This window comes from Psychrobacillus sp. BL-248-WT-3 (genome assembly GCF_012843435.1).
GTDB lineage: Bacteria > Bacillota > Bacilli > Bacillales_A > Planococcaceae > Psychrobacillus.
The window spans coordinates 1-57,671 of the sequence record NZ_JABAFC010000015.1; the positions used below are offsets into that span (position 1 = coordinate 1).

The 57,671-nt window shown below is 36.7% G+C and carries 50 protein-coding genes, 2 pseudogenes and 1 other annotated feature (1 of these 53 running past the window's edge); of the genes and pseudogenes, 44 read left to right on the forward strand and 8 right to left on the reverse strand.

Features of this window, described 5'->3' with window-relative positions:
• Position 1: 1 nt before the first annotated feature.
• Positions 2-587 (forward strand): annotated as a pseudogene (locus HF876_RS09560) (transposase); the annotation flags it as partial.
• A gap of 31 nt (positions 588-618) precedes the next feature.
• Positions 619-783 (forward strand): annotated as a pseudogene (locus HF876_RS19365) (transposase); the annotation flags it as partial.
• A gap of 139 nt (positions 784-922) precedes the next feature.
• Here the strand turns inward: HF876_RS19365 and HF876_RS09565 are convergent.
• On the reverse strand, positions 923-1,318 hold the full coding sequence (locus HF876_RS09565; protein WP_169359843.1) for a pyrimidine dimer DNA glycosylase/endonuclease V: 396 nt from the start codon (positions 1,316-1,318) through the stop codon (positions 923-925).
• 314 nt (positions 1,319-1,632) lie between these two features.
• Between HF876_RS09565 and HF876_RS09570 the strand changes: the two genes are divergently transcribed.
• Positions 1,633-1,923, forward strand: coding sequence for a hypothetical protein (locus tag HF876_RS09570; RefSeq protein WP_169359844.1), 291 nt, complete (start codon positions 1,633-1,635; stop codon positions 1,921-1,923).
• A 122-nt stretch (positions 1,924-2,045) separates the two neighbouring features.
• On the opposite strand, the gene ku is transcribed toward HF876_RS09570, so the two are convergent.
• Positions 2,046-2,876 (reverse strand): non-homologous end joining protein Ku, encoded by an 831-nt coding sequence (gene ku, locus HF876_RS09575; RefSeq protein ID WP_169359845.1) that lies wholly within the window; start codon positions 2,874-2,876, stop codon positions 2,046-2,048.
• 86 nt (positions 2,877-2,962) lie between these two features.
• Here ku and HF876_RS09580 point away from each other — a divergent pair, with 86 nt between their 5' ends.
• The 31 genes from HF876_RS09580 (at position 2,963) to HF876_RS09730 (ending at position 39,550) form a co-directional block, all read left to right on the forward strand.
• Positions 2,963-4,819: a DNA ligase D gene (locus HF876_RS09580; RefSeq protein WP_205964074.1), complete on the forward strand. Its 1,857-nt coding sequence runs from the start codon at positions 2,963-2,965 to the stop codon at positions 4,817-4,819.
• 119 nt (positions 4,820-4,938) lie between these two features.
• Entirely contained in the window at positions 4,939-5,169 is a 231-nt protein-coding gene (locus HF876_RS09585) for a KGG domain-containing protein (RefSeq protein ID WP_169359846.1), read from the forward strand.
• Positions 5,170-5,279: 110 nt separating this feature from the next.
• Positions 5,280-5,495, forward strand: coding sequence for a KGG domain-containing protein (locus HF876_RS09590; protein ID WP_169359847.1), 216 nt, complete (start codon positions 5,280-5,282; stop codon positions 5,493-5,495).
• 142 nt (positions 5,496-5,637) lie between these two features.
• The gene (locus tag HF876_RS09595) at positions 5,638-5,853 is read left to right on the forward strand and encodes a KGG domain-containing protein (protein WP_169359848.1); all 216 of its coding nucleotides are present in this window, start codon (positions 5,638-5,640) and stop codon (positions 5,851-5,853) included.
• 908 nt (positions 5,854-6,761) lie between these two features.
• Positions 6,762-7,319 carry an integrase gene (locus tag HF876_RS09600; RefSeq protein ID WP_169359849.1) on the forward strand — a complete coding sequence of 186 codons (558 nt, stop codon included), beginning with the start codon at positions 6,762-6,764 and terminating at the stop codon, positions 7,317-7,319.
• A gap of 114 nt (positions 7,320-7,433) precedes the next feature.
• Positions 7,434-7,655, forward strand: coding sequence for a hypothetical protein (locus HF876_RS09605; protein WP_169359850.1), 222 nt, complete (start codon positions 7,434-7,436; stop codon positions 7,653-7,655).
• A 293-nt stretch (positions 7,656-7,948) separates the two neighbouring features.
• Positions 7,949-8,944: a DUF3196 family protein gene (locus HF876_RS09610; RefSeq protein WP_169359851.1), complete on the forward strand. Its 996-nt coding sequence runs from the start codon at positions 7,949-7,951 to the stop codon at positions 8,942-8,944.
• A gap of 422 nt (positions 8,945-9,366) precedes the next feature.
• Positions 9,367-10,896, forward strand: coding sequence for a glycoside hydrolase family 10-like protein (locus HF876_RS09615; RefSeq protein ID WP_169359852.1), 1,530 nt, complete (start codon positions 9,367-9,369; stop codon positions 10,894-10,896).
• Between the two features lie 225 nt (positions 10,897-11,121).
• Complete coding sequence (locus HF876_RS09620) at positions 11,122-12,717, forward strand: glycoside hydrolase family 3 protein (RefSeq protein WP_277347102.1); 1,596 nt, start codon at positions 11,122-11,124, stop codon at positions 12,715-12,717.
• A gap of 102 nt (positions 12,718-12,819) precedes the next feature.
• Complete coding sequence (locus HF876_RS09625; RefSeq protein ID WP_169359853.1) at positions 12,820-14,421, forward strand: extracellular solute-binding protein; 1,602 nt, start codon at positions 12,820-12,822, stop codon at positions 14,419-14,421.
• A gap of 79 nt (positions 14,422-14,500) precedes the next feature.
• Positions 14,501-15,457 carry an ABC transporter permease gene (locus HF876_RS09630; protein ID WP_169359854.1) on the forward strand — a complete coding sequence of 319 codons (957 nt, stop codon included), beginning with the start codon at positions 14,501-14,503 and terminating at the stop codon, positions 15,455-15,457.
• Positions 15,458-15,469: 12 nt separating this feature from the next.
• The gene (locus HF876_RS09635) at positions 15,470-16,360 is read left to right on the forward strand and encodes a carbohydrate ABC transporter permease (RefSeq protein WP_169359855.1); all 891 of its coding nucleotides are present in this window, start codon (positions 15,470-15,472) and stop codon (positions 16,358-16,360) included.
• A 158-nt stretch (positions 16,361-16,518) separates the two neighbouring features.
• The gene (locus HF876_RS09640) at positions 16,519-17,136 is read left to right on the forward strand and encodes a YesL family protein (protein WP_169359856.1); all 618 of its coding nucleotides are present in this window, start codon (positions 16,519-16,521) and stop codon (positions 17,134-17,136) included.
• A 16-nt stretch (positions 17,137-17,152) separates the two neighbouring features.
• On the forward strand, positions 17,153-18,301 hold the full coding sequence (locus tag HF876_RS09645) for an exo-beta-N-acetylmuramidase NamZ family protein (RefSeq protein WP_169359857.1): 1,149 nt from the start codon (positions 17,153-17,155) through the stop codon (positions 18,299-18,301).
• Between the two features lie 10 nt (positions 18,302-18,311).
• The gene (gene murQ, locus HF876_RS09650; protein ID WP_169359858.1) at positions 18,312-19,232 is read left to right on the forward strand and encodes an N-acetylmuramic acid 6-phosphate etherase; all 921 of its coding nucleotides are present in this window, start codon (positions 18,312-18,314) and stop codon (positions 19,230-19,232) included.
• Positions 19,233-19,246: 14 nt separating this feature from the next.
• A complete protein-coding gene (locus HF876_RS09655; RefSeq protein ID WP_169359859.1) occupies positions 19,247-21,094 on the forward strand; it encodes a metallophosphoesterase family protein in 1,848 nt (615 codons plus the stop codon).
• A gap of 55 nt (positions 21,095-21,149) precedes the next feature.
• Positions 21,150-22,016 carry a MurR/RpiR family transcriptional regulator gene (locus HF876_RS09660; RefSeq protein WP_240949722.1) on the forward strand — a complete coding sequence of 289 codons (867 nt, stop codon included), beginning with the start codon at positions 21,150-21,152 and terminating at the stop codon, positions 22,014-22,016.
• A gap of 61 nt (positions 22,017-22,077) precedes the next feature.
• Positions 22,078-23,055 (forward strand): N-acetylglucosamine kinase, encoded by a 978-nt coding sequence (locus HF876_RS09665; protein ID WP_169359860.1) that lies wholly within the window; start codon positions 22,078-22,080, stop codon positions 23,053-23,055.
• A 9-nt stretch (positions 23,056-23,064) separates the two neighbouring features.
• Positions 23,065-24,012: a GNAT family N-acetyltransferase gene (locus HF876_RS09670; protein WP_169359861.1), complete on the forward strand. Its 948-nt coding sequence runs from the start codon at positions 23,065-23,067 to the stop codon at positions 24,010-24,012.
• 40 nt (positions 24,013-24,052) lie between these two features.
• A complete protein-coding gene (locus HF876_RS09675; protein ID WP_240949723.1) occupies positions 24,053-25,237 on the forward strand; it encodes an anhydro-N-acetylmuramic acid kinase in 1,185 nt (394 codons plus the stop codon).
• 489 nt (positions 25,238-25,726) lie between these two features.
• A complete protein-coding gene (tig, locus tag HF876_RS09680; RefSeq protein WP_169359863.1) occupies positions 25,727-27,007 on the forward strand; it encodes a trigger factor in 1,281 nt (426 codons plus the stop codon).
• Positions 27,008-27,247: 240 nt separating this feature from the next.
• Positions 27,248-28,519 carry an ATP-dependent protease ATP-binding subunit ClpX gene (gene clpX / locus HF876_RS09685; protein ID WP_169359864.1) on the forward strand — a complete coding sequence of 424 codons (1,272 nt, stop codon included), beginning with the start codon at positions 27,248-27,250 and terminating at the stop codon, positions 28,517-28,519.
• 160 nt (positions 28,520-28,679) lie between these two features.
• Positions 28,680-30,995, forward strand: coding sequence for an endopeptidase La (gene lon, locus HF876_RS09690; protein ID WP_169359865.1), 2,316 nt, complete (start codon positions 28,680-28,682; stop codon positions 30,993-30,995).
• Positions 30,996-31,577, forward strand: a complete 582-nt coding sequence (yihA, locus tag HF876_RS09695; protein WP_169359866.1) for a ribosome biogenesis GTP-binding protein YihA/YsxC — start codon at positions 30,996-30,998, stop codon at positions 31,575-31,577.
• Between the two features lie 804 nt (positions 31,578-32,381).
• Positions 32,382-33,746, forward strand: a complete 1,365-nt coding sequence (gene hemA, locus HF876_RS09700) for a glutamyl-tRNA reductase (protein ID WP_169359867.1) — start codon at positions 32,382-32,384, stop codon at positions 33,744-33,746.
• Between the two features lie 83 nt (positions 33,747-33,829).
• Positions 33,830-34,660 (forward strand): cytochrome c biogenesis protein CcsA, encoded by an 831-nt coding sequence (gene ccsA, locus HF876_RS09705; RefSeq protein WP_169359868.1) that lies wholly within the window; start codon positions 33,830-33,832, stop codon positions 34,658-34,660.
• Between the two features lie 16 nt (positions 34,661-34,676).
• On the forward strand, positions 34,677-35,606 hold the full coding sequence (gene hemC, locus HF876_RS09710; protein ID WP_169359869.1) for a hydroxymethylbilane synthase: 930 nt from the start codon (positions 34,677-34,679) through the stop codon (positions 35,604-35,606).
• Positions 35,599-36,354, forward strand: a complete 756-nt coding sequence (locus tag HF876_RS09715; protein ID WP_169359870.1) for a uroporphyrinogen-III synthase — start codon at positions 35,599-35,601, stop codon at positions 36,352-36,354. The genes hemC and HF876_RS09715 overlap by 8 nt, the downstream gene beginning before the upstream one ends.
• Before the next feature lie 5 nt (positions 36,355-36,359).
• The gene (gene hemB, locus HF876_RS09720; protein WP_169359871.1) at positions 36,360-37,343 is read left to right on the forward strand and encodes a porphobilinogen synthase; all 984 of its coding nucleotides are present in this window, start codon (positions 36,360-36,362) and stop codon (positions 37,341-37,343) included.
• Positions 37,343-38,635, forward strand: a complete 1,293-nt coding sequence (gene hemL / locus HF876_RS09725; RefSeq protein ID WP_169359872.1) for a glutamate-1-semialdehyde 2,1-aminomutase — start codon at positions 37,343-37,345, stop codon at positions 38,633-38,635. The genes hemB and hemL overlap by 1 nt, the downstream gene beginning before the upstream one ends.
• 228 nt (positions 38,636-38,863) lie before the next feature.
• Positions 38,864-39,550, forward strand: coding sequence for a hypothetical protein (locus HF876_RS09730; RefSeq protein WP_169359873.1), 687 nt, complete (start codon positions 38,864-38,866; stop codon positions 39,548-39,550).
• Here HF876_RS09730 and HF876_RS09735 read toward each other — a convergent pair.
• Positions 39,530-39,721: a hypothetical protein gene (locus tag HF876_RS09735; RefSeq protein ID WP_169359874.1), complete on the reverse strand. Its 192-nt coding sequence runs from the start codon at positions 39,719-39,721 to the stop codon at positions 39,530-39,532. The two genes, HF876_RS09730 and HF876_RS09735, sit on opposite strands and share 21 nt — an antisense overlap.
• Before the next feature lie 73 nt (positions 39,722-39,794).
• Positions 39,795-40,021 (forward strand) — a binding site (T-box leader).
• A 45-nt stretch (positions 40,022-40,066) separates the two neighbouring features.
• Here HF876_RS09735 and HF876_RS09740 point away from each other — a divergent pair.
• Entirely contained in the window at positions 40,067-42,709 is a 2,643-nt protein-coding gene (locus tag HF876_RS09740; RefSeq protein ID WP_169359875.1) for a valine--tRNA ligase, read from the forward strand.
• A 432-nt stretch (positions 42,710-43,141) separates the two neighbouring features.
• Here the strand turns inward: HF876_RS09740 and HF876_RS09745 are convergent, their stop codons facing one another.
• Together HF876_RS09745 and HF876_RS09750 are read right to left on the reverse strand one after the other, a co-directional pair.
• Positions 43,142-43,957: an ATP-grasp domain-containing protein gene (locus HF876_RS09745; protein ID WP_169359876.1), complete on the reverse strand. Its 816-nt coding sequence runs from the start codon at positions 43,955-43,957 to the stop codon at positions 43,142-43,144.
• Positions 43,954-44,832, reverse strand: coding sequence for an ATP-grasp domain-containing protein (locus tag HF876_RS09750; protein ID WP_169359877.1), 879 nt, complete (start codon positions 44,830-44,832; stop codon positions 43,954-43,956). Before HF876_RS09750 ends, HF876_RS09745 begins: the two co-directional genes overlap by 4 nt.
• Positions 44,833-44,976: 144 nt before the next feature.
• Between HF876_RS09750 and HF876_RS09755 the strand changes: the two genes are divergently transcribed.
• Both HF876_RS09755 and HF876_RS09760 read left to right on the forward strand, forming a co-directional pair.
• A complete protein-coding gene (locus HF876_RS09755) occupies positions 44,977-46,140 on the forward strand; it encodes a bifunctional folylpolyglutamate synthase/dihydrofolate synthase (protein ID WP_277347103.1) in 1,164 nt (387 codons plus the stop codon).
• Positions 46,141-46,237: 97 nt separating this feature from the next.
• The gene (locus HF876_RS09760; protein ID WP_169359879.1) at positions 46,238-47,944 is read left to right on the forward strand and encodes a sensor domain-containing diguanylate cyclase; all 1,707 of its coding nucleotides are present in this window, start codon (positions 46,238-46,240) and stop codon (positions 47,942-47,944) included.
• 80 nt (positions 47,945-48,024) lie between these two features.
• Here HF876_RS09760 and HF876_RS09765 read toward each other — a convergent pair whose 3' ends face one another.
• From HF876_RS09765 to HF876_RS09775, 3 genes are read right to left on the reverse strand one after another with little or no spacing between them, the layout of a single operon-like run.
• Positions 48,025-49,548 carry a pilus assembly PilX N-terminal domain-containing protein gene (locus tag HF876_RS09765; RefSeq protein WP_169359880.1) on the reverse strand — a complete coding sequence of 508 codons (1,524 nt, stop codon included), beginning with the start codon at positions 49,546-49,548 and terminating at the stop codon, positions 48,025-48,027.
• Positions 49,548-50,045: a PulJ/GspJ family protein gene (locus tag HF876_RS09770; protein WP_169359881.1), complete on the reverse strand. Its 498-nt coding sequence runs from the start codon at positions 50,043-50,045 to the stop codon at positions 49,548-49,550. The genes HF876_RS09765 and HF876_RS09770 overlap by 1 nt, the downstream gene beginning before the upstream one ends.
• On the reverse strand, positions 50,038-50,439 hold the full coding sequence (locus HF876_RS09775) for a type IV pilus modification PilV family protein (RefSeq protein WP_169359882.1): 402 nt from the start codon (positions 50,437-50,439) through the stop codon (positions 50,038-50,040). Before HF876_RS09775 ends, HF876_RS09770 begins: the two co-directional genes overlap by 8 nt.
• A 252-nt stretch (positions 50,440-50,691) precedes the next feature.
• Between HF876_RS09775 and HF876_RS09780 the strand changes: the two genes are divergently transcribed.
• From HF876_RS09780 to HF876_RS09810, 7 genes are all read left to right on the forward strand, one after another.
• Entirely contained in the window at positions 50,692-51,999 is a 1,308-nt protein-coding gene (locus tag HF876_RS09780) for a VanW family protein (protein ID WP_169359883.1), read from the forward strand.
• A gap of 21 nt (positions 52,000-52,020) precedes the next feature.
• Positions 52,021-53,685: a GspE/PulE family protein gene (locus HF876_RS09785; RefSeq protein WP_169359884.1), complete on the forward strand. Its 1,665-nt coding sequence runs from the start codon at positions 52,021-52,023 to the stop codon at positions 53,683-53,685.
• A gap of 10 nt (positions 53,686-53,695) precedes the next feature.
• Complete coding sequence (locus HF876_RS09790) at positions 53,696-54,736, forward strand: type IV pilus twitching motility protein PilT (protein ID WP_169359885.1); 1,041 nt, start codon at positions 53,696-53,698, stop codon at positions 54,734-54,736.
• Positions 54,736-55,941: a type II secretion system F family protein gene (locus tag HF876_RS09795; protein ID WP_169359886.1), complete on the forward strand. Its 1,206-nt coding sequence runs from the start codon at positions 54,736-54,738 to the stop codon at positions 55,939-55,941. Before HF876_RS09790 ends, HF876_RS09795 begins: the two co-directional genes overlap by 1 nt.
• Positions 55,942-55,973: 32 nt before the next feature.
• Positions 55,974-56,519 carry a type II secretion system protein gene (locus HF876_RS09800; RefSeq protein ID WP_346764063.1) on the forward strand — a complete coding sequence of 182 codons (546 nt, stop codon included), beginning with the start codon at positions 55,974-55,976 and terminating at the stop codon, positions 56,517-56,519.
• A gap of 131 nt (positions 56,520-56,650) precedes the next feature.
• Complete coding sequence (gene pilM, locus HF876_RS09805) at positions 56,651-57,628, forward strand: type IV pilus biogenesis protein PilM (RefSeq protein WP_169359887.1); 978 nt, start codon at positions 56,651-56,653, stop codon at positions 57,626-57,628.
• Positions 57,629-57,630: 2 nt separating this feature from the next.
• On the forward strand, positions 57,631-57,671 hold the start of the coding sequence (locus HF876_RS09810) for a hypothetical protein (RefSeq protein ID WP_169359888.1). Its footprint extends 547 nt past the window's final position; only the first 41 of its 588 coding nucleotides appear in the window; the start codon lies at positions 57,631-57,633; the stop codon falls past the right edge of the window.

Here is a 57,671-nt window from a genome sequence, read left to right on the forward strand (position 1 = left end):
TATGATGACGAAAAATCAAACCAATGAACGCGAACAATTAGAAATCTTGACTATTGAACAGTTGGTACCACAAGACCATCCTGTTCGTATGTTAGATGCGGCAATTGATTTTTCCTTTATCTATCCATTGGTTGAAAACCTTTATTCGACAATAGGGAGACCTAGTATTAACCCAGTGGTACTTATCAAGATGACTTTTATCCAATATACCTTTGGTATACGGTCCATGCGCCAAACCATTAAAGAGATTGAAACCAACATGGCATACCGATGGTTTCTAGGCTTTGGTTTCCATACCGAGGTTCTCCAGTTCTCAACTTTCGGGAAAAACTATGTCCGTCGTTTTGCAGACACAGATCTATTCGAGCGGATTTTCTACAGAGTATTAAAGGAGGTCGCAGATCGTGGGCTCCTAAGTCCGGATCATGTCTTTATTGATTCGACCCATGTGAAAGCTAGTGCTCAATAAGAGAAAGTTTGAGAAGAAGGTTGTTCGTAAAGAGACGCGGGCTTATGAAAAGAGGCTCCAGGAGGAGCTCAACCTCGACCGGGAAAAGCGTGGGAAGAAACCATTCCCGCATGAAAAAGGACTTACGTCATAACTATGAAATGAAAGAAATTTACGGGAAACGTAAAGAGACGATCGAGCGTGTCTTTGCCGATGCCAAAGAAAAGCATAGTATGCGATGGACAACCTTAAAGGGTCTTAAAAAATTGTCCATGCAGGCGATGCTAACTTTTACTGCCTTAAATCTTAAGAAGTTGGCCAGCTGGACCTGGAAAACGCTGGCGTAAAACAAACAAAATCGAGAGCTGAATTAGCTCTTTTTCCAGAATGTAAACTGTGATAATAGCAAAAGGGTTGGAAATCGTTTCGATTTCCAACCCTTTTGTCTACACTCTGACGTGAATGTATTTACATTCACGTTTCCTTTTTGTACACGGACATTAAGGATTCATACTGTTCAGTATTAAAATCCTTCTGCCCTCGCATAAATTTTTCTTTTAGATTAAAATAACATATCTCTAAATATTCTTTCGTATGATGATGCTCAAATGGATTTGTTAGCGTTTTATAAGAGCGGCCTTCAAAATATTTTTCCATTTTGTCTACTGTACGTATATTTATGTTGCGTTTACGCATTTCCAGTAAGACCAATTGGGTATAAGCAAACAGATCATCTTTTGGGTAGTCATAAATATAGTTTATTAAAATATGGCGATCTTCTTTCGCAAAAATACTGTTTAACTCACGCCATTGTGCCAACAGTTGGGATTTCGGTAAAGAGCTTAGTAAATGTTGGTGCCATAAGCGCAAAAGATAACATCTCCTTTATAAAGTTGACCCTGTGCTAGAAACATTCATGTTATTTCAAACAATGATAATAATTGAATTTTTGCATTTGTTCGCTACAAAGAGAATTGAGATGTGGTGTAAAATGTAAAATAACTGTGCTATTATTAGGTGAATGGAGGTGCCAGAATGCCAACAATAGCATTGCCTGGTTTTTTATTTACTATCATAGTTCTTGCTTTTATTGCAATTATAGCACTTATTATTATCTTTATGGCTACAAGTAAAACAAAAAAAGGATGACCTTCTAGGTGATCTTAAAGGGGAGATTTACTTAAATGGTTTTAAGGATGCTTTTAGAAATTCTTCGTATCATTTTCATTTTTGCGATCCTAGGTGTAATTTTGAGTGGTTTACTAAATGCAATCTATACTAAGTTCGAGGCGGGAACTTATTCCTGGTTAGGTAGCGTGGCGATTTTATTATTACTATTTGTACTATATAGAAATAAACTTCAATTTTCAGGTTGGTATAAAGGAGAAGGAAGAAAAAAATTACCCAATTCAGTTACTTATGCTATTGCTACAGTGTCAGTTTTTATGATTGTCTCTCCTTTTATTGTAGGTTAAAGGAGTTCCTAAAATCAAACAAAGCCCTCGTAATATATAGAGGGCTTGGGACTAGCTTAAGCTGTTAACAATAAATTATGTGTATATTGAATCCAGGAAGTATGCTTTGATATAAAATAAGCTTAAGATGTCTTTGCTTTTGGAGTTCTTTTCCGAGCGGGCGTCTTTTTCTTTTTTGTTTTATCTAGGGAAGCCTGTAACGCTGCCATTAAATCCGTAACATTTGATGCGGCTGCAGGCTGTTGTTTACTGTCCGTTTCAATAGGCGGACTGCTAACTTTTTTCTCTTCGATTAATTCCATAAGTGCAGTGCGGTAATCATCTGTGTATTTTTCAGGGTTAAATTCAGTAGTTAGCTGATCGACTAATAGCAAGGCAGTTTCTAATTCCTTTTGTACGACTGTTTGGTCAAGTGGGATATTTGGAACGTCTGAAGCCTTTCTCACTTCATCAGGGAAATGAATGGTTTCCATAACAAGCAATTCCTTGTATACACGCACAACTGCTAGCTGTTCTTTAGCTCTTATAATAATTTTAGCTACGCCAATTTTGCCAGATTCCTCTAAAGCTTTTCTTAAAAGAGAGTATGCCTTAGAGCCACCACTGTCAGGAGCTAAAAAATAGCTTTTTTCAAAATAGATAGGATCAATTTCTTCTAGTTTCACAAAATCGATTATTTGTACGGCTTTATCCTCATTTTCCTTTCGTAGCTTTTCAAGTTCCTCTTCATCCAAGACGACAAACTTGTTTTTAGAATACTCGTAAGCCCTCACGATATCTTCAGGCTTCACTTCTTCACTACAGCCCTCACAAACCTTTTTATAGGAAATGGGCTTCATGCATTCCTTATGAAGTTGGCGTAATTTAATATCTTTATTGTCAGTAGCAGTATGAAGCTTTACAGGAATATTGACAAGTCCAAAACTGATGCTTCCTTTCCAAACTGTATGCATATGTGTTACACCTGCTTTTCTTTTCCCTTACTATGATATCTTTCGACTGGTTTTATGTATGAGGAAGATAAATTTATCAAAAGCTAATGAAAAAGAAAGGAGGAAAGAATATTAAACCGATGCTTTTAACTCCTAGTGACGATATTCCTTCAGATAAGGATTGGATATATGAAACTAAATATGATGGTTTTCGATGTATATTAGAATGGCATGAGGAACCTATAATAAAAAGTAGAAATGAGAACGTTCTTAATAAAATGTTTCCGGAAATTATCCAATTCTGCCTTTCTATTCAGGACAAAATGAAACCATACTTACCAATAGTGATGGACGGGGAGATTGTACATTTAGTAAATAATTATAAGAGTAATTTTACAGTCGTTCAAACAAGAGGTAGGATGAGAACTAAAGATGCAATTGAACAGCATGCTGCTAAATTTCCTTGCCACCTAGTTATTTTTGATCTCATGACCATTAATGGAGAAGGCATTCATAGTCTTCCACTTGTTACACGAAGAGAGAGGCTTAGTCTAATATTTAAAAAGCTTAGTCTACCTACTGCTGATTATGAAAATGATAAACGGCTACAAATAATTGAACAAAGTAAATGGAGTAAACAACTATGGGGAAAGATTGTAGCGCATAATGGAGAAGGAATAGTTGCAAAGAAGAAGAATAGTTTCTGGACTATTGGAAAGCGTTCAACTGATTGGCTCAAAATCAAAAATTGGAAGATTACAACCATCATTCTAACATCATTTGATAAGAACAATAATTATTTTTTTGGAGCTATCTATGAACAGGATAAATTAATAGAAGTGGTCAACTTTAGCCACGGACTCAAGGAAGAAGAGCTTCTAACGCTTCAAAACTTTTTTTATTCTAATGGTCAAATGGTTGGGAAAAATAAGTGGATCATAGAACCTTCTATATGCGTGGATATTGCTTCAATCGACTTTGACGGAAAAAGTTTGAGAGAACCAAGGTTCCATCAATTTAATTTTGATTGTGAACCAGCTGATTGTACAAGAAGACAATTTAATTTACAATTATACTCTTTACCCGAAAAAGTGAAAGTAACTCATCCAGACAAGCCTATATGGCTTTCAAATGATATTAGAAAAGAGGACTATCTCTATTATCTTCAACGAGTCTCTTCTTATATGATACCTTTTTCAAAAAATAGACTCTTGACTGTCATTAGATATCCACATGGAACGATAAGGGGAGAACGTTTTTATCAAAAGAATTGGGAGGATAACATCCCTAAATATGTAGAAACCAAACTTTTTGAAGATAATAGGTATGTTATTTGTAATAATATCGAAACTCTTCTTTGGCTGGGAAATCAGCTAGCCCTAGAATTCCATATTCCTTTTCAAACAATTGATACAGAAATGCCAACAGAAATTGTATTTGACTTAGATCCACCTTCCGTGGATTATTTTTGGATGGCAGTTGAAGCTGCAGTTAGAATGAAAGCTATTTTCGATGAATTTTCTCTTGTTTCATTTATTAAGACATCAGGGGGAAAGGGATTGCAAATTTATATTCCACTACCTAAAGGTACTTTCTCCTACGAGAACACCAGGATTTTCACTAAGTTTGTTTGCGATTTTCTATGTGAGCAGGAGCCAAACCTTTTTACGACTGAACGCATGAAAAAAAATAGAGATAACAAGCTTTACCTGGATTACGTGCAGCACCATGAAGGGAAAACAATTATTGCTCCCTATTCTACACGCGGTAACGAGGGTGGCTATGTTGCTACTCCATTAAATTGGGTAGAGGTAAATAAAGAGCTGAGTCCCACTTTGTTTACTATTCCAATGGTTTTAGAAAGAGTTAGTAAGCATGGAGATATATTTCATACGTTTAGACACGTAGACAATCAACGTGCATTCAAAAAAGTAATAGAACAGTTAAAAAACATATTATTTTAAGTAAATGCTTGAGAGAAAGGCCCTATTTTAAGGAGAATATGTTTTAGTCTTTAAAAGGTGGGAATATGATTAGTGAGCCTGAAAGAAAGCTCAAAAACAAAGTAAGAGGAGGAATTAATATGGCTAACAACAACCAAAGCAATCGCGGAAGAAATAACAACGGAAACATGTCATTTGAAGAAGCAGGACGTAAAGGCGGGGAAGCTACCTCCAATAATCATGGACAAGAATTCTATGAGGAAATCGGACGCAAAGGCGGAGAGGCCACTTCCGACAACCATGACAAAGACTTTTATAAGGAAATTGGTAAAAAGGGTGGAGAGTCGCGAGGCAACTCCAACAACAATTAAACTCAAGGCTGTATAAATAAATTCAACCTAACTAGAACCAAAAAATCCGAGAATAAATTTTAAGAGAATCTAAATAGTGAGTTTCAACTATTACTAGGAGGATGATTTTAATGGCAAACAATCGAGGAAATAATAATGGTAAAATGTCTGTAGAAGAAGCAGGACGTAAAGGTGGAGAAGCAACCTCCAGTAATCACGGACAGGAATTCTACGAGGAGATCGGACGCAAAGGCGGAGAAGCCACATCCGATAATCATGACAAGGATTTTTATGAGGAAATAGGTAAAAAAGGTGGAGAGTCGCGAGGCAACTCCAACAACAATTAAAGTCAAAGCTATATGAATAAATAAAAAATGTTAATCACTAACTAAAATCCATGTTTAACAAAACCGAATTCAAAATAATCCACACGAAATTTTAAGAGAATCTAAATAGTGAGTTTTAACTATTACTAGGAGGATGATTTTAATGGCTACAAACAATCGAGGAAACAATAATGGTAAAATGTCTGTAGAAGAAGCAGGACGTAAAGGCGGAGAAGCAACCTCCAATAATCACGGACAAGAATTCTACGAGGAAATCGGACGCAAAGGCGGAGAAGCCACATCCGATAACCATAACAAAGACTTTTATAAGGAAATTGGACGTAAGGGCGGGGAATCTCGTCAACAAGGTAATAACTAATTACTTCAGTCTGATATACAAAAAGAAGACTATCTCTGCAATACCCGAGTCGATTATGACTCGGGTATTTTTTGTTATTAGCATGTTGTAAGGAACAATATATCAGATATACACTCAGGTTATAGGCTTTTTAAAATAATACTTATAAAGAATTCCTTTTTGTATTCAAAGAAAGAATACTGTTTATTTCCTCGGAAATGATATAAGTATAATTACATCTTAATTAGTCGTCATAACCACATGTTACATAATGTTAGGTAAATCCAAACTGTTTATTGTAAAAATTAAAAGCTTTGTTAAAGTTATTGGTTGATTTTGACTAACAATTCTTTTTTATAGTGACTGCAAACATTAAAAAAGGAACATTCAAATGGCTATAAAACATAAATAGATGAGGAAATTGAGGTTGGTGACAGTTTTTCACCTTTATTTATGCGAGTAAATTGATTAGCGCTTTACCGATGCTAAAGCTGTTCCCATTTATTGATTGGAGCGCCAGACGGCGACTCCTACGGGATGAGTGAGACAGATAAGACCTCACAACCACGCGCCTAAGCGATGGGTGAGGGCTTATCGCTCACCCCGTGGAAAGCGTCCGGCTGGGGCGGAAATCAATTTTACTCTCTGATTTAAGATTTCTTTGCATCATAAATCAACCCTACTCTTTAACATAGCCAAATTAAAAAGAGATCTCAACTAGCGTGCCCCGAATAATGATACCAGATAAGTGAAAAACACTTCTAATTGCTTATTAAAAAGCATATAAAGTTCATTATATACTTACTTACTTGAATTGTGCTTTAAGATTTAATACAAAAATATTGTAAAATTTTAGTTATTGTTATATAGTATTACTCATTGAAAACTTGTCCTAACAATAAATACACAAGGGGTAAAAAAGAAACATAATGACATATGTTAAAACGCAAAATAATATAGAAGAAATAATCCATTCAACAGTGCACTCGGTTAACATGACCATGGAGGTTTATAAAGACAATTCAGGGATTAATATGAGCTATAACTTTATAGGTAATTATATCGGGGTAGATTTGAACAGATTATTTATAGCCATAGAAGAAATGCCTTACCCTTTAACAATGGAGTTATATGTTAAAATACTTACAATTCATGAGCTAGGTCATGCCATGGATCGTGTTGCATTAATGAATACTCTGGAGCGAACAAAAGAAATTTTTCATATGAAACGAAATCATTCTATAAAAGAAATTTACAATAATTTAGAAATGTTATCTATGATTTTGGAAGAACATGAAATGAATCTTGTCTTTGAGGAAACAGCCTGGACTAATGCGGAGACACTAAACGAAGCATATAAAATAGTAAATCCTGTTTATTTAGAGATTGTTAAAAAACATAGCATGTCTACCTATATAAATTCTTACGAGGCTGATCTTTCTATTTATAATAGTCTTATGGAAGAAACCAATGAACAAATCGCGTAAACCCTAGTCATCTGTAATCTATATACAGATGGCTTAATTTTTTCTCTAAGGTTTCACTAATCTTTAAAAGGGAATATATATGGTAAATCCATATAGAGAAAGAAGGAAATCTTAATGCAGCACAATAACGAGCAAAAAGATATGAGACAACCAAATAGCTTTCAAGAGCAAGGTAATTCTGTTCATCCCAAAGAAGAAAAAGATACTAGACAGCCTAATAGTTTCCAGGAGCAGCCTCCACTTACGGAAAAGAACCCAACACAAAAAGCCAAAGAAAAACAAGGCTTTTCGATGAATGATACAATTAGTAGACAAGAAGATAGCTTCAATAAATAAGTGAGTGTTTGAAAGGGTATTCCTTGAAAGAATTATTTAGGGATATCCTTTTATTTTTATATAAAGCTTTGTTAAAGTTATGGGTAACATAGCCTTATATAATAATATGACCCTATCTTAATAACGTAATTTCTCACATAGTTATTTTTATATTAAGTAAAATATGACCAGGCTGGTTTATTTCTTGTGATTATAAATGAATTACCTTTTTCACAGTTTGTAGTTAGTACATAAGTAAGAGTTAGTATAAAATAATACATATACATAGTGAAAATAAAAGGCGGCGGAATATATTGAAGAAGAAAAAACATAAACTTCAAACAAATGAAAATGTAATTGTGTTTCCAGGAATGGTGGACACATTAATAAGTGATGGGCTTGCCTATGCGGAGGCTAATAATTATGTCAAAGCAGCAGCTTGCTTTGACGAAGCGAAGAAATATGTGGTACTCGATGATGTGATTCTAAGTGTTTATGTGCTTACCTTATTAGAAACTAGGAGGGCCAAAGAGGCAAAGCAAATATGTGAGGGCCTACTAGAAGAGAAATCTCCGGTTTTTGAACAGATAGTAGAGCTTTACTTGACTATATTATTAGATTTAAAGGAGTATTACGAGTTAAATCAAGTGATTAACCGAATTTTAACTGAATATAATTTTTCAGATGAAAGAAAGACCAATTTTAATCAGCTAAAAGATTTAAGTAATCGCCTTGCTAACGAGCAACCACTTATAGATGATAATGAGGAAACTGCTCTTATACCTATTGAGAAGGAGCAACTTGAGTTAAAAACGTTTAAACAACTAAGCTTTGTTGAACAGGAGCAAATTCTACAGCAAGCTTTTTATAGAGACATCCATTCAGCTATTCCTGAAATTAAGGCTATTGTAGAATATCCTGACGTTTCTCCGACCGTTCAAACACTAGCACTTTTACTATTGGGTAGTGCTGGAATTACAGATACGATCACAATCAGTAAGTTTGGTTTGACTCAGCAGGTAAATCCTTCTTCTCCTCCTCCTCAAACAGGTGTAGATCGAATGGAAGAAATAAATCAGCATGTACAAGAATATCTTCAAAAGGACCCATCTAAGCAAATGCTCACGACGGAGCTTTTACACCGCCATGCCTATGCTCTTTTTCCTTTTGACTGGCAAGGGTACAAAAATGAAGAGGTTGCAATGGCGTACATTGACTTTATTAAAATTATGTTTGGGGAAGAAAACGTGCATTTAAATTCCTTGTTGGAATTTATTGAGACAATAGAAAATTCGATAGAAAAGCCTTAAGTTAATTTCTCGCGTCTTTTAAAGGAATACAAATTTTTATTTCATAAATATAAGAAACTCATTCGTTACCGCTTAAGCTTAAGTAGTAATTAATGAGTTTTTTTAATGGGAAAAAATGAAACTATATTTTATTTAAAAAGAATTATATTGACTTTTTTTATCAATTCAAATAATATACAAATAATTGCTAATATTTTGTAAAATTTAGTTATTTTGAGAAATAGTGTTGTAAAGTAATCATCTTGTTGTGGCAACGGGCGACTAAAGTGGAGAAAGTGAGCCAATAAGAAACCACACTTACATGTATTATAGATTTTCCTTCTCTAGCATCACACTAATAACTTAGTATTATATAAATTTTATGGAAAAGGAGGGCATTTATTAGTTGTATAAAAATAAGAATTGGAAAGAGGAGGAAAAGAATGAATAGAAGGTATTTTAAAGCCTTTATTGCTGTGTTACTTACGTTTACCCTATTCTTTACAAGTATCGAAACAGGAAGTGCGGTGAGTACAATCTCTCCTAAGGTTGAAATGAGAGCTTCATGGATTTCTACTGTTGCAAATATAGACTTGAAGCCAGGTATGGATGAAGCTGCTTATACATCATGGGCTCGTTCTACCATCAAAGAGTTAGAACGAAAAAATTTTAATACAGTTGTTTTTCAAGTTAAACCAACTGCAGATGCATTATATCCATCTGAGCTAGCACCTTGGTCACGTTATATTACAGGTAGTAAACAAGGGACAAACCCAGGTTACGATCCGTTGCAAATTATGCTAGATACTGCACATGAACATGGTATGGAGTTACATGCTTGGATCAATCCTTACCGAGTTACAATGGCTAATCAAAAACTAGAGGAACTAGCACCAAATAATATAGCTTCTATTCATCCTGAATGGGTAGTAAAGCATGGGACTCAATATTACTTAAATCCAGGAATTCCAGGCGTCCAAAGTTATTTAATAGATGCTGTAAAAGAACTAGTAACAAATTATGACGTGGATGCGGTTCACATGGATGATTATTTCTATCCAGGAGTTAATTTTGATGACGCTGCAACCTACGCACAGTATGGTGCTGATTTTAACGACATCGGTGACTGGAGACGTAATAACGTCAATGAACTAGTTCAACATATTAATAGTAACATCAAACAAATTAAGCCTTGGGTACAATTTGGTATTTCTCCATCAGGAATTTGGAGAAATAGTAAGGACGATCCGAATGGAAGCGAGACAAATGGATCTGCTCATTATGACTCACTTTTCGCAGACAGCAGAAAGTGGATTCAATCAGGGTATATAGACTATATAACACCGCAAGTATATTGGTCTCGTCAGTTGGCTATAGCAAACTACTCGGTGCTTCTAGAGTGGTGGAGCAGACAAACAGAAGGATATCCGATAAATCTTTACATTGGAATGGCAGATTACAAAGTTAATGCTAACTTTGATACGGCGTGGGACAATCCGTATGAATTACCAGAGCAAATTTTGGACAACCGTACAAATGGAAAGACGATGGGCCAAATGCATTTTACTCTCCGGGATATCCTTGCAAATAAGCTTGGCTATGCTGATATAGTAGAAAATGAAATTTATCAGTCAAAATCATTAACCCCTCCTACTCCATGGAACGGAGCAGAAGAACCTAAAAAACCAATACTAGTTACTGCTAAAAATAATGGGAACTCTGTTCAAATATCAATTGACAATAAGAAGCGGAAAGATGCTAGGAAATATGTGATTTACCGCTTCGAGGGCAACCAAGCAGGGGATTACAATGATCCTAAAAATATTGTCGGGGTAGTTTTTGACCAAAACGGCTTTGCTAAATTTCAAGATCAGAACGTGGATCCGAATAAGCGATACACTTATGGTGTAACATCTATTTCTTACACAGGTGTGGAAAGCAAGAATGCCGAGGAAACAAAAACTAAAAAGTAAGCTATTCAAAACCTGGAGCCGTTTAGGCTTCAGGTTTTTTATATGGATGAAATCTATCTTTATAAAAACATTAATTGAAATATTAAAACGAAAATAATTATAAATTTCAAAAATTATGTTTCATTTTCAAAATAAATATGATATGTTATTTAATATTCAGACTTTATAGAAAAGTCGTTGTTATGAGAACTGTTTTTAATTGATTAATATAAAGAAGGTGTTTATTTGAGTCAACGGGTTGCGTCTATTCAAGTCGGACAATTAATGGTTGTAGGATTTAAAGGGAAAATTGCACCAGAGGGTATCATTGACCTGATCCATCGACACCGAATTGGTGGAATTATATTGTTTAGTCATAATGTTGGTACACCTCAGGAGCTCTTAAGTTTAACATCTTCTCTTCAGCGCGAAGCACAAAAAGCAGGATATGAATATCCTCTTCTGATTTGCCTGGATCAAGAGAATGGGGTAGTACGTAGATTGGGAAAAGGTGCAACTACATTTCCTGGAGCAATGTCCATCGGGGCTACGGCAAACATAGAAAATGCTTTTGATATAAGCCTTGCCACTGGAAAAGAGCTGAAAGAGTTAGGGGTTAATTGGAATTTAGCACCTGTACTAGATGTAAATAATAACCCGGATAATCCGGTTATTGGGGTTCGATCCTTCGGAGAAAATCCACATTTAGTAGCTGAATTCGGGAAAAATGCAATGAAGGGCTTGCAAAGTGCAGGAGTGATCACTACATTAAAGCATTTTCCAGGTCATGGTGATTCAAATGTAGATTCCCATTTATCCCTTCCAGTGATAGGTCATACAAGAGCAAGGTTAGATGAAGTAGAGCTTGTACCATTCCAAGCTTGCATTGCCGAAGGGGCAGATACTATTATGTCTGCTCATGTTTATTTTCCTGCAATTGAGGACAGAGAAAATGTCCCTGCTACTTTGTCCAAAAAAGTAATTAGTGGGCTGTTGAGAGAGGATCTTGGATTTGACGGTGTGGTCACAACAGATTGTCTGGAAATGAAGGCAATTTCAGAAACAATTGGTACTGAAAAAGGTGCCGTTGAGGCCCTTAATGCAGGTGTAGACTTAGTAATGGTCTCACATACACATGAGGTTCAGCTACGTACGATAAAGGAATTAGAGCTAGCCTTAGCTCAGGGTGTATTACAAGAAGAGAGCTTAAAGGCTTCCCTTAATCGCATTAATAAACTGAAGGGAAAATATTTGTCATGGGAAAACACTCCCTTCCATTCCGAGTTTGTTTCACTTGGTAGTGAAGAACATAAAATATTAGCTGAGAAGGTATTTCAAGAGAGCGTTACAATCGTGAAAAATGAGGGCCTACTTCCTTTACAGATGGATCAAAATATATTAGTCATTAATCCGCCTAACCAAACTATTTACGGTGTTGAGGATGTAAAAGAAATAAAAACAACACTAAGTGATGCAATGAAGGAATTTAGTAATCAAGTAGAGGCTTATGATTTACCGACATCATTCACTCTTAAGGAAATGGATTTACTCATTCAAAGGGCAAAGGAATTTGATGTAATTGTTATTGGTACTCTGTCTGTATCTGCTGCAAGTTATGAGACAGAGTTATTTAATAGACTTTTAAAATTAGATATTCCGATTGTTGGAGTAGCAATGAGAAATCCATATGATTTAAGGTTTTTCCCGGATGTAACGGCATATTTAGCAACCTATGAATTTACTTATCTTGCATTAAGAACCGCAGCTCAAGCGATATTTGGAAAAGTCTCGGTTAGTGGAAAACTTCCAGTAACTTTACTTGAAACAAAGACAACATTTTAGGGGGTGAGGGATACATAAGCAGGGAGGGAAGAAGTGTTTACAAGAATAGTTTGTTTTGTTTCATAGCAATGACTATTTTAAAAAAACTAGGGGGTATTACAAATGAGAGGTAAAAAGATAATTTCATTAGCACTTATAGCTGCATTAGCCTTAGCAGCATGTTCGGATGATGAAGCAAAAGGTACTGTAGAACCAGATAGCAAAAATTTTAACAAAACAGGAATGCCCATTGTAAACGAAACAATTAAGTTGGACATTTTTGCAGGTAAGTCAGCTACTACGGCTGATGATTGGAATGACGTTCTAATACTTAATGAATATGAAAAAATGTCAAATATAGATATCACGTGGCAGCAGGTACCAGCCGATGGATTACAAGAGAAACGTAACCTTGCGTTAGCTAGTGGAACGTTGCCAGACGTTTTTTATGCCGCAACTATTCCAGTAGGGGATTTACAAAAATATGGCCAGCAGGGCACATTTATTCCTTTGAACGACTTAATCGAGGATTATGCACCTAATCTAAGTAAAGTGTTAGAAGCAAATCCTGAAATTAAAAAAGGACTTACATTCCCGGATGGTAATATTTATTCCTTCCCTACTATTTATTCACCAGAGTTCACGTCTCTATTAATAGGTGCTAAGCCTTGGATTAAACAAGATTGGTTAGATCAATTAGGTATGAAAAATCCTGAGAATTTAGATGAGCTATATGCTTACTTGAAGGCAGTAAAAGAAACCGACCTGAATGGAAATGGAAAAAATGACGAGATTCCTTTAAGTAGTGTTTCTATGACTCGTATACTACATTGGATTTCCGGTGCATTCGGTGTACAAAACAAAGGGTCTCTTCACACTTTACTTGATACCGACTCTGCTGGTGAGCTTCGTTTCTTCCCAACGGCTCCAGAGTATAAAGAAATGTTAGAGTATATGCATAAATTATATTCAGAAGGCTTAATCGATCAAGGTATTTACTCCATTGACGTTCCTAAATATTTGGCTGCTGCAGCTGAGGAGTTGTATGGAGCTACTCAATTCTACAACCCTGTTGAACTCTTTGGAGAAGAAATCGGTAAGGACTATGTGGTAGGAAATGCACTTGCTGGCCCGAGTGGGGAAAAACTATACACAGGAATTACCTCTCCATTAAGAGACTTAGGAAACTTTGCTATTACGAGTGAAAATAAATACCCTGCTGAAACGGTAAGATGGTTAGATCATTTCTACAGTGATGAGGGAGCTTTGATGTTCTTCATGGGAATTGAAGGGGAAACTTTTGAACAAACAGCAGATGGACCGAAGCTATTAGATAAAATCACAAATAGTAAAGACGGACTTACGATGACACAAGAACTAGCTAAATATTTAATCAATCCAGGTGGAAATCATCCAGTAATGATTACAGATGATTACTTCACTGGATCAGAGAATGCACCAGGTGATAAAGAGGCTACGAAAGAGCTTGAACCATATTTAATAGATGAAGTATGGCCTAACTTTACCTATACTGCAGAAGAAAATGATCGAGTATCAGTTTTAAAAGCAGATATTGATAAATACGTACAAGAAATGCAAGCGAAATTTATAACAGGAGAAACTCCTTTAACTGAATGGGACTCTTATGTGGGAACCATTGAAAAAATGGGATTAAAGGACTTCATGGAGCTTCAACAAAAGGCGTATGAAAGATACAAAGATTAATAAATGAGTTGCTTTCTAATTTGCAGAGGAAGTATCTTCCTCTGCAATATTAGAAAAACGGGGAGAAGGGGGTAAAAATATGCACATTAATGAAACAAAAGCAAAGCATGGGGTTGTTCCGAAAGTGAGTCGTTTTGCTAAAATTAAAAGAAATTTCCTAAAAAGCTGGCAGCTCTATGTTTTCTTACTTCCTGCGCTTTTATATTTTTTAATCTTTCACTATGTTCCTATGTATGGAGTACAAATAGCCTTTAAAAACTTTATGGCTAATCAAGGGATTTGGGGAAGTCCGTGGATTGGATTTGATCATTTTACGCGCTTTTTTGATTCATACTACTTTTGGAGATTAATAAAAAATACAATCATTCTTAGTCTATATCAATTGTTATTATTCCCTTTGCCAATTATTTTGGCCCTTTCATTAAACGAGCTGAAAAATGGTGCTTTTAAAAAATGGGCTCAAACACTTACATATGCTCCTCACTTTATATCCGTAGTTGTAGTAGTTGGGATGATTGTTATTTTCTTAGATCCTGTAAACGGTTTAGTCAATCAAATTATTACTCTATTTGGCGGGGAACAAATTCGCTTTTTAGATGAGGCTAGTTGGTTTAGACATATATTTGTTTGGTCTGGGGTATGGCAAACTTTAGGGTGGAGTTCCATTATTTACTTAGCTGCATTAGCAGGCATTAATCCAGAACTACATGAGGCAGCAGAAGTCGACGGGGCGTCGAAATTACAACGAATTCTACATATCAACATACCGGGCATTTTTCCAACAATTGTTGTGCTTCTAATTTTAAACATTGGTAGTTTTATGTCTGTAGGATTCGAAAAGGTTTTACTATTACAAAATAGCTTGAACTCTGAAACCTCAGATGTCATACAAACCTATGTATATCAAGCTGGATTACTAGAAGGTCAATATAGTTTTGCAGCAGCTATTGGTTTATTTGACTCCATCATTAACATAGCTTTATTAATAACCTTCAATTATGTTGCAAGAAAAACTAGCAATAACAGCTTATGGTAAGGAGGGGTTCAAATGAAAAAAGTTAGTTTGTCTGACAAAGGCTTTGACGTTCTAAACAAAATATTCTTAACGGTCATCGTCATTTTAATAGTTTATCCGCTTGTCTTCGTTATTAGTGCCTCCATAAGTGATCCCTTAGCCGTAAGCTCAGGGAAAATGTGGTTATGGCCAGTCGATATTACGTTTGAAGGTTATAGAAAAATATTACAAAATGACTCTATTTGGTCAGGGTATCGCAATACCATTTTATATACAGCAGTAGGAACACTTCTCCATTTATTTGTGCTGTTACCATGTGCTTATGCACTTTCTAGAAAAGAGTTGATGGGAAGTAAGTATATCTTATGGTTTGTTCTATTCACAATGATGTTCAGTGGTGGTTTAATCCCAACTTATTTAGTGGTCAAAAATTTAGGAATGCTTGATACCATTTGGGCAATTGTAATACCTGGAGTGGTTGGGGCTTGGTCTATTTTAGTAGCGAGAACTTTCTTCCAAAGCAGTATTCCGGATCAGTTAGTAGAGGCGGCTAAAATTGATGGAGCATCTGATTTTTATATGTTTATCAAAATTGTATTACCACTATCGTTGCCAATTATAGCGGTTATGGCATTGTTCCATGCAGTGGGCTTATGGAATCAATATTTTAATGCGTTAATTTATTTATCTGATCGGGATAAATATCCGCTTCAGCTCATTTTGAGGGAAATTTTAGTAGTAAATCAGGCACAACTAGGTGAAGGATCTGGGGAGCAAACGGAATCGCTCATCCAACAGGTGAGGACAGGTGGCCTTATTAAATATGCGGTCATCATTATCTCTTCTTTGCCACTACTAATTGTTTACCCATTTTTACAACGATTCTTTGTCCAAGGCGTATTAATCGGTTCGATTAAAGAATAGTTTTTCGTGGTGTCTAGCTTCGGCGCCTTGCCCCTCGGGTCAAATGGTTAAAAGCTACGGTGGCTGAAGAGCTGCCTCCTCGTATTTCCCCATTTGCCTGCCAGGGCAGAGATAGGCGCCTACGCTTTTCAATTTCAACATAGAAGGGAGAGTCTACTATGAACAGTTTTGTTAATGGATACTATCAGTTCGCAGTGTGGGCAATGAGGTTAGCATACTTGAACATACTTTGGTTTGTATTCACACTAGTAGGCTTGTTCTTTTTTGGACTCATGCCTGCAACGGCGGGTATGTTTGCAGTAGTAAGAAAATGGGTTTCTGGAGATACAGATATTCCCGTATTTCAAACCTTTTGGAAATCTTATCGCCAAGAATTTTTTAAAGCTAATCTACTCGGATACATACTTGCCGGTATAGGATATCTACTATATATTGAGCTGCAAATTTTAAGAGCTCAGGAGAATATGGTTTACTTTGTGGCAAGCTATGGGGTAATAGCACTTTTTATAGTTTTACTTATTGTATTGTTATACTCTTTCCCAATCTTTGTACATTTCAATATAAGCACCTTACAAAATATTAAATGGGCTTTTGTAATAGGAGTCATTCATCCTATACTAACGATTGCATTGATTGCAATATTATTATTTGTTCACTATGTAACTTTTATAACCATTCCCGCTTTGCTCTTTTTCTTTGGTGGAAGTGTAACCGCCTTTATCCTAACGTGGGGAGCGTCTAAAACGTTTACAAAGTATGAGCCCTCAAATGTCTGATTAGTGGAGGAAACAAATGAAGCTAGGGGTAGAAGTATTTTTGGAAGATGGCTATAAAGCTTTTATCGGAAATCGTATAGGCTTGGTGACGAATATGACGGGTGTAAACCAAAAGCTCACACCGACTATTGAATTGTTTGTCGATCACCCTGGCATAAATCTTACAGCTTTATATGGTCCAGAGCATGGGATACGTGGAGATGCTAAAGAAGGAGAGGGAGTACAGTCTTCGATAGACCCTTACACAAATCTTCCGGTTTACAGTCTATATGGTGATTCAAGGAAGCCTACAAAAGAGATGTTAGAATCTGTTGATGTCATTGTTTTTGATCTGCAGGATATTGGTTCAAGATATTTCACGTACATTTATACAATGGCATATGTAATGGAAGCCTGTGGAGAGCAAGGAAAGCAGTTTGTTGTATTGGATCGACCAAATCCAATTTCTGGTGACCGAATAGAAGGAAACCTTGTGGAAGAGGATGTTCGCTCCTTTGTTGGTTTGTTACCTATTCCAAATAGACATGGGATGACTGTAGGAGAACTTGCACAGTTGTTTAAATATAAGTTTGGATATAATTGTGACTTAACAGTGGTTCCAATGGAGGGTTGGCTGCGATCCATGTACTTTGATGACACTCCTGTATTGTGGGTACCCCCTTCTCCAAATACTACTAATATTGATATGAATGTATTATATCCTGGAACCTGTTTAATAGAAGGAACTAACTTATCTGAAGGACGAGGCACGACAAGACCTTTTGAATGGATTGGTGCTCCTTATGTGGATGGGCAAAGGCTAGCAAAGGTATTTAATGAGAAAAAGATAGAAGGCGTTATCGCAAGGCCCATTTCTTTTAAACCAACTTATCAAAAGCATATGAATGTTATTTGCAGCGGAATTCAGCTACATATTGTCGATCGCCGCATATTAAATGCTTGGGAAACTGGTCTCTTGCTAATAGAGACAATCGCAGAAATGTATCCAAATGATTTCTCATTTATAGAAAATGGGCAGAAGAAGTATTTTTTTGACTTGTTGGCTGGATCTAAAAGTATAAGGGAACATATTTGGAATGGAACGACAACAGAATATATAGAGAATTGTCTATCTTTAATCGAAGGCTTTCAAAAAGAAAAGAAAATATACGACATATATAACTAGGATGATTAAAATGAATGATTTATCTAATTTGAATAAACTGTCAACCGAACAGAGAAATAGCCATTCCATAAACATTGATCATATGTCTACTAAAAGCATTTTAGCAATGATTAATGAAGAGGATAAACGTGTCGCTGAATGTGTACAGGATGAGATAGATGATATTGAAAGGGCTGCAGAGGCTGTATTCAACTCATTGAAATCTGGTGGAAGACTATTTTATGTTGGAGCGGGAACAAGTGGGAGACTAGGTATTTTAGATGCGGTCGAATGTCCACCCACCTTTGGGACACCGTCCAATTTAGTGCAGGCTGTTATGGCAGGTGGCCTTTCAGCTTTTGAAAAAGCGGTAGAGGGCGCCGAGGATAGTCCAGAGAAAGGTAAAGAAGATTTAAGAGAAAGAGCTTTGTCTAGTTATGATGTAGTGATAGGAATAGCAGCGAGTGGAAGAACGCCATATGTAATTGGGGCATTAGAATACGCTAATGAGGTTGGTGCACAAACAATCAGTTTAACTGCAAACAAAAATTCCTCCATCAGTGAACATGCTACTATTAAAATTGAAGTAGAGACTGGACCAGAGGTAATTACGGGGTCTACAAGGATGAAAGCAGCTACTGCACATAAGCTCATTTTAAATATGATCTCAACAACGGTTATGATTAAGCTAGGTAAGGTTTATGAAAACTTAATGGTAGATGTATCCGTCAGCAATGAAAAGCTAAAAGAGCGAGCGAAGGGTATTATTCAAACGATTACTAACCAGACATATCAAGAGGCAGAAGAATTTTTAAAACTTGCAAATAATGAGGTAAAACCTGCAATAGTAATGATGAAAGCTAATGTGAATTATGAAGAGGCAATAGATTATATTAAACAGGCAAACGGTTTTGTAAGAAAGGCTATTGAATTAGCGGATAGGAATTTATAAGAGGAGGAAAAAGGATGAATGAACATAAGAAGCTAATCTTGGACGACTTCAATAATGCCAATCTTAGTGACTATGAAACCAATCATTCCTTTGTCTCCTCCTATTATTTATCTTTAAACAAAGATTACGTCAAGCATGGAAAGTATAGCTTAGAGGTTAGCTTTAACTACGGAGGTTGGGTTAAAGGAAATGGAGCTATGTATATCAAGTTTAAAAAAAAGTTAGTGACACAGCAGATGCCAAAAAAGCTGGCAGTATGGGTCCATAGTGATGGAAAAACACCATGGCTACGAGCAACCATAATAGATGGAGATAATGAACGGAAGATAATTAACTTAACTAATCAAAATATAAGCTGGAATGGATGGAAATACTTAGATGTAGAGTTGGAGCAAAACTGGAAGCTTCCATTAAGGTTGGAGCAAATATATGCAGTTGAAACAAATTTGGTTAATCAAAAAGACTCCAGTATTAATGGAAAGTTCTATTTGGATCATATTACATTTGTATATGTAGATGATCAAGACTTAACGGGACCAATTTTTAGTGACATATTACCGCAAAAGGAGAAGATATATAGAAATTCCTTTGTCTTTTCTGCAGTAGTGAGCGATGACATGTCAGGTGTAGATTTCGATTCTTTAATCATGAAAATCAATAATAAATTGGTTGTTCCTTCTGTTCGAGCGAACAAAATATATTATCATGTAAAAGAGCTTCAAGAGGGAAATTGTAAAGTTAGCATCCAAGTAAAAGATTTGGCTGGTAATTGGTCGGTACCGCATCTAGAAAAAAATTATTTAATAGATTTAAGTGAAGATCATGAATGTCCCATTATATCTGATGTCACACCAAGTGATACCGCTGTAATTCATACAGCTACACCGCGAATTGGCTTTCGACTTTGTGATGAACATAGTGGGATTGAAAAGAACGATATAATTCTTACTATTAACAATGAAAAGCAAAAAGTGTTCTATGATGAAGAAAACGGCTGGGGATTTGCAATATCTAGTACTCATTTAATAGATGGTCCACATCACCTTTCTATTCATACAAAGGATCGAGCAGGAAATGAAATGGACCCATATCAGCAAAATTTTGTTGTTCACTCTATAAAAGGGCCAATAGACGAGGACAACTTTATAGTAGGCATAATTCCAGATACACATACGCTGGAGCATGGAAAAGCTGCTTTAGTACATTTATTGGAGGAAGCACCTGAGTTTATCATACATATGGGTGACTTTGTAGATCAAGGAACAGAAGAGGAATTTAAGTTAGCGAAGACATCTCTATTTTCGGATATGAAGAAGCACATACCCATATTAACGCTTGCTGGGAATCATGAAGCATTTCGAGGAAACTTAACGCTATATCAGAGCATTATGGGTTCACCATCCTATCATTTTACGTATGGGAAAGTACTGTTTATCCTTTTAAATAGTGCTTTAGGGCAAAGTCTCACGCTTTCAGACTCAACCCAGTTAACCTACCTGAAGGAAGTATTATCTACCCATGAGCAAAAGCATATTGTAGTACTTACTCATGTACCTACTAAGGACCATTTTGGAACTGCACATGAAATGGTATATGAAGATTCCGTTCAATTAGTAGAAATACTTACCGAACACAAAAAAGAATTACCTTCTAGAGACATTGTAGTATTATTTGGACATTTACATACGCAAGACCAATGGGAAGTTAGCGGAGTGAGATACATTATTACAGGCAATGCCTCACCAAAAAAATATGTAATGAAGCAGGAGAATAACATTGGTTACGGGCTACTCCATATACAATCTAACGGTATATATTATGAATACAAGCCTTTTAACTTAATACCTCCGGTGACCCAGTAAAAAGGAAGAGGTATAGTTAAAAAGCTATTTCAAGGAAGAAATGAGTGGATAAATTATGTCATCTGCCAACGGTGGACTAGTTATGCTAAATGAAATGGTGAATACATTGCCACCCTCTGAGAAGAAAATTGCAAGATATATATTAAATCATCCCCAAGAGGCAATTTCTTTAACTGCAGTTGAATTAGGGAAAAGAAGCTCTACTAGTGGGGCGGCAGTCATCAGGCTATGTAAGTCATTAGATTTAAAAGGCTTACAAGATCTGAAGCTCAGAATTGCAGGAGATTTACAAAAGACAACAGAGCATGGTTTTAGAGATATTGAACCGAACGAACCGATTATGTCGATAATAGATAAGATGACAAACAATAGTATTAAAACGATTCGAGAAACGGCAGAAATGCTAAATACCGAAGAATTAGAAAAAGCTATTGACCTACTTAGAGTGGCAAAGACAATCCATTTTGTTGGAGTAGGTGCTTCTAATATCATTGCACAAGATGCTCAACAAAAGTTTTTACGCATTAACAAGAACTCTTATGCCTTTCCAGATATGCATTTAGCAATGACACTCGTCGCTACTGCGGGAAAAGGGGATGTGGTGGTGGCAATTTCCTTTTCTGGAGAGACATCAGAAGTTGCAAGAGTTTTAGAGCTTGCTAAGGAAAAAGGTATCTCTATTATCAGTATTACGAAATATGGTAACTCCATTGTTTCTAAAATTGCAGACATTAAGCTATATACGTCTGCCACAAGAGAATCAACGTTTCGTAGTGGCGCTACCTCGTCTCGAATTGGACAGCTGCAAGTGGTGGATATTTTGTTTATGGGAGTTGCTTCTCTGCAATATGAAGAAACGGTAAAGTATTTAGATGCTACTCGAGATGCGGTCAATTTTCTATCAAAGGATTCAAAGAAATAATTTATTCATAAGCTGACTCTTCTATGAGTTGGCTTGTTTATTGTCAAAAGGGGTGTAGAGAATGTATGTATTAGGGATTGATGGCGGAGGAACGAAAACTACTGGAATCATTGCTACATCTAAAGGTGAAGTAGTAGCAAAAGCAACGGTTGGTGGAACTAATATTAATAGTACGGGCAAAATAGCTGTCCAATCAGAACTGCAAAAGCTTATAAGGGAACTAAAAGAATTGGCACCACAAAATTTCCTACTAGTAAAGCGTGTATTTGCTGGGATGGCAGGAGCGGGCAATATAACCAATCAAGACGCCTTAAAAGCCATACTACAACCTCTATTTTCCTCAGAGGTAAGTATTACTATAGACCATGATGCGATTACAGCACTTTATTCCGGGACAATAGGAAAACCAGGGGTAGTCCAAATTGCTGGAACTGGAGCAATCACATACGGTGTAAATGAAGCTTCCGATCGAGCGCGTGTAGGAGGATGGGGTCATCTGTTTGGAGATCAAGGTAGTGGATATGCCATTGGACGAGATGCATTAGAAGCTGCCTTTAAAGCGAGAGATGGTCTCATTGAACAAACAGTATTGTCTGACCTACTTATCCAGCATTTCAATAAAGAAGAATTACCGGATATTATTCCGATTATTTATCAGGCAGAAAATCCGAAAAAGCTGATATCCTCTCTCACGGTGCTTGTTATGAAGGCGGTAGAACGTAATGATTTAATGGCCAAGCATATCATCGATCAGAATGGAGCAGAGCTTGGAATGGCTATATCTGCTCTTGTAAAACAGCTATTCAGCCAAGGGAATGATGTTATACGAGTTGTTTTAGTAGGTGGACTTTTTAATAGATATGACGTTTTGAAAGAATCAATCGAAAGAACGATTAAAAATGAAGGTATTCATGTGGATATAATCTTCCCTAAAATATTTCCGGCAGGCGGGGCAGTAGTTGCTGCTCTTTTAGAAGAAAATATAGAAATAGATGAGTATTTTTTAGAAACATTTAATAGAACAAACTATGATAATTGAGGTGAAAGCATGCAGTTGATAGAATGGCAGTTAGATAGACTAGATGAATTGGTGAGTTTGTGGAATCAAGAGCTAGGAAAAGATTTTCCAATGCGAAAGGAGCTATTTGAGCAAAATAGTTTCCAGGATGAAAATATTTGCTATGATGCTTCGCGAATAGCTGTAAATGAGGAAGGTCAAATAATCGGGTTCGTAGTAGGTAAAAGGTGGCAGGAAGAAGTAGAGATACCGATGAAGGATAAAACAGGCTGGATTCAAGTAATCCTTGTTCATCATGAGTACCGTAACAAGGGAATCGGATCTAATCTATTAAGACATGCAGAGGAGGCTTTTCAATTAGCTGGAATGCAAGAAATATTATTAGGAAAAGACCCATGGCATTATTTCCCTGGTGTCCCGTTAGATAGCTATGATAATTGGTTTGAAACACGAGGCTATCATTCTTTTGGAAAAGAGTTCGATATGCTCTGTAAATATGAGGGAGAGGTAGCGAAAGAATTACCTGCCCTACCTAATGTTGAATTTTCGATATTAAAGCATGAGGAAAAGGAGGCGTTCCTTGCATTTTTACATCGATGCTTCCCAGGGAGGTGGGAATACGAGGCTCATCAATATTTCCAAAAGGGAGGGAATGGCAGAGAGTTTGCCGTTCTTAAAAAAGAAAATAAGATTATTGGATTTTCAAGGATAAACGATAATAGCTCACCTTTAATCGCTCAAAACGTGTATTGGGCACCTCTATTCAGCCAAGAATTAGGGGGGATAGGACCGTTGGGAGTCGATTCCGTAGAACGCGGTAATGGCTACGGTATAGCAATCGTACAAGCTGCTATAGCTTTTCTAAGAAATAGAGACATTAAACATATTGTCATTGATTGGACAGGGCTTGTCGATTTTTATCGTAAATTAGATTATGAGGTTTGGAAAGGCTATACCTCTTATAGAAAAGTGCTCTAATATGCTTTTATTATTAATTTCTTTATAGGGAGAGATGTATTTGGAAGAGCAAACGAGCTATGTAGTTGGTCTTATGTCCGGAACATCACTTGATGGAGTAGATGCAGCTCTCATTAAAATGATTGATACTAATGACAATTTACAAATAGATTTGGTAACGTATTTGTCACTCCCTTACTCAAGGGAACTAAAACAAAAGCTTAGAGAAATTTGCACTCCTGAAATAGCAAAAATAGCAGACATTAGTAGCATGAATATGTATTTAGCAGAAATCTTCTCTGAAGCTACCTTATCTATTATTCAACAAGCAAATTTAACGCCGCAAGATATTTTACTTGTAAGCTCCCATGGTCAAACTATCTTTCACCAGCCGGCTTCAATTAACATTGAAGGAAGAGATATTACATCCACTCTACAAATAGGAGACATAGCAGTAATTGCTGAACGTACCGGTATTACAACTGTTGGTGATTTTAGGACTCGAGACATGGCTGTAGGTGGAGGGGGAGCTCCGTTAGTCCCTTATGCTGATCATATGCTTTATACGAATAAGAGTCATGGGAGAGTGCTCGTTAATATAGGAGGAATTGCTAACATAACTGTCCTTCCGAAAGGAGCTACAGCATCGGAGGTTATTGCATACGATACCGGCCCGGGAAATATGATCATTGATGCATTTGTCAATTGGGCAACAAATGGGAAGCATGACTATGATCGCGAGGGAGCTATAGCAGCAAGCGGTAAGGTGAATGAAAAATGGCTAACTAAGCTACTTGCTTATCCGTTCTTCCATCAGAATTACCCAAAAAGCACCGGTAGAGAGATGTTTGGAACTCAATTTGCGAGAATACTGTGGGAGGAAGCTGAACATCTAGCTATTAGTCTGGAGGATCGGATTGCTACCATTACTGCATTAACTGCACGGACGATTGCTACAGAGATTTTAAAATTTATTGAATCTGCAGAGATAGAGGAAGTAATCGTTAGCGGCGGAGGGAGACATAATTTGACACTATTCAAAAGCCTGCAAGTTTATATGTCCGATCGTGTTTCTGTGGTTGGAATGGAAGCATATGAAATAAGCGCAGATGCTAAAGAGACGGTAATTTTCGCTTTATTAGGCTATCAATGCTTAAAGAAAAAAACAAATAACCTTCCTGCCGCTACCGGGGCTAAAAAAGCAGTTGTTATGGGCAAAATAGCTTGGGGAAATTTGATTGTGTAGGCTGATTGAGACAGCTAAAATATCAAAACTGCGTGTGTTAATGACGGATGATGACTTATCGCTCCCCCCGAGTAAACCGTCTGGCTAGTGCGAAAAATCAATTTTACTCTTTGATCTAATGTTTCTTTGCATCATAAGTCATCCCTACCCTTTAACAAAGCCAAATTATAAAATCAATTCATTTTATGAATAGTAAAGAACGGCAATTCCGATTTTATAGTTGACAACCTTATAAGGATTAAAGGATTATAAGTAATGAAGGTTATCTGATTAGGTAATAGTTTTGAAACCTTTACATAGCATATAGAAAAAAGTTTACTAGGAAAATAGGCGAGCTTACTTGTATATCAATAATGTTGAAAGTCTAGTCAGTTATGCTATAATATACAAGTTGTCAATATAATTAGTGAAAAACTGTCCTGTTAAGTTTCAAACTTTTAATATACAGGCTACTAAATTATTGTAATTTATTTATTGGAGGTAGAATAAATGTCAGTTAAATGGGAAAAACAAGAAGGAAATAATGGTCTTTTAACAGTTGAAGTTGCTGCTGATGTAGTAAACAAAGGTTTAGACCAAGCTTTTAAGAAAGTGGTTAAGCAAATTAATGCACCAGGTTTCCGTAAAGGGAAAATGCCACGTCCAATTTTCGAAAAAATGTACGGAGTTGAGTCTTTATACCAAGATGCATTAGATTTCATTCTTCCTGAAGCATATGCTTCAGCAATCGATGAAGCTGGAATCGATCCAGTAGATCGTCCAGAAATCGACATCGTAACTATGGAAAAAGGTCAACCTTTAGTGTTTACTGCTAATGTAGTAGTAAAACCAGAAGTAACTCTTGGCGATTACAAAGGTCTTGAAGTTACTAAGTTAGATCAAACAGTTACAGACGAAGAAATCGAAGAGCAACTTAAAGGGCATCAAGCTCGTTTAGCTGAATTAGTTGTAAAAGAAGATGCAATCGTTGAAGGCGACACTGCAGTAATCGACTTTGAAGGATTTGTAGACGGAGAAGCATTTGAAGGCGGAGCAGGACAAGATTATCCTTTAGAAATCGGTTCTAACTCTTTCATCCCAGGCTTTGAAGGTCAATTAGTTGGCGTTAAAGCTGGCGAATCAAAAGACGTAGAAGTTACATTCCCAGAAGAATATCATGCAGCAGAATTAGCTGGTAAAGCAGCAACTTTCAAAGTAACAGTTAAAGAAGTAAAAGGAAAAGAACTTCCTGAACTTAATGACGAGCTTGCTAAAGAAATCGATGCTGAGGTTGAAGGTCTTGAAGCTTTACGCACTAAGCTAAAAGAAGCAGCAACTGAAGAGAAAAAACAAATGTCTGAACAAAACCTTCGTGATGATTTAGTAGAAGCTGCAGCAGCAAACGCTACTATCGATATCCCAGAAGCTATGATCGAAACAGAAGTAGACCGCATGTTACAAGAATTTGGTCAACGTTTAGAGCAACAAGGTATGAACTTAGAACTTTACTTCCAGTTCTCTGGTCAAGACGAAGCTGCTTTACGTGAGCAAATGACAGAAGATGCTAAAAAACGTGTGAAAGTACAATTAACTATTGAAGCTATCTCAGAAAAAGAAGAGCTTCAATCTTCTGAAGAAGAGGTTAATGCTGAACTAGAAAAAATGAGTGCTCAATTCAATATGTCAGCTGATGATATTAAACGTGCACTTGGTGGTACGGAAGTTCTTGAAAAAGACCTTCGCTTCCAAAAAACTGTGGAATTCTTAGTAGAAAACGCTAAAATTTCATAATTACACATAACGCGTTATAATATAACAAGGTACAGCATCTGTCTGTGCCTTGTTTTATACATACATAACTTTTTTAGTATGGCGCTGTTGCTATCGTTGTCACTTGTATCTAGTCTGAATACTGCCTTGAGTAATGCAATCCGATGTTACAGCGTATATAGAATAAATCTTAAGCAAACTTATTATTTGATTCTGGACAAAGAATCTTGTAAGATAATGGCTTGAATAGGGGTGAATATTTTGTTCAAATTCAATGATGAAAAAGGGAACTTAAAATGTTCTTTTTGTGGCAAGCCACAAGAACAAGTTCGTAAACTTGTTGCAGGACCTGGAGTTTACATTTGTGATGAATGTATAGATCTATGTTCTGAAATAGTGGAAGAGGAACTTGGCACAGAAGAAGAAGTAGAGTTCAAAGAAGTTCCAAAACCAAAAGAAATTTTAGCTATTCTTGATGAATACGTAATTGGCCAAGAGCGAGCAAAAAAATCACTTGCAGTAGCTGTTTATAACCATTACAAACGTATTAATTCCAATAGCGTAATTGATGAAGTTGAATTATCTAAATCAAACATAGTTTTAATCGGACCAACAGGGAGCGGTAAAACTTTACTAGCTCAAACTTTAGCTAGAATTCTGAATGTTCCTTTTGCTATTGCAGATGCGACTTCATTAACAGAAGCTGGGTATGTTGGAGAAGATGTTGAGAATATCCTGTTAAAGCTTATTCAGTCAGCAGACTATGATATTGAAAGAGCAGAAAAAGGTATTATATATATAGATGAAATAGATAAAGTAGCTCGAAAATCTGAAAATCCTTCTATTACTAGAGATGTTTCAGGTGAAGGGGTACAACAAGCACTTCTAAAAATATTAGAAGGAACTGTTGCAAGCGTTCCACCACAAGGCGGACGTAAGCATCCTCATCAAGAATTCATTCAAATTGATACAACCAACATATTGTTTATCGTTGGAGGAGCATTTGATGGAATCGAACAAATTATTAAACGCCGTTTAGGTGAAAAAGTAATTGGTTTCGGTGCGGATCCAAATAAAGCAATAGTAGATGTAAAATCAGTATTATCCCAATTAATTCCTGAGGATTTACTAAAGTTTGGTTTAATCCCAGAATTTATAGGTCGTCTTCCAGTATTGGCTAGCTTAGAGCAATTGGATAACAATGCATTAGTGCAGATTCTTACTGAGCCTAAGAATGCACTAGTGAAGCAATACCAAAAAATGATTGAGTTGGATAATGTTAAGTTAACATTTGAAGATGAAGCTTTAGTGGAGATTGCGAAAGAAGCTATTGAGCGTAAGACTGGTGCTCGTGGATTACGTTCTATCATTGAAAATACAATGTTAGACGTTATGTATGAATTACCATCTCGTGACGATATTGTGGAATGTGTGATTACGAAAGAAACAATTACACAACACTCTCGTCCTAAGCTTTTATTGGAAGATGGGTCTGAACTTAAAGAAATAGACAACGAAAAAACATCGGCTTAATAGCCATTGAAAAAGCTGGCTTCCAAACTACGTGCACAGGCGCGAGCAAGGATGTCAGCTATTTCTCTTTATAGAGTGAAATCTACCTCTTTTTATCCAGAGGATTTACTGTATTATTAGGATATATAAAGGATACAATATGATGGAGGTGACTTCCAAGATGGCAGAAAAGACGTATTACCCGGTATTACCCCTTCGTGGATTATTTATATTTCCTACCATGGTGCTTCATATAGATATAGGTCGCGAGCGCTCCATCGCCGCTTTGAATACAGCAATGGAACGTGAGGAAAAACTATTTCTTTCTGCTCAGAGGGATTTAGGTATTGAACAGCCAGTGCAAGAGGATATTTATGATGTGGGAATAATTGCACACATAAAACAAGTGGTTAAATTACCTAACGGAACGATGAGAGTTTTAGTGGAAGGTTTACAGCGTGCCATTTGGGATGAATATAAAGTGACGGATACAATTGATGAAGTTACTGTATCGGCTTATATTGAGCCTAAAAACGCTGATCAAGAAGATCAAGCTTTAATGCGTACTCTATTACATAATTTCGAAAAGTATTCTAAAGCTTCGAAGCACGTATCGGAGGAAACATATCGTTCAGTAGCTGATATTGAAGAACCAGGTAGATTAGCTGATATGATCGCAGCAGCTCTGCCGTTAAAGATTTCAGGCAAACAAGAGATTTTGGAAATTATGGATGTTAAAGAGCGCATGGAAACTTTAATCGTGCAGCTTTATAATGAACAAGAAATTTTGAATCTTGAGAAAAAAATCAACAATCGAGTTAAAAATGCGATGGAAAGAACACAAAAAGAGTTCTACCTCCGTGAGCAAATGAAGGCGATTCAAACAGAGCTTGGTGATAAAGAAGGTAAGACTGGCGAGGTTGCCGAGTTAAAAAAACGAATTGAAAAAGCAGGTTTACCTGAGTCTACTAAAAAGAATGTACTGAAGGAATTAGACCGTTATGAAAAGCTGCCAACTCAAGCTCCAGAAAGTGGAGTAATTCGTAACTATATTGAATGGATTGTCTCTATTCCATGGTCCAATTCTACAGAAGACCAGTTAGATATTAAACGCTCAGAGCAAATTCTAGATCGCGATCATGATGGATTAGAAACTGTTAAAGAACGTGTACTAGAATATTTAGCAGTTCGTCAATTGACTAAATCACTAAGAGGACCAATTCTTTGTCTGTCTGGGCCACCAGGAGTGGGGAAAACCTCATTAGCCAAATCTATTGCAGAGTCACTTGGTAGAAAATTCGTTCGTATCTCTCTTGGAGGGGTAAGAGATGAATCAGAAATCCGTGGACATAGAAGAACCTATGTAGGCTCTATGCCTGGTCGAATTATTCAAGGGATGAAAAAGGCAGGAACGATCAATCCGTTAATTCTCTTGGATGAAATTGACAAGATGTCCAATGATTTCCGTGGAGATCCTGCAGCAGCAATGCTAGAAGTGCTAGACCCAGAGCAAAATAACTCCTTTAGTGATCACTACATTGAGGAGACCTATGATTTATCCAATGTATTGTTTATTGCTACTGCTAATGATTTAAGCACAATTCCAGGTCCATTAAGAGACCGTATGGAAATTATATCAATTGCGGGATATACAGAAATTGAAAAGCTGTCTATTGCTAAAAATCACTTGCTACCAAAGCAGCTTAAAGAGCATGGATTAAAGAAAACTCAGCTTCAAGTAAAGGACGATGCACTTATAGATGTCATTCGTTATTATACTCGTGAGGCGGGTGTTCGTAGCTTAGAGAGAGTATTAGCTAATATTTGCCGTAAAGCAGCTCTGCTCATTGTTTCAGGTGATAAAAAACGAGTTACTATTTCCACAAAGAATTTGGAAGATACTATTGGTAAGCGAAAATTCCGTTATGGACAAGCTGAATCGGAAAATCAAGTAGGCGTAGCAACTGGTCTTGCTTATACAACAGTTGGTGGGGATACACTTCAAATAGAGGTCTCCTTATCAGCCGGATCAGGTAAATTACAGCTTACAGGTAAACTTGGAGATGTTATGAAGGAATCCGCTCAAACGGCCTTATCTTATGTTCGCTCTAAGGCAGCTGATTTCGGAATTGATCCTACCTTCCATGAAAATAAGGATATTCATATTCACGTACCAGAAGGTGCTGTTCCAAAGGATGGCCCATCTGCAGGTATAACGATTGTGACGGCACTTGTTTCTGCACTATCTAAACGACCAATTTTACGTGAGGTCGGGATGACGGGTGAGGTTACATTAAGAGGTCGAGTGTTGCCAATCGGTGGTTTAAAAGAAAAAACATTAAGTGCTCATCGCGCTGGCTTGACGACAATTATTTGTCCGAAAGACAACGAGCGTGATATTGAAGATATTCCAGAAAGTGTTCGCGAAGTATTAACATTCCATTTTGTTTCCGATGCTGAAGAGGTGCTTCAACTTGCATTAGAGGAGGCAAAATAAATGAAAATTCATAACGTCGAACTATTAATAAGTGCCGTAAGACCAGCGCAATATCCAGAAGGTGACTTACCGGAATTTGCGCTTGCTGGGCGCTCCAATGTTGGAAAATCTTCGTTCATCAATAAGATGATTGGAAGAAAAAGCATGGCTCGTATTTCTTCCAAGCCAGGTAAGACACAAACACTGAACTTTTATAAGCTAGAAGAAGATCTGCTATTTGTCGATGTACCTGGATACGGATATGCAAAGGTATCAAAATCGGAACGTGCCGCGTGGGGTAAAATGATCGAAACTTATTTTACCTCTCGTGAGGTTCTAAAAGGCGTGCTATTAATAGTGGATTTAAGACATCCACCTACTAAAGATGACTGTATGATGTATGATTTCTTGAAGCATTACAACATTCCATGTATCGTAATCGCTACAAAAGCGGACAAAATTCCTAAAGGAAAATGGGACAAACATAAGAAGATTGTAAAAGACGAACTTCAAATGGATAAAAGCGATCCACTAATTGTTTTCTCTTCCGAAACTGGGCTAGGATTCGATGCAGCCTGGAAGGAAATCGAAACTAGAATGTAGTATTTTCATATACACTTTTTTTGCCTTAAATTAAGTCGTTAATAAGTCTAGATAAGATTAAAAAAGATTAATTGGGGAATACCATCCTTAGTTAATCTTTTTTTGTGCAAATAGTTAATCTAATAAAGCACCAATTACCAGCAAGCGTCGTTTAGATGAGCGGAAGGCATTCGCCGAGAGCTTAAACAAAAGGGTTGATTTGTAATACAAAGAAATTTTAAATCAGAGAGTAGAATTGATTTCCGCCCCAGCCGGACGCTTTCCTCGGGGTGAGCGATAAGCCCTCACCCATCGCTTACGCGCGTGGTTGTGAGGTCTTATCTGTCTCACTCATCCCGTAGGAGTCGCCGTCTGGTGCTCCAATCAATAAATGGAGCAGCTTTAGCATCCATAAAGCGCTAACAAATTTACTCCCAGAAACATAGCAAAAAATGTCACCAATTTCAATTTCATCATCTATATATGTTCTTAATAGCTATTGTTTATGTCTACAGTCACTATAAAAATGAATAGTTAGCAAAATCAACCAATAACTTTAACAAAGCTAAAAGTATTAAAAAGTATTAATTATCGTGATTTAAATAAAAATAGGAATTATGATAATGGTCAAAAATTAAATTTGAATAGTTAATCTTTTATAAACTTGGACAGAATGTTTGTATATGCGAATAGTTTTTGCTATTATTAATTTATAATAATTCTAAATAAGATTTCATAGCTTGTTCACAAATGTCGAATTCTCTACTTGTGAACCTATGCTATAATAGGTCTTATGAAATGAACGTGAAAGGGTGACATGACTCCATGCACACACTAGTGGTAGGTGTCAATTATCGTACTGCACCTGTTGAGATTCGTGAAAAGCTTTCTTTTGTTGAAGCTGAGCTTCCAAATGCGATGCAGGCGTTACAAGAACAGAAAAGTATTTTAGAAAACGTTATTGTGTCTACATGTAACCGTACTGAAATTTACGCTACTGTAGATCAATTGCATACAGGAAGATACTATGTTAAACAATTTCTAGCAAATTGGTTCGATATCCCAATGGAGAACCTTTCTAGATATTTATTTATTCATGAAGATAATGAAGCAAATAATCACTTATTCCGTGTTACTGCTGGAGTCGACTCCATGGTTCTAGGCGAGACTCAAATTTTGGGACAAGTGAAGAAGAGCTTTTTAAATGGGCAAGAAAATGGGACAACTGGCACGATATTTAACCAATTATTTAAACAAGCAGTGACGTTTGCGAAACGTGCTCATGCGGAGACATCTATTGGTGAAAATGCAGTATCTGTTTCTTATGCGGCAGTTGAGTTAGGTAAAAAAATATTTGGTTCGTTAAATCATAAGCACGTGGTCATTTTAGGTGCCGGAAAAATGGGCGAGTTAGCTATCCAAAACCTACATGGTAGCGGGGCTGAAAAGGTAACAGTTATAAATCGTACGTATGAGAAAGCAAAGGAGCTTGCTTCTAAATTTGCTGGAAATGCTAAACCGATGGACGAACTTCAATGTGCTCTATTAGAGGCGGATATTCTTATCAGCTCTACAGGTGCTACTGAATATGTAATTGACCTGGAACTAATGCAATTCGTAGACCGTTTACGTAAAGGGAAGCCTTTATTCATGGTAGACATTGCTGTACCGCGAGACTTAGATCCACGTATCGGTGATTTACCAAACGTGTTCTTATATGATATTGATGATCTTCAAGGAATTGTAGAAGCGAATCTTGCAGAAAGAGAACGTGCTGCAGTCCAAATCAATAAAATGATTGAGACAGAAATTGATCAGTTTAATGAATGGGTAGCTACGCTTGGAGTAGTGCCAATCATATCTGCTTTACGTCAGAAAGCTAACAGAATTCAAATGGAAACAATGAGTTCTATTGAAAACAAGATGCCGAACTTATCTGATCGTGAACGAAAAATATTAAATAAACATACGAAATCAATTGTTAATCAGCTTTTAAAAGAGCCAATACTACAAGCTAAAGAGCTTTCTACTTCTAAAAATCCAGGTGAACAGCTTCAATTATTCCAACAGATCTTTGGTATTGAGGATGATGTAAAGAAGGAAGTAGAAAGCCAAGCTGAAAAAGCAAAAATTAATTTGAAGCAAGCGTTAATGCATCAAGATTTAAAAGAGAACTTAACGTTCAATTAATCTAAAGGAGGTGTTTTTGTATCTTTATGGAAACTAGAGAGATATAAAAATGCCTTTTTTGTTGTACAAAGGGAGAAATTTATATGGCTGATTTGACGATGACACGGCTCCACGAGATTATGGTCGTCCTTCAATCCGTTAGCCTTGTCTTCTATTTTATAGATTATCTTAATAAGGATCGGCAAGTTCATCGCTTGGCGGTAGGGCTTCTTTCCATCGTCTGGCTACTTCAAACGGTGTTTTTGGTGTTGTATATGGTTGAAATGAAGCGCTTTCCAATTTTATCGTTGTTTGAAGGGATTTACTTTTATGCATGGCTCATCATTTTGCTTTCCTTAGTCATGCAGCTAGTATTCAAATCAGATTTGCCTGGATTCTTTCTAAATATTATTGGTTTCATATTTATGACTATCCATACATTTGCCCCGAGTCAATTGGAGCAATCTCCAGTGGGTGATGCACTCCGATCGGAGTTATTATTCATTCATATTACATTTGCATTTTTAGCATACGCAGCATTTGCTTTATCGTTTGTTTTTTCTATTCTTTATTTGATATTGTATAGAGTGTTGAAGAAGAAAAAGTGGACAAAGCAATTTAGTAGATTACCTTCGCTACAGCATGCGGAAACAGGAATGACTCTGTCTATTATTACTGGAATACCTTTATTGTTTGTAAGTCTCGTTCTTGGGTTACAATGGGCTTATATATCTTTAAATGAGTTTTCTATATTTGATTTTAAGATTGTTAATTCCTTTATTCTATTAGTTCTATATATTGTCGTTCTTTTAATAAGAAAGGGTGTACGATATAAAGGAACGAATTATGCGTGGATTCACGTATATGCATTTTTATTTGTTATAATAAATTTTTTACTAGGTAGTCAATTATCACAATTCCATTTTTGGTATTAAGAAAGGTAGCGTGTTTATGCGTAAAATTATTGTAGGTTCAAGAAGAAGTAAATTAGCTCTAACACAAACGAAATGGTTTATTCAACAAATGAAAGATATGGGCGCACCATTTGAGTTTGAAATAAAAGAGATTGTTACAAAAGGTGATCAAATCTTAAATGTAACACTTTCCAAAGTTGGAGGGAAAGGTCTATTCGTTAAGGAAATTGAGCAAGCGTTATTTGACAAGGAAATAGATTTTGCCGTACATAGCATGAAGGATATGCCATCAGTCTTGCCTCCTGGCTTAGTAATGGGATGTACTCCTAAGCGTATCGATGAACGTGATGCTTTCATTTCTACAGGACATGTGAAGCTAATGGATTTACCTAAGGGAGCTATTGTAGGGACAAGTAGTCTACGCAGAAGCGCTCAATTACTATTATTACGTCCAGATATCGAGATTAAGTGGATACGAGGCAACGTGGATACAAGGCTGCAAAAGCTTCAAGATGGAGAATATGACGCTATAATCTTAGCAGCAGCTGGACTTAAACGACTTGGCTGGAGTGATGAAGTAGTAACAGAGTATATCTCCGTTGAGGATTGTGTTCCAGCGGTAGGGCAAGGGGCATTGGGAGTTGAATGTCGTGAAGATGACAAGGAGCTTCTAAATGAGCTTCAAAAACTTTCAGACAAAGAAACTTGGGATACCGTTCTTGCTGAACGTACATTTTTGGCTGCTATGGATGGCGGGTGTCAGGTTCCGATTGCAGGGCATGCTGTTATGAATGGCAATGAGATTACGTTCACTGGACTTATTGCAGCACCAGATGCATCTGTTGTGTACAAAGAAGTAGTATCTGGAACAAACCCAGTAACAGTAGGGAAAGAAGCGGCACGAATTTTAACGGAACAAGGAGCTTTCGATTTAATCCAAAAGGTTAAGGCTGATTTAAATGTTTAAAAATTCACCTCTACAAAATGAGCATATCATTTTTACAGGGGTGAATAGATCAGATGAGGCAGCAAATCTTACAGCTAGTTTAGGAGGGGTTCCCTATGTGGCACCCTTCATAGCTACTAAGGAGATTGTGGAGCCCGAAGACAAAGATAAACTCTTAAACAGTAAAATTTACCAATGGTTTATATTTACGAGTCAGGCAAGTGTAGCTGCCTTTCATCAAAAGATGCTTACCTATCATTTAGGTGTAGAAGCTTTTCAGGTTAAAATGGCCGCTGTCGGTTCAAAAACGGCGTCAGCTCTCGAGAAAATTGGATTTACAATAGATTTTATGCCGACTACCTTTAGTGCAGATGTTTTTATTAAAGAATTTCCACGGGTAGCAGCACCGGAAGATACATGTTTGTATTTCCGAGGGAATCTTGCAAAAAATACAATTACAGAGGGTCTGGTCAATTCAGTTGATGAATGGACAGTCTATGAGACCGTGATGCTAGAAGATAATGTAGAGATGGTGAAGGAGCTTTTAACTAGTGGGAAAAGCTGCTCGGTAGTGTTCACAAGTCCTTCTTCGGTGAATGCCTTTCATCAAACGATTGGCAAGGATTTAGGCTATAATAGCTTTACCGTATGTGCTATTGGTCATATAACGAAAAACCATTTAAAATCATTAGGTGTTACCGTGCAGGTAATGCCTAAAACCTATACTTTAACAGAGGTAGTAAATGCGCTAGCTCAATGGAAGGGATGAATGTAATGACAGACTTATATTTTCAACGTCACCGCCGTTTAAGACAATCGGCTGGTATTAGAGCAATGGTAAAAGAAACTTACTTACATAAAGAGGATTTAATCTATCCGATTTTCGTTATGGATGGAGAGAATATTAAAAATCCCGTTAACTCCATGCCGGGAGTTTTCCAATTTTCATTAGATCGTTTAGGTGAAGAAGTAGATGAGGTCGTTTCTTTAGGAATCCCATCCGTTATTTTATTTGGTTTACCTGCAACAAAGGATGCGGAGGGAACTCAAGCGTATCATGATCATGGAATAGTGCAAAAGGCAATTCGCTTTATCAAGGAGCGTCATCCAAACTTAGTTGTTATAGCTGATACTTGCCTATGTGAATTTACGGATCACGGTCACTGTGGAGTAGTAGATGAGCATGAAAGAATACTGAATGACCCATCATTAGACTTGTTAGCAAAGACAGCGGTGAGTCAGGCTCAAGCTGGAGCAGATATTATTGCACCTTCTAACATGATGGATGGATTTGTAACTGCTATTCGTCAAGGATTAGATAGAGCTGGTTTTCACGATGTACCAATTATGTCGTATGCAGTTAAATACGCATCCGCTTATTATGGTCCATTCCGTGAAGCGGCAGATGGAGCTCCTAAATTTGGAGACCGTAAAACCTATCAAATGGATTATTCTAACCGAATGGAAGCTATGCGCGAAGCCACTTCTGATATCGAAGAGGGAGCAGATTTCTTAATCGTAAAACCTGCATTAGCGTATTTGGATATTATTCGTGATGTTAGAAATAGCTTCGACGCCCCTATTGTGGCATATAACGTAAGCGGAGAATATGCAATGGTGAAGGCTGCTGCCATCAATGGCTGGATAAACGAAAAAGAAACAGTTTTAGAAACGTTAACAGGAATGAAACGTGCTGGAGCAGATATCATCTTAACGTATCATGCTAAAGATGTAGCACGTTGGTTGGAGGAGAAATAATGTCTAAATCATACAAGTTATCTAAAGAAGCATTTGCAGAAGCAAAGGACTTAATGCCAGGTGGCGTAAATAGTCCGGTTCGTGCGTTTAAATCGGTCGACATGGATCCGATTTTCATGGAAAGTGGAAAAGGCGCTATCTTGAAAGATATTGATGGTAATGAATACATTGATTACGTACTTTCTTGGGGACCACTTATTTTAGGTCATACGGAGCCTAATGTCGTGAAGGCAATTCAAGATGTAGCTGCAACTGGGACTAGCTTTGGAGCATCTACGTTAGTTGAAAACAAACTTGCAAAATTAGTTATGGAGCGAGTGCCATCTATTGAGATGGTCCGTATGGTTTCCTCTGGTACAGAGGCTACTATGAGTGCTTTGCGATTAGCTCGTGGTTACACTGGCCGCAACAAGATCTTAAAATTTGAAGGGTGCTACCATGGACATGGAGACAGCCTGCTTATTAAAGCCGGTTCTGGTGTTGCTACACTAGGTCTGCCAGATAGCCCAGGTGTTCCTGAGTCGATTGCTAAAAATACGATTACGGCACCTTATAATGACATTGAGAGTGTTCGCTACGTGTTTGAAAACTTTGGTGACGATTTAGCAGCAGTTATTGTGGAGCCAGTGGCAGGTAATATGGGAGTTGTACCTCCAATTGAAGGATTCCTCGAAGCATTGCGTGAATTAACAGAGAAAAATGGAACAGTTTTAATCTTTGACGAAGTAATGACTGGTTTCCGTGTAGATTATAACTGTGCACAAGGACATTTTGGTATTACTCCAGATTTGACTTGTCTAGGTAAAGTAATCGGAGGTGGCCTACCAGTAGGAGCTTTCGGTGGGAAACGCGAAATCATGGAAATGATTGCACCAGCAGGATCTGTATATCAAGCAGGTACCCTATCAGGGAATCCTCTGGCGATGACAGCAGGCTATGAGACATTATCACGCTTGAACGAGGATACGTATAAGTATTTCGTAAAGCTTGGTGACATGCTTGAAAAAGGATTCAAAGAAGCTGCAAGCAAATACAACATTCCTCATACAGTAAATCGTGCTGGTTCTATGATTGGCTTCTTCTTCACTAATGAAAATGTAGTGAATTATGACGTAGCTAGAACAGCAGACTTAGACTTATTCGCAAAATACTATCGTCTAATGGCTGAGGAAGGAATCTATTTACCACCTTCTCAATTTGAAGGAATGTTCCTTTCCACTGCGCACACCGAGGAGCATATCGAAAAAACAATTCAAGCCTTCCATACAGTGTTTGAAAAGTTAGCTCGATAATAAATATTGAACAGACAAACGTTCTAAGCAATTAGACTGGCTTGTCTGTTTTTTTTGTATTCTGTTTTATATTTACAAATAGCTGTAAGTACAGGCGAAACTCCCCGAGAAAACAGAAAGAAAGCGAAGGCTGGGGTAAAACTTTTGAAAAGCTGGCATATTCGTAAGGTATTTTTCATATTTTCTTACGTTGAAACATAATTTGTCCTATATGAAGGAGGATGAAAAATGGAAGTTAAAAGTTGGGAAGTTAAGGAACAGTTCTGTTTTCCGCAAAGCTTTGGAGTGCCTAAGGAAGTAAAGACAATCAATGTAACCCCTCAGTATTTTCATGAGGAAATGGACAACATGGTGCATATCAATGGTATTTATCATATTACTTGTCACGTGGAGTTTGAGGAAGGTGAAGTGGAGCATCACGCAACAAGTGAATTTACGGAAATCGAAGACCTAGATTTAAACGGTGAGCTTGGTTATTTTGAATATGCGGTACCGATGAGTGTAGAGATTAGTAAAGATAGAATACAAGCCGAAACGTTACCAACAGTAAGTATAGAAACTATAAATTGCAAGGCAGAGTCAGATGGTATTGAAATCGTATGGCTAGTCAATTGTGAATATGAAACGCATCGTCCTAAAACGGAGGAAGTAGTAGCAGAGGTAAGACAAGAAATGATTGAAGAAGTAGAAGAAACCCTAGTATTAGAGTCTAGTAGCCATAGAGAGGCCGTTGTAAGTAATGAACAGCAGTCCCCACGTACGGTACAGGAACCAGTTCAGGAGCAGACTAATGTGACGATTAAAAATAGAGAAGTGGAAAGCCCGGCTGAGGATGATTCTGAGCTACAGTTTATATTTAATTTGGAGGATGGGTATACCAAGCTTTCCTTTCCATCAAATAATGTCCTTAAATAATAGAAAACCAAGAAATGCTAGAAATACTAGCAAGAGAAAATCCCATGTTGTTGGAACAATTAAAACACGAACAAGTTGAAAGCAACCGATTGGTATAATGATTCCTTTCACGTAAAAACGAGTTCTTCTTAACCAGTCGGGCAGTAAATAGGGGTTGTATCCTCTTTTCATAGTGTTTTCCTCCTTTCACAAGACTATGCTTGACGGCATATAATAATATCCTATACAATAAAAACAACTATATATGGATGCTATGAATGGGAAGAGTAAAATGACACGGTTATCTAAAGAAAGGAAACAATTTGCTGAAATGTTTCCGTTAGCCACCATTTGAAGGTAGCCCAAGAGCAGCTTTTGTGAACTAACAGTAGCAATTGCCGGTTTGAAGCCGTTATCTAATTGAGAGCGTGATGTGTTGTATTGCATCTGCGAATAAAGGTGGTACCGCGAACAAACTCCTTCGTCCTTTAGTGATGATAGGAGTTTTTTTATATTCTTTTTTAAGGAGGAAACGATATGACAAATGAGACAACGATGTCAACCAAGTATGATCCGCAGTCAATCGAAAAAGGCCGCTATGAATGGTGGTTAAAAGGTAAATATTTTGAGGCGCATCCAGAAAGCGAAAAGGAACCATATACCATTGTGATTCCACCGCCTAACGTAACAGGGAAGCTACATTTAGGTCACGCCTGGGATACAACTCTTCAAGACATTATTATTCGCATGAAGCGTATGCAAGGATATGACGCTCTATGGCTACCAGGAATGGACCATGCAGGTATCGCTACACAAGCAAAGGTAGAAGAAAAATTACGTGCTGACAATATTTCGAGATATGACCTAGGTCGTGAAAAATTTGTGGAAGAAACTTGGAAATGGAAAGATGAATATGCAGGACATATTCGCAAGCAATGGTCAAAACTAGGTTTAGGCTTAGACTATTCTCGTGAACGCTTCACTTTAGATGAGGGTCTTTCCAATGCAGTAAAGGAAGTATTTGTTAAGCTTTATAACAAAGGCTTGATTTACCGCGGGGAATACATTATCAACTGGGATCCTGCTACAAAAACAGCACTTTCTGATATCGAAGTAATTCATAAAGATATACAGGGTGCATTCTATCATATGCATTACCCACTTGCAGATGGTACTGGTTCGATCGATGTTGCAACAACTCGACCAGAAACAATGCTAGGGGATACAGCGGTTGCAGTACATCCTGAAGATGAGCGCTACAAACACTTAATCGGAAAAACGGTGAAATTACCAATCGTTGGCCGTGAAATTCCAATCGTAGCAGATGATTACGTAGATATGGAGTTTGGTAGTGGTGCAGTTAAAATTACACCAGCTCATGACCCGAACGACTTTGAAATAGGTAACCGTCATAACCTAGAGCGTATTTTAGTTATGCATGAAGATGGTTCAATGAACAAGAATGCAGCTAAATATGAAGGAATGGATCGCTTTGAATGCCGTAAACAAATCGTAAAAGATCTTCAAGATGCAGGTGTTTTATTTAAAATTGAAGAGCATGCACACTCTGTAGGCCACTCTGAGCGAAGCGGAGCAGTAGTTGAGCCTTACCTTTCTACTCAGTGGTTTGTAAAAATGCAGCCACTTGCAGAAGAGGCGATTAAGCTTCAAGAATCAGAGGGTAAAGTAAACTTTGTACCGGAACGTTTTGAAAAAACGTATTTACGTTGGATGGAAAATATACATGACTGGTGTATTTCCCGTCAGCTTTGGTGGGGACACAGAATTCCAGCGTGGTACCATAAAGAAACTGGCGAAGTGTATGTTGGGCATGAGGCTCCAGCAGACGAAGAAAATTGGAAGCAGGATGAAGATGTACTAGATACATGGTTCTCCTCTGCTTTATGGCCTTTCTCTACGCTAGGCTGGCCGGATGTAGAAAACGAAGAAATGAAGAAGTATTACCCAACCAATGCCCTTGTTACAGGTTATGATATTATATTCTTCTGGGTGTCACGTATGATATTCCAAGGAGTAGAATTTACAGGAACTCGCCCATTCGATGATGTATTAATTCATGGTCTTGTTCGTGCAGAGGATGGGCGTAAGATGTCTAAATCCCTTGGAAACGGTATCGACCCAATGGATGTTATCGATAAATACGGAGCAGATTCACTACGCTATTTCTTAAGCACTGGTTCTTCTCCAGGACAAGATTTACGTTTCTCAGTAGAAAAAGTAGAGGCCGTTTGGAACTTTGCCAATAAAATCTGGAATGCTTCACGCTTTGCGTTGATGAATATGGATGGATTGAAATACGAGGAAATTAATTTAGATGGGAAAAAATCCGTTGCAGATGCTTGGATCCTAACTCGTTTAAATGAAACAATCGAGCAAGTTACAAGACTTTCAGAGAGATATGAGTTCGGCGAAGTTGGTCGTGCCCTATACAACTTCATCTGGGATGATTTCTGTGACTGGTATATCGAAATGTCTAAGCTTCCACTAAACGGAGATGACGAAGAAGCGAAGCATATGACTCGCTCGGTTCTAGCATACGTATTAGACAACACGATGCGTTTGTTACACCCATTCATGCCTTTCATAACAGAAGAAATTTGGCAAAACCTACCGCATGAAGGCGAATCGATTACAGTAGCGGCATGGCCGACAGTGAACGAAGAGCTTTCTGATCAAAGCCAAGCAGCAAGCATGAAGCTACTTGCAGAGATCATTCGCTCTGTTCGTAACATCCGTTCAGAGGTACAAACACCGATGAGCAAAAAAGTACCGTTATACATTTCTGCAAAAGATGCAGATACGCTAGCAGTACTAGAAGCAAACGCAAAATACTTAGAGCGTTTCTGTAACCCAGAACCTCTAGTAATCGGTCAAGACCTAGATGATCCAGGCCAATCGATGTCAGCAGTAGTAACAGGTGCTCTTTTATACCTTCCATTACAAGGCTTAATCGATATTGAGGCTGAAAAAGCACGTCTAGAAAAAGAATTAGAAAAATGGGCAAAAGAAGTGAAGCTAGTTCAAGGGAAACTATCCAATGAACGCTTCGTATCAAAAGCTCCTGAGGCAGTAGTAGCTGAAGAGCGTGCAAAAGAACAGGACTACCTAGAAAAACACGCAACCGTTCTAAAACGTATCGAGGAATTAAATAGCTTGTAAAACAGCAAGTGCAAGTGTAGCCAAAACCGTTGAGGTATCTGGCTACACTTTTTCTTATTTTGAGTGGGAGGGGTAGGACGTTGCGGAGATTAGGTAGAACCTTGCAGAGACGGGAGAGAACCTTGCGGAGATTAGGTAGAACCCTGCAGAGATGGAAGAGAACCTTGCGGAAACAAGGTAGAACCTTGCAAGTGTCATTCTGAGGAGGATATAGAGAAAAAGTGTTGCAGAGATGACGAAAAGTGTTGCGCGAACAGTTAGAAGTGTTGCAGAGATAAGCTAAAGTGTTGCGCGAACAGCACGAAGTGTTGCGGGAAATAAAAGTGTTGTGGTAAATGGAGAAAGTGTTGCAGAAAAGAGACAAAGTGTTGCACAAATAACTGGAAGTGTTGCAAAAATGAATGGCCACCCACATGAACAAATAAAAGTACATCAAGCTTTACGCTCGATGTACTTTTTTAATTGCTCATCTATATAATTCATAATTGGTATAGCAATATCCGACTGGGTTGTTTGATAATAGGATCTTGCTCCAACTGGATCCTCTAATTCATTGAAAAGCCATCTGCCGTCGGGTAGAAGTAAGAAATCAATTCCTACGTAATCGCTTTTAATGGCTTTTGCTATTTTAATTACATCTGCCTCTTGAGTTGTAGAGAGCTCATATTTTTCTACAGTTCCACCTAGCGTGAAATTGGATTTAAAGCTATTTGGAGCACCGATTCTTTTTACTGCTCCAATTACCTCGCTACCTAGCATAAATACTCTTACATCGGTAGCATTCGTTTCTACATAAGCTTGAGCAATAATGGTCTGGGATGAAAAGTCATTTAGAAATACATCAGCATCTTGTGCCTCAGTAAACTTTTCTACCTGCATTCCCCCATGTCCGCCAGTGGTCTTAAGTACAACCGGATAATCTCGTATGTCTTGAACGTCGTTAATTTTATAGGTTGGAACTGTAGCGATTCCAAGCATTTGGACTAGCTGGATTGCTTTCCATTTATCATTAGCAATGACATTGACCTCTGATCGGTTGAACATGGGAACACCCCGTTGCTCTAGCTTTTTTGAAAGCTCAGGATTCCTTGCTCGGAAGAAAATGAAATCACAATCAGGAAATTCGGTTTGATTATCATCTATAACAGTAAGAGAATGGCCATGCGTTTTTGCTGCTTGGATTAGCCGATCTATAAAGCTTTGATTTCGCTCAATCTCTTTATATTCATATATCAATAGGCCGTTCATATAACAACAGCACCAATTTTAGATAAAATGTAGTCGATCATCGCATCTCCTACGTTAATGCCTGTGACGTTATAAATGTTACGTATATGGGCTACTCCGTTAACTTCACATACTAAGGGCTCTTCATTTTCCCCAAACAGAAGATCTACTCCTGCGAATTCAGCATTCAGTGCAGTAGCAGCTTGAATAGCTACTTCCTTTTGTCTTTCTGTTAAAATAATTTCAGTTGCAGTTCCACCATTAGTAATATTAGCGCGGAAATCTGTAGCTGATTGGCGATGCATGCAAGCAACGACTTGGCCACCTACCACATTCACCCGTATGTCTCTTCCTCTGCTAGATGCAATAAATTGCTGGAAGACATACTCTACACCCTTAAGTTCTTCTACTTTATCAAAGAACTGCTCTCTTGTTTCAATTAGGTATACACGCTGACCAAAGGAGCCATGCGCTTCTTTAATGATCATTGGCAGTTGAAGTATTTGTAGCACTTGTTCGTAATAACCTGTATGCAAAATAGTGAATTCAGGATAAACTTTTGGTGCTATGATTGTTATAGGCATTGGTACATCAGCTGTTGCTAGCTCGAGATATTGATGTGCTTTGTTATCACAAATCTCAATTACACTAGGATCATTGAACACTGGTATGCCCGCATTCTTCAGATATTTCGCAAGCAAAATATCTTTATCAAGAAAGACGACAAAATCAGGCCTCGCTGATAAGCTTTCATGAACGTTCATCAGAAGTTCATAATTCTTTACTAAAATAGCTTGTAAGCCTTTTTTCTCTGCGGCTTCTTTAAGGAGGAGAGCCTGATCGAGAAACTTATCATGTGTAAGACTACCATTGTAAATGATCCAACAAGTTTGCATAATTAAATGACCTCCAAGGGTACGTGTTATAATGTGTTCACAAGAAGTTTAGCAGAAAAGTAACCAAGACGGAATAGGGTGAATGACTTGGAAATAAAAAAATTTAACAATTATAAGATAAAGTGGAATATTAATAGTGAAACTATGATTAAACCTGGCTTGGATAGGATAAAAAAGGCTTTGGATTTGCTTGGAAATCCTCAAGATAAACAAAAAATAATTCATGTTGCAGGAACAAATGGAAAAGGTTCAACGATTGCTTTTATGAGAGCGATCGCGTCTGAACATAAACTCAAGTACGGAAGTTTCACATCTCCCTGTTTAATTGACGTACATGATCAAATTCAACTGAATGGTAATAATGTGACAGAGGCTCAAATGGATCACGCGTTTGAACAACTAGTGAATGTGGGTATTAGTGGAATGCTTACTGACTTCGAACTGTTAACAGTTGTTGCGTTTATAGTCTTTGCAGAACAAGAATTGGATGTAGTATTCATAGAAGCCGGTATGGGTGGAAGATTTGATAGCACAAACGTGATTAAACAATCAGTAGGGGTAATACCGAGTATTTCTATAGATCATACTAATTTCCTTGGGGAAACAATCGAAGAAATTAGTTGGCACAAAGCAGGAATTATTAAGGAACATGGCAAATTGATATTAGGTGATACTTTACAGTCTTCTAAAGAAGTTATATGGAAAGAAGTAAATAGTCAAAATGCAGAGCTGATAGAGATAAATAAAGATTTTCAAATCCGTAAAAACAGCTATAATTATAAAAACTATGCATTTGACGAACTAACCCCTCAGATGCTAGGGAAGCATCAGCTTTCTAATATGGCCCTTGCCATTACTGCAATGATAGAAACTGGTTTTATATTAAATGAAGAGAACGTTAGAAAAGCTGTTATAAAAGCTTCACTTCCTGGTCGCATGGAAAAGTGGAATGACCATGTTTACATGGATGGTGCACACAATCAAGCTAGTATAGATGCACTCGTTGATACCATTAAGCAGTATTTCCCTAATGAACATATTCACTTTATTATTGGTATTTTAAAAGATAAAGATTATAAATATATATTAAGTAGACTAGAAGAAGTTGCGACTAGCTTTGAATTCGTTGACTTCAAACATGAACGTGCTTTAGCCGCTACTACATTATTTAACCACTGTTCCCATAGTGATAAACGTGTAACTAAAGATATACATTTGATAGACCTACATAAACCTAAAAAAGAAAGCATGACTATTGTATCAGGGTCATTGTATCTAATTACCGAATTAAAAGGAATAAACAGTTAAAATGTAATTTTAATTATTCAGTTTATATATGTTATAATCTTTATAATACAAATATATGTAAAATTAATAGATATGTTGAAGGGAGGTCTAAAGGTCTATGGAATTCACTCAGAGAGCAAAAAATATAATGATAGCCGTATGGTTTATCTTTGTTCCACTAGGTACTCTGTTAGTGTATATAAATTCCCCAACAAAACCTACCGAATGGGAAAACTACGGCTACTATTTGCTTTTAGCCTTGTTATCTAGTGTATTTCCTTTTGTGATAGCCGGATCCACCATTGTTCTAGTCCTTTGGGTCAATGTAGCAATTTTCATGCAGTTCGGTATACTAGCAGAATTAATTTCGATGCAATTATGCATGTTTCCTATTATCTACCACATGAAAATAACACGTGAAACGTTATTTAAATACTTCTTCAACTCATCTATGTTTTTCTTTCTTTCCGTAATATGCGGAAGTCTTATTATTGGACTTGGATTTGAAGTGGGTAGTGTGAATATAATGGACGTTATTATTTTTGGTTCCTTATATGCCATCTCTTATATTTTCATAAACCATATTATATTATATGGGCGAGAAGTAATTTGCGGCTTTAAACCACTTTTTCTTACAAAAGATTTCTATTGGGAAACTGCATGTCTTTTAATGACATTGCCTTTTGGGCTAAGCTTATATTTATTTGAAGCTGCAATAGGTCCCATTGCTTTATTGTTAATGGGGATCCCGTTAATGACAATAACTGTGATCGTTCGTTTATATAGTGATTCAGAAAAAGTCAATAATGATTTGAATAAGGCTAGTGAATTTGGACATGAGTTAGCGGAACGTTTAACATCTAATGAAATACTAGATATTTTTGTGGAAAGAGTTTCTAACATGTTCCCTATTGATAGTGCTTTTATTGTTGATAATTTAAATGGCAAATTTATTATTTTACGCGCAATGGTAGATGGAAGTATGAAAGAGCTAGAATTCCCTCATGAAGAAATTCAAAATAGCTTTGCAGGTACTTGTTACGATAAAGGGGAGCCAACCCTATTTAATAAACAGGTAGAATGGGTATCACAAAAGCCTCCATTTTTATCAACAGAAATGCAAAGTGTCATGTGTGTACCAATTTACCGCAACCAAAAAATTGAGGGAGTATTGGTTCTAGCAACGAAGAGTAAGTTCGCCTTTGAGCCATATCAGTTAAATATAGTTCATTTATTATGCTCCTATTTTGCTGTTTCCCTTGAAAAAGCAAGATTGGTTCGTGAAGCTGTTGCACAAAGTGAAATTTGTGAGCTTACAAAACTCTTTAACTATAGATATTTAGACAAACAAATAGCGCGCGATATGGCAAAAATGGAGGTAGGGGCTTATCAATCTCTTTCATTAATCATGCTGGACATAGATAAATTTAAAGCGGTAAATGATACGTATGGACATCATAGTGGAAATATTATTCTAAAAGAATTTGCTCAGCTTATAAAAAGTGAAATCGGTAGAGAAGGCACTGTAGGGAGATATGGTGGAGAAGAGTTCGTCGTCATCCTTCCTAATTACACCAAGCTACAAGCCATGAATCTCGCCGAGCAGCTGCGATTAAAGATCGAGCAAACGCCATTTATGGTCGAACTAGACCTAGCTGACGTAACGAGAGAAGAAATCATCTTTATTACAGCTAGTATTGGCGTTTCAACTGCTCCCGAGGACAGTGACGAGGGTAATTCTCTAATACGTAATGCTGATCGTGCACTGTATATTGGGGCAAAGCAGGCGGGTAGAAATAGGGTTGCGGAGTATGTGAAGTCTTAATAACAAGTATAAAGGCGAGGATGCTGTTAACTAGCATTCTCGCCTTTATCTTATAATTATATTTGCTAACATAGGAGTTGCTATACTTCTCTATCCTTTACTATTGGTGGTTCAATTTTATAAATAACATGCTGTTTTCTTTTTAAATTATTATATATATCTATTATGTCTTTGTCATAGATGATTTGTAAGCGTGATTTGTTAAAAAAATCAATACCTGTTAAAATTACGTTTTTACCCGAAACACCACCCTTAATTTCCATATTTGAAAATATTCCGGTAATTTTTATATCATTTTCTGCATAGAAAAATGCATTTATCCTATTCTGTATTACGGAATTAAAGTTAATTTTGATATTTTCTTTTGTAAGAATAATTAAACTCCCTTTTTCCCCCTTCGGATTTAACTTAGATAGTTGTATATTGACATCTTGTAATGAATAAATCATGGAATTACTATCTATGTTACCATTAATATTTACCTTGCCATTAACATATATTGGACCTTCTATAGTTACGTCCCCAGAAATAGATAAATTGCCTCCTACATATAAGCCATCTTTAATAGTTAAATTAGCATCGAATATATGAAGATCAGCTGGTGTTGTAAATTTTTTAATTGTATTAACTCCAGTTATTCTAAAAGGTACATTAGGATTTTCTTTGTTCTCACATCTTAACCAAAACAACCAATAACATTCTTTGCTAACCGGTTTTATATTTCCTAGGTCTTCGGTAAGATCATTAATTTTGACATAGGTCAAATTGTTTCTGTCATATTCTCTTGTCGAGTAAATATCGTTACTGTTGTTAAAATTTTCTACGTAATCCTTAATGCCTAGATTACTATATTCCGGAATGAATTTAGTAATTTTATATAAAGAATCATTTGAAAATAAGGGGGGTCTCTGATTTGTATTTTCGCTCCCTATATTTATTATAGATTTTTGTTTCCCGCTGCTAGGATAAATTTTTGGCAGATCCCCTAATAGATAACTGGTTGTAAGGACGTTATCTACCTTAATATCCCCTTGTATAGACAAACCTCCATTTAGTGTTAAATCTCCCCCATTTTTATTTTTATCTTGATTGGAACCTACAGCATAATTAAGCGAAGGAGGGGCTATTTCTGCACCCATCTCTATTTTTGATGATAGTACCTTTTCTACTCCACCAGAGTATCCAGTACTTTCAAACTTAATAAGCTTTCTCGTTTTATTTTCTATCGTTTCATCATAGATTTCATAGGTTGGTGATATTTTTTTTATGCAAACACTATATTTATCTTTTTCAGTAATCATGTTATTGGAGCAAGTGTAATGATCTAGTGTAGAATTAAGGATTTTTATAAAGTTTTCCCTTGGTAACCCAGAATAATTCGTATTCTTAAGTACTGTTTCTAATTCTAAATTAATTTGTTGTGTAATTCTGTCTATTCCTTTCTCCGCATAAGCAGCTGCTCGAATATTATTTTCTCTTACTTCATTTTTGGAAATTCCGTTCATTGTTAATGTCATTATACTAAGACCTATTACACTGAATAAGACTAAGAGAATAACAGAAATAATTAAAGTATTTCCAGCCTGGTTCTTTAACCGTCTCATTATTCTTCCTCCTTATCATTAATAGTTCGAACATGATTTAAAAAAGAGATTTCTTTTTTGTTTTTTTGATTTATAAGAGCTAAATGTATTTCATATAAACCTGGCTCATTTTGATGGATGTACGAGTTATTAGAAATAACTATATCTTTATTTTCGATTTTAATAAGCTTGTCACTAATATAAAGCTGTCCATTATCGAATCCGCTCTTTGTTTTCACGTTATTTGTCTTTTTTATTAAAAAGTAATATATGTTTTTATTTTTATCAGGAGCCTGAGTAATATCTGTTTCTTTTGTTGTATAGATATCTTTAACTAGTTCAGCCATTAAAAAGTCTGCTTCATCCCTTAAATTATTAACAACTTGTATATGTTCATAATGTTCAAACCCCTTAAATATCAATGAAAATGCCAATATAGCTATTGTTACACTTAAAATGAGGGACGCAATTAGTTCCAAGAGGGTTAGCCCATTTTGATTTTTTATGTATTTATTCATAAACAATATACCCCTCTACGGCGCTAGATGATTTACTTGAATCCAGTCTAACTTTAATAACAACATTTAGAAGCTTCATTTTTTTTTCATCGTTATTTTGAGATGTTTTTATTGATACCTTATAGTTTTTGTTATTCAATTTGATAACTTTCTCTAGTTTTTCTTTTATCTCAAAAGTAGAGTTCTCCAAATCAACTAAAAATAAATTGGAGGGATCTATTTTTAGCCTTTCTAATTCTGCATCCGCTAAGTAAATCATTACTAGTTTTTCATTGTTAGAAGCAGCATTTTCATTTGAGTTAATTATTAACTGAAAAAATGAAAGTAGGACTATAGAGATAATAGCTAATGAAGTAAGAACTTCCACTAGAGTTAATCCTTTCTGATTTACCAAAAAAACACCCTCTTCGACCTATTAATGTTTAAATTAATCTACTATATTTCCAATATTATCATAAAACATGTGGATAAATAGATATAAAAATATATTTTTTAGAAGAAATTTGTAAAAATAGCTACTAAAGTCATGTGTAATTTTGCTTAAATTACGTTATTATCTTTAATATACTCTTGTTTTTTAAGAAAAATATCCATTTTAAAGGTTAAAAAAGGTAAAAATAAGTGAATTAAGAAGTGGGTGAATCATATGAGGAAGATTATTTTGATATCTATCGTATTTGTCTTATTTTCAATAGTTGTCCTTAACGGTGCGGCAAATGCTGAGAAGAATACAGGTGGTGGTAGCTCCACTATTGGTGGCGTAACAATAGAAACTAAAGACCGTGAAGAGGTCATTGCTCTTTTAAATGAAGAAATAGCAAAGTGGAAAGAACGACCAATAATCTTAAAAACTCTAGTCAAGGAAATTATACTTGATCCAAATAGCTTTAGTTTTGATGTGGAATATAGTTCTCAATCCTACATCGAGGCTACTTCCAATGCTTGGTTTAAATTTTGGAAGAAAGATGCTGAGGTGAATCTTCCTTTAACAGTTGAAATAGATGAATCTTTAATAGAAATGCTAGCTCAATATCCATCACTAAATATAGAGAAAACGATTGAAAATATAAAAAGCAGTGTAGAGAATCTAGTATCAACGCCAATTGAAGCTGTAGAGCTCGATAATACTATTTTAGAATCCGAGAGAATGGCCTTTAGTCTTGAAAGTGTAACTCAAAATCTAGTGGGACAGGCAGATATTATTGAAGCATTGAATGATGTGGTCATACCCGAAGGTCAGACTTTTTCGTTATTAACTAAGCTACAGGAGTCAAATGTTCCATATAACGATGCCACAATGGACTTCATTGCTTCGCTCTTATATGCAACTGTCCTTCAAACAAATTTTGAAATCGTCGAGAGACACTCGCAAGGAATAATTCCTTCGTACTTAGAGCCTGGTATTGAGGCTGATGTAGAAAGTGATTTTAGTAAAGACTTTAAATTTATAAATTCTATTCAACTACCGGTTGTCTTGAAGGTTGGTATAAAAGGAAACGAAATATTAGTTGAATTTTATACAGCTCAATCTGAAATAAAAGGCAATTATGAAGTTTTAGAAAAGGAAATTGTTAATCCTCGTACAATCTACCGTTACTCTAACAGTTTAAAAGAGGGAGAAGAGGAGTTAGTTCAGGAGGGGGAGCCAGGTTTAAGAGTTACTGTATATCGTACAGTAGCAGATAAGATAGGCCCTTATGAACAAGAAGAAGTGATTAGCAAGGATTATTATCCACCAAAGCATCGAATCGTACTAACGTCTATAGAAAATTCAGTAAGTGCTGGATCCAATACTTTGACTGACATAGATTTAAATGGAGATGGGTTGCCAGATATAGAAGAAACAGATAAAGGTCCATCTAACACTCCAGATTCACCTAATTCAGAGCAAACTGGTGAATTATCAGAAGGTAGCTATTACGATAAGGCTGGAAATATTATTACACCGAAATAAAGAAATACGAGGTGAGAAAAAATGAAAAGCAAGACTCGTAAATTATTAGGAGACCTACTAGTTGAATCACATGTTATAACTTCAACTCAACTTGATCATGCGTTAAAAAACAAAAAACGAGAAGAGAAGCTTGGAGATTATTTAATTAGTGAGAACTTAATTACAGAGCAACAATTAATAGAAGTTCTAGAATTTCAATTAGGTATTCCACATGTGAATTTAAACCAGTTTTCTATAAATCCTGAACTCATCCAATTGGTTCCTAAGGAATTAGCAAAGCGAACTAATGTAATGCCTTTAAGAAAAACGAAAAATAAATTATTGATTGCTATGGCAGATCCAATGGATTATTTCGCAATTGAAGAAATACGTATGGCTACTGGATGTCAGATAGAAACTGCTATAGCTGCAAAAGATGACTTATATCGCACGATTACTAAGTACTATGATTTTCAGGAATCTATGGAACAAGCTTTGATAGATCTGTCTCCAAAGGAAATGGAAAATGATACGCAAATAACGGACGAAGATTCACCGATAGTTCGACTTGTAAATCAAATTATAGCTAATGGAGTTGCTCAAAGAGCAAGTGATATACATTTTGATCCTCAAGAGACAGAGCTGCTAGTGCGGTATCGTGTGGATGGGATGCTTAAAACAGAGCGTTCACTTCCAAAATATATGCAAAATGTTGTACTGGCCCGAATTAAAATTATGGGTAATTTGAACATTACCGAAAATCGAATTCCACAAGATGGTCGAATAAAAATTTCAGTTAATATGAGGTCAATTGATATACGTCTTTCCACACTTCCTGCAATTTACGGGGAGAAAGTAGTAATGAGGATACTAGATATGTCAAATGCCTTAAATGATGTTACTAAACTTAGCTTTAGCGATAAAAATTTAGCTACATTTAACAAGATGATTGAACATCCAAACGGAATCGTTTTAATAACGGGCCCCACAGGATCAGGGAAATCATCTACTCTTTATGCAGCGCTAAACAAGCTGAACGATGAGCATATTAACATTATTACGGTTGAGGATCCAGTGGAATATCAGCTAAACGGCATAAATCAAATCCAAGTACGCGAAGAAGTTGATTTAACATTTGCGGTAGGACTAAGGTCTATTTTAAGACAAGATCCAGACGTAGTGATGGTTGGAGAAATTCGTGACCTTGAAACCGCTCAAATTGCGGTTCGTGCTTCTTTAACAGGACATTTAGTATTGAGCACACTTCATACTAACAGCGCAGTAGAGTCGGTATCACGATTAAAGGACATGGGTATCGAACCCTTCTTGCTCTCCTCTTCACTAGTGGGCATAGTTGCTCAAAGGCTAGTTCGAAAAGTATGTAGAGATTGTGGAGAAAGTATAGTTCCAAGTTCAAGAGAAAAAGAGATTTTCCTAGAAAGAGGAATAGCATTAGAAAAGATTAGACGTGGCAAAGGTTGTCCAGCCTGCAATCAAACCGGCTACCGCGGACGACTTGCCATACATGAAGTACTACAAGTAGATGAATACGTGAAAGATATTATTTTGACTGAAAAAAGTCCGTCCATTTTAAAAAATCATATGAAAGAAATGGGTTATTTGAGTCTTTTAGAGGATGGATTAATGAAGGTTAAGGACGGACTAACAACTACTGAGGAAGTATTGAGAGTAGCGACAGTCGACTGAGGTGAATAAGATGGACTTTACTATTTTTAACTTATTGGAAAAAGCATATACAGATAAAGCATCTGATCTTCATTTAACAGTTGGCCTAGCCCCAGTTTTTAGAGTCCATGGGAAGCTAGATAATTTTGGTGATTATCAATTAGAGAATAACGATACTAAAAAAATGCTAGAGGACCTATTAGATACGGATGGATTACATGAGTTTACTCAAAAAGGAGAGATAGACTTTAGTTTTGCGTTAGAGGACCTTTGTCGATTTCGAATTAATGCGTATCTCCAACAAAATAATGTTGCCATTGCCATCCGAATTATTGAATCTACCATACCTTCTGTTGAAGATTTAAGAATGCCAAATGTCCTTTACACACTTGCGGACAAGCCACAAGGTCTTATTCTTGTCACAGGACCTACTGGATCAGGAAAATCTACAACACTAGCAGCGATGATTGATTATATAAACTCTGCTAAATCAAAACATATTATTACGCTCGAAGATCCCATTGAATATGTTCATAAACATAAGAAATCTATCGTCAATCAAAGAGAAGTTGGTTCAGATACACAAAGCTTTTCCAATGGACTACGAGCAGCACTGCGTCAAGATCCGGATGTGATTCTAGTAGGAGAAATGCGTGATTTAGAAACGATCTCTACGGCAATCACGGCAGCTGAAACAGGTCATTTAGTAATGGCTACACTGCATACGAGTAGCGCACCAACTACAATTGATCGTATTATTGACGTTTTTCCGCCGCATCAGCAAGGGCAGATTCGTATCCAGCTAGCAAATGTTTTACAGGGAATCGTGTCACAACGTCTTTTCTCAAAGGTTAATGGATCAGGAAGGGTTGTAGCTACAGAAATACTAATACAAACCCCATCGGTAGCAAACCTTATCCGTAACGAGAAGATTCATCAAATAAAAAATGTGATGCAAACTAGTCGAGCATTAGGAATGCATACGCTTGAAGCATCTATTCAGCAGCTCCTAATGTCAAAACAAATCACATTGGAAGAAGCCAAACCGTTTATGAATGCAGGTGAATTTTAATGACTGTATACAAATACGTTGGGAGAACTACGACAGGAACTATAAAAAAAGGAATCGTGGATGCACCCAGTAAGCAGGACGCCATTGGTAAATTACGATCTCAAGGCATTAACGCTAGAGAAATCGATGAATCAAAAAGTATTCTTCATAAAGAATTATCCCTTGGTGGCAAGGTTAAAAATGAGGATTTTGTCATTTATAGCAGACAATTTGCAACACTTATTCGTGCAGGTGTATCGATCCTAGAATCTACGAAAATATTAGCCGAGCAAACGTCCAGTAAGCCTTTAAAAAATGGATTGCTAGCAGTTGAAGAAGATGTTCGCTCGGGTATTTCCTTCTCAGATGCAGCTTCAAAAAATTCAAAAGTTTTTCCTGCATTATTTGTCAACATGATTAAGGCTGGAGAGGCAACGGGTAACTTAGATTCAGCTTTAGATCGATTAGCGTTTTCCTACGAAAAACAATTCAATTTGAAGAAAAAGGTTCAATCAACCTTAGCATATCCTATTATTCTTTTATGTTTAACGCTAATTGTGTCGGTCTTTTTAATGCTAACGATTGTCCCTCAATTTGTGTCCATGTTTGATGAAATGGGAGCAGAGTTACCATTGATCACAAAAGCAGTAATGGGTTTAAGTGAATCGCTCCAATCATCGTGGTATATATTTTTACTAATTATTATATTAGTAGTTTTAATCTTTCATTACTTCTTTAAAAACAATGAGAGGTTTAACTATTCCGTCCATTTGTTCCTTTTAAGAGTTCCGGTATTTGGAAAGCTGTTACAAAAATCCGCTATAGCGAGAATGACAAGGACTCTATCATCATTATTCAGTAGTGCTGTACCAATTCTTCAGGCGTTAACGATTGTTGAAAAAGTAATTGGTAATCCAGTAGTTGGTAAAGTTGTGAGAGAATCACGATCTAGCCTTGAAAAAGGAGGAACATTATCGGGTCCATTTTCGAAAAGTTGGATTTTCCCTCCACTTGTTTCACAAATGACGGCTATAGGTGAGCAGACCGGTTCATTAGATTATATGTTAGAAAAAATTGCTGACTTTTATGAAGATGATGTAGACAGAACAGTTGATAGCTTAAAATCTCTTATTGAGCCATTAATGATCCTTCTCTTAGCAGGTATAGTAGGTACCATCGTTATGGCAATCATGATTCCGATGTTCAGTATGTACGAACAAATATAATAAGGTATTCATTAAAAGGAGGTGAAAAAGTCATGGATATAAATCAACATGTATCAAATGAAATGACAAACAAAGGGGATAGTTCAATGAAAAAGATAAAGCACTTATTAAAAAATCAAAAAGGTTTAACGCTTGTCGAGTTACTAGCAGTTATTGTAATCCTAGCAATCGTATCAGCAATAGCAGTTCCAGCAATCGGTGGAATTATAGAAAATAGTAGATATAGCGCAGTGAAAGCAGATGCAACGAATGTGTTGAATGCAGCGAAGATGTATTTTATTGATAATCCGGAGGAAAAGGTTGCTGACGGAGGAACTAAAACAGGTACTCTAACAGTAGATGTAGAAACATTAAAAAAAGAAAATTACTTAGAATCGGCAGGGAAAATTCCTAAAGAAGCTAAAGTTACAAAGGGAAGTCCAAATTTTATTAACACTGATGCAATTCCCTACTCAAGTGGAAAAACTGTTAAATTTACTAATGCTACTTTAGATGCGATCAATAATGATATAAATAAAGGTAGTGATGATAAAGATAAAAACAAAGTTATTTCTGGGACAACTGGCACAACGCCTTAAACAGGAAGTAACTAACGGTAACAAAACTACAGCAGTACCAACGCTGCTGTAGCTTTTAGTAAAACTTTTGAGCAAACGATTGTCGTTCGTTGAAAAGTTTTACTAATTCTTATACATAGGGGAGACAAAATATGTTTGAGAGATTCAAAAAGAAATCCAATCGATTTGTCGTTATGGATATCAATGAGTATTTAATAAAAGCTGTTGTAATGAACACGAAACAGATTGAAAATGCAGTTATTTATCAAGCTCCTTTAAAGGAAGGGATCTTTGATGGTGATGTGCTAGTGGATGAAATGGCTTTCTATGAACTTATGAAGGAGCTTTTAGATAAATGGGGTTTGAAGCGTTTAGATGTTCGTTTTTTTGTGCCTGAGAGTACGGTCATGATGAAAACGTTTGAACATCCAGATGATGTGGCTACGGAGAATTTAAAGGGATTTGTAGAAATGGAGCTTGGAAGATCCATTCATCTGCCATATCCTCAGCCATTACTCGATGTTTATGACTTTAAACAAGGCGATGGAGAGGCAACTTTATTTGCTGCTCCTTCTGAGGAAATTATCAAAATGGCTGGTCTACTAGATGATTTATCTTTACATCCTTCTGTTGCAGAAATAAGAGCCTTAGCTTCTATACGATTTTTTGAGGAAATAAAAAGTATAGAAAGCGCAAGAAGCTACTTGATTATGGAATGGTCTATTACAGGGGTTTCTATCAGTATTTATTCTGGTGGTAAAGTAGAATTCCTACGTTATCAAGCAATCGAAACAGAACGTTCAAATTGGATGATTGATACTAAGGGTGAGGAATTTATATATGAATATAATGGAGATGCTGACGAATATCGGGGGCAACTGATCGATCAGATTGCAGAGGTTGACCGTATTTTAAACTTCTACCGTTTCTCTTTGTATAAGGGAGAAAAAGCCGTCGATGAAATTGTTATATTTGGGGACAATCCTGAAATGGAATATATTTATACAGAAATGGCAGCTAATTTGGTTACCCCCGTTCAGTATTTTGACGACATAAAGGTAAAAAAGATGCACCCCAATTTCAAATCTAGAGATATTCCACTGATTGGACTTATTTATAGGGAGGTATGAACATGGTTCCAAAAATAAACCTTTTACCTCAAATGGAGAGAAG

Coding starts and splice junctions, on each gene's coding strand:
- HF876_RS09570 (WP_169359844.1), top strand. CDS start 1,633: ATGGTTTTAAGGATGCTTTTAGAAATTCTTCGTATCATTTTCATTTTT.
- ku (WP_169359845.1), bottom strand. CDS start 2,876: ATGCATACAGTTTGGAAAGGAAGCATCAGTTTTGGACTTGTCAATATT.
- HF876_RS09580 (WP_205964074.1), top strand. CDS start 2,963: ATGAAAAAGAAAGGAGGAAAGAATATTAAACCGATGCTTTTAACTCCT.
- HF876_RS09585 (WP_169359846.1), top strand. CDS start 4,939: ATGGCTAACAACAACCAAAGCAATCGCGGAAGAAATAACAACGGAAAC.
- HF876_RS09590 (WP_169359847.1), top strand. CDS start 5,280: ATGGCAAACAATCGAGGAAATAATAATGGTAAAATGTCTGTAGAAGAA.
- HF876_RS09595 (WP_169359848.1), top strand. CDS start 5,638: ATGGCTACAAACAATCGAGGAAACAATAATGGTAAAATGTCTGTAGAA.
- HF876_RS09600 (WP_169359849.1), top strand. CDS start 6,762: ATGACATATGTTAAAACGCAAAATAATATAGAAGAAATAATCCATTCA.
- HF876_RS09605 (WP_169359850.1), top strand. CDS start 7,434: ATGCAGCACAATAACGAGCAAAAAGATATGAGACAACCAAATAGCTTT.
- HF876_RS09615 (WP_169359852.1), top strand. CDS start 9,367: ATGAATAGAAGGTATTTTAAAGCCTTTATTGCTGTGTTACTTACGTTT.
- HF876_RS09625 (WP_169359853.1), top strand. CDS start 12,820: ATGAGAGGTAAAAAGATAATTTCATTAGCACTTATAGCTGCATTAGCC.
- HF876_RS09630 (WP_169359854.1), top strand. CDS start 14,501: ATGCACATTAATGAAACAAAAGCAAAGCATGGGGTTGTTCCGAAAGTG.
- HF876_RS09635 (WP_169359855.1), top strand. CDS start 15,470: ATGAAAAAAGTTAGTTTGTCTGACAAAGGCTTTGACGTTCTAAACAAA.
- HF876_RS09640 (WP_169359856.1), top strand. CDS start 16,519: ATGAACAGTTTTGTTAATGGATACTATCAGTTCGCAGTGTGGGCAATG.
- HF876_RS09645 (WP_169359857.1), top strand. CDS start 17,153: ATGAAGCTAGGGGTAGAAGTATTTTTGGAAGATGGCTATAAAGCTTTT.
- murQ (WP_169359858.1), top strand. CDS start 18,312: ATGAATGATTTATCTAATTTGAATAAACTGTCAACCGAACAGAGAAAT.
- HF876_RS09655 (WP_169359859.1), top strand. CDS start 19,247: ATGAATGAACATAAGAAGCTAATCTTGGACGACTTCAATAATGCCAAT.
- HF876_RS09660 (WP_240949722.1), top strand. CDS start 21,150: ATGTCATCTGCCAACGGTGGACTAGTTATGCTAAATGAAATGGTGAAT.
- HF876_RS09665 (WP_169359860.1), top strand. CDS start 22,078: ATGTATGTATTAGGGATTGATGGCGGAGGAACGAAAACTACTGGAATC.
- HF876_RS09670 (WP_169359861.1), top strand. CDS start 23,065: ATGCAGTTGATAGAATGGCAGTTAGATAGACTAGATGAATTGGTGAGT.
- tig (WP_169359863.1), top strand. CDS start 25,727: ATGTCAGTTAAATGGGAAAAACAAGAAGGAAATAATGGTCTTTTAACA.
- lon (WP_169359865.1), top strand. CDS start 28,680: ATGGCAGAAAAGACGTATTACCCGGTATTACCCCTTCGTGGATTATTT.
- yihA (WP_169359866.1), top strand. CDS start 30,996: ATGAAAATTCATAACGTCGAACTATTAATAAGTGCCGTAAGACCAGCG.
- hemA (WP_169359867.1), top strand. CDS start 32,382: ATGCACACACTAGTGGTAGGTGTCAATTATCGTACTGCACCTGTTGAG.
- ccsA (WP_169359868.1), top strand. CDS start 33,830: ATGGCTGATTTGACGATGACACGGCTCCACGAGATTATGGTCGTCCTT.
- hemC (WP_169359869.1), top strand. CDS start 34,677: ATGCGTAAAATTATTGTAGGTTCAAGAAGAAGTAAATTAGCTCTAACA.
- HF876_RS09715 (WP_169359870.1), top strand. CDS start 35,599: ATGTTTAAAAATTCACCTCTACAAAATGAGCATATCATTTTTACAGGG.
- hemB (WP_169359871.1), top strand. CDS start 36,360: ATGACAGACTTATATTTTCAACGTCACCGCCGTTTAAGACAATCGGCT.
- hemL (WP_169359872.1), top strand. CDS start 37,343: ATGTCTAAATCATACAAGTTATCTAAAGAAGCATTTGCAGAAGCAAAG.
- HF876_RS09730 (WP_169359873.1), top strand. CDS start 38,864: ATGGAAGTTAAAAGTTGGGAAGTTAAGGAACAGTTCTGTTTTCCGCAA.
- HF876_RS09735 (WP_169359874.1), bottom strand. CDS start 39,721: ATGAAAAGAGGATACAACCCCTATTTACTGCCCGACTGGTTAAGAAGA.
- HF876_RS09740 (WP_169359875.1), top strand. CDS start 40,067: ATGACAAATGAGACAACGATGTCAACCAAGTATGATCCGCAGTCAATC.
- HF876_RS09745 (WP_169359876.1), bottom strand. CDS start 43,957: ATGAACGGCCTATTGATATATGAATATAAAGAGATTGAGCGAAATCAA.
- HF876_RS09750 (WP_169359877.1), bottom strand. CDS start 44,832: ATGCAAACTTGTTGGATCATTTACAATGGTAGTCTTACACATGATAAG.
- HF876_RS09755 (WP_277347103.1), top strand. CDS start 44,977: ATGATTAAACCTGGCTTGGATAGGATAAAAAAGGCTTTGGATTTGCTT.
- HF876_RS09760 (WP_169359879.1), top strand. CDS start 46,238: ATGGAATTCACTCAGAGAGCAAAAAATATAATGATAGCCGTATGGTTT.
- HF876_RS09765 (WP_169359880.1), bottom strand. CDS start 49,548: ATGAGACGGTTAAAGAACCAGGCTGGAAATACTTTAATTATTTCTGTT.
- HF876_RS09770 (WP_169359881.1), bottom strand. CDS start 50,045: ATGAATAAATACATAAAAAATCAAAATGGGCTAACCCTCTTGGAACTA.
- HF876_RS09780 (WP_169359883.1), top strand. CDS start 50,692: ATGAGGAAGATTATTTTGATATCTATCGTATTTGTCTTATTTTCAATA.
- HF876_RS09785 (WP_169359884.1), top strand. CDS start 52,021: ATGAAAAGCAAGACTCGTAAATTATTAGGAGACCTACTAGTTGAATCA.
- HF876_RS09790 (WP_169359885.1), top strand. CDS start 53,696: ATGGACTTTACTATTTTTAACTTATTGGAAAAAGCATATACAGATAAA.
- HF876_RS09795 (WP_169359886.1), top strand. CDS start 54,736: ATGACTGTATACAAATACGTTGGGAGAACTACGACAGGAACTATAAAA.
- HF876_RS09800 (WP_346764063.1), top strand. CDS start 55,974: ATGGATATAAATCAACATGTATCAAATGAAATGACAAACAAAGGGGAT.
- pilM (WP_169359887.1), top strand. CDS start 56,651: ATGTTTGAGAGATTCAAAAAGAAATCCAATCGATTTGTCGTTATGGAT.